55 protein-coding genes (1 of these 55 running past the window's edge) are annotated in these 55,799 nt (G+C 67.2%); 24 read left to right on the top strand and 31 right to left on the bottom strand.

Going from position 1 to position 55,799, the window contains the following annotated elements; genetic code table 11:
* Positions 1–720: 720 nt before the first annotated feature.
* The 4 genes from ABR323_RS01985 to ABR323_RS01970 form a co-directional block, all read right to left on the bottom strand.
* A complete protein-coding gene (locus ABR323_RS01985) occupies positions 721–1,548 on the bottom strand; it encodes a class I SAM-dependent methyltransferase (protein WP_439448000.1) in 828 nt (275 codons plus the stop codon).
* Between the two features lie 135 nt (positions 1,549–1,683).
* Positions 1,684–2,679, bottom strand: a complete 996-nt coding sequence (gene dusB, locus ABR323_RS01980; protein WP_439447999.1) for a tRNA dihydrouridine synthase DusB — start codon at positions 2,677–2,679, stop codon at positions 1,684–1,686.
* A 147-nt stretch (positions 2,680–2,826) separates the two neighbouring features.
* On the bottom strand, positions 2,827–3,258 hold the full coding sequence (locus tag ABR323_RS01975) for a hypothetical protein (protein ID WP_439447998.1): 432 nt from the start codon (positions 3,256–3,258) through the stop codon (positions 2,827–2,829).
* Between the two features lie 109 nt (positions 3,259–3,367).
* Positions 3,368–4,285: a LysR family transcriptional regulator gene (locus ABR323_RS01970; protein ID WP_439447997.1), complete on the bottom strand. Its 918-nt coding sequence runs from the start codon at positions 4,283–4,285 to the stop codon at positions 3,368–3,370.
* Between the two features lie 92 nt (positions 4,286–4,377).
* Here ABR323_RS01970 and ABR323_RS01965 point away from each other — a divergent pair, with 92 nt between their 5' ends.
* A complete protein-coding gene (locus ABR323_RS01965; protein ID WP_439447996.1) occupies positions 4,378–5,598 on the top strand; it encodes an MFS transporter in 1,221 nt (406 codons plus the stop codon).
* 135 nt (positions 5,599–5,733) lie between these two features.
* Here the strand turns inward: ABR323_RS01965 and ABR323_RS01960 are convergent, their stop codons facing one another.
* Complete coding sequence (locus ABR323_RS01960) at positions 5,734–6,699, bottom strand: ribokinase (protein ID WP_135272349.1); 966 nt, start codon at positions 6,697–6,699, stop codon at positions 5,734–5,736.
* Positions 6,700–6,724: 25 nt separating this feature from the next.
* Complete coding sequence (locus tag ABR323_RS01955) at positions 6,725–8,023, bottom strand: NupC/NupG family nucleoside CNT transporter (protein WP_439447995.1); 1,299 nt, start codon at positions 8,021–8,023, stop codon at positions 6,725–6,727.
* A 194-nt stretch (positions 8,024–8,217) separates the two neighbouring features.
* Between ABR323_RS01955 and ABR323_RS01950 the strand changes: the two genes are divergently transcribed.
* The 5 genes from ABR323_RS01950 (at position 8,218) to ABR323_RS01930 (ending at position 13,596) form a co-directional block, all read left to right on the top strand.
* Positions 8,218–9,189, top strand: a complete 972-nt coding sequence (locus ABR323_RS01950; RefSeq protein ID WP_439447994.1) for an aldo/keto reductase — start codon at positions 8,218–8,220, stop codon at positions 9,187–9,189.
* 202 nt (positions 9,190–9,391) lie between these two features.
* Positions 9,392–9,586 (top strand): hemin uptake protein HemP, encoded by a 195-nt coding sequence (hemP, locus tag ABR323_RS01945; RefSeq protein ID WP_005412278.1) that lies wholly within the window; start codon positions 9,392–9,394, stop codon positions 9,584–9,586.
* Positions 9,587–9,739: 153 nt separating this feature from the next.
* Positions 9,740–11,983 carry a TonB-dependent hemoglobin/transferrin/lactoferrin family receptor gene (locus ABR323_RS01940; protein ID WP_439447993.1) on the top strand — a complete coding sequence of 748 codons (2,244 nt, stop codon included), beginning with the start codon at positions 9,740–9,742 and terminating at the stop codon, positions 11,981–11,983.
* A 4-nt stretch (positions 11,984–11,987) separates the two neighbouring features.
* Positions 11,988–12,587, top strand: coding sequence for a Hemin transport protein (locus ABR323_RS01935; RefSeq protein ID WP_439447992.1), 600 nt, complete (start codon positions 11,988–11,990; stop codon positions 12,585–12,587).
* A gap of 73 nt (positions 12,588–12,660) precedes the next feature.
* Positions 12,661–13,596 (top strand): DUF6607 family protein, encoded by a 936-nt coding sequence (locus ABR323_RS01930; protein WP_439447991.1) that lies wholly within the window; start codon positions 12,661–12,663, stop codon positions 13,594–13,596.
* A gap of 203 nt (positions 13,597–13,799) precedes the next feature.
* Here the strand turns inward: ABR323_RS01930 and ABR323_RS01925 are convergent, their stop codons facing one another.
* Positions 13,800–16,316: an ABC transporter permease gene (locus tag ABR323_RS01925; protein ID WP_439447990.1), complete on the bottom strand. Its 2,517-nt coding sequence runs from the start codon at positions 16,314–16,316 to the stop codon at positions 13,800–13,802.
* Positions 16,313–16,960, bottom strand: a complete 648-nt coding sequence (locus ABR323_RS01920; RefSeq protein WP_135272355.1) for an ABC transporter ATP-binding protein — start codon at positions 16,958–16,960, stop codon at positions 16,313–16,315. Before ABR323_RS01920 ends, ABR323_RS01925 begins: the two co-directional genes overlap by 4 nt.
* A gap of 75 nt (positions 16,961–17,035) precedes the next feature.
* Here ABR323_RS01920 and ABR323_RS01915 point away from each other — a divergent pair, with 75 nt between their 5' ends.
* The 3 genes from ABR323_RS01915 (at position 17,036) to ABR323_RS01905 (ending at position 19,909) form a co-directional block, all read left to right on the top strand.
* Positions 17,036–17,680, top strand: a complete 645-nt coding sequence (locus ABR323_RS01915) for an arylesterase (RefSeq protein WP_439447989.1) — start codon at positions 17,036–17,038, stop codon at positions 17,678–17,680.
* An 87-nt stretch (positions 17,681–17,767) separates the two neighbouring features.
* Positions 17,768–18,481 (top strand): response regulator transcription factor, encoded by a 714-nt coding sequence (locus ABR323_RS01910; protein ID WP_002811889.1) that lies wholly within the window; start codon positions 17,768–17,770, stop codon positions 18,479–18,481.
* Between the two features lie 156 nt (positions 18,482–18,637).
* Positions 18,638–19,909, top strand: a complete 1,272-nt coding sequence (locus ABR323_RS01905; RefSeq protein ID WP_135272357.1) for a sensor histidine kinase — start codon at positions 18,638–18,640, stop codon at positions 19,907–19,909.
* A gap of 324 nt (positions 19,910–20,233) precedes the next feature.
* On the opposite strand, the gene ABR323_RS01900 is transcribed toward ABR323_RS01905, so the two are convergent.
* Complete coding sequence (locus tag ABR323_RS01900) at positions 20,234–20,935, bottom strand: SGNH/GDSL hydrolase family protein (protein WP_439447988.1); 702 nt, start codon at positions 20,933–20,935, stop codon at positions 20,234–20,236.
* Positions 20,936–21,146: 211 nt separating this feature from the next.
* Here ABR323_RS01900 and ABR323_RS01895 point away from each other — a divergent pair, with 211 nt between their 5' ends.
* From ABR323_RS01895 to ABR323_RS01855, 9 genes are all read left to right on the top strand, one after another.
* A complete protein-coding gene (locus tag ABR323_RS01895) occupies positions 21,147–21,542 on the top strand; it encodes a diacylglycerol kinase (RefSeq protein ID WP_135272359.1) in 396 nt (131 codons plus the stop codon).
* Between the two features lie 32 nt (positions 21,543–21,574).
* On the top strand, positions 21,575–22,324 hold the full coding sequence (locus ABR323_RS01890; RefSeq protein WP_135272360.1) for a TerC family protein: 750 nt from the start codon (positions 21,575–21,577) through the stop codon (positions 22,322–22,324).
* Between the two features lie 335 nt (positions 22,325–22,659).
* Positions 22,660–23,820, top strand: coding sequence for an MFS transporter (locus ABR323_RS01885; RefSeq protein WP_439447987.1), 1,161 nt, complete (start codon positions 22,660–22,662; stop codon positions 23,818–23,820).
* Positions 23,821–24,385: 565 nt separating this feature from the next.
* The gene (locus ABR323_RS01880) at positions 24,386–25,006 is read left to right on the top strand and encodes a LemA family protein (protein ID WP_439447986.1); all 621 of its coding nucleotides are present in this window, start codon (positions 24,386–24,388) and stop codon (positions 25,004–25,006) included.
* Between the two features lie 3 nt (positions 25,007–25,009).
* Positions 25,010–25,897 (top strand): TPM domain-containing protein, encoded by an 888-nt coding sequence (locus ABR323_RS01875; protein ID WP_439447985.1) that lies wholly within the window; start codon positions 25,010–25,012, stop codon positions 25,895–25,897.
* Positions 25,897–26,391 carry a TPM domain-containing protein gene (locus ABR323_RS01870; protein ID WP_135272364.1) on the top strand — a complete coding sequence of 165 codons (495 nt, stop codon included), beginning with the start codon at positions 25,897–25,899 and terminating at the stop codon, positions 26,389–26,391. The genes ABR323_RS01875 and ABR323_RS01870 overlap by 1 nt, the downstream gene beginning before the upstream one ends.
* Before the next feature lie 51 nt (positions 26,392–26,442).
* Positions 26,443–27,330, top strand: coding sequence for a prolipoprotein diacylglyceryl transferase (gene lgt, locus ABR323_RS01865; RefSeq protein ID WP_439447984.1), 888 nt, complete (start codon positions 26,443–26,445; stop codon positions 27,328–27,330).
* Positions 27,327–28,121 carry a thymidylate synthase gene (locus ABR323_RS01860; protein ID WP_135272366.1) on the top strand — a complete coding sequence of 265 codons (795 nt, stop codon included), beginning with the start codon at positions 27,327–27,329 and terminating at the stop codon, positions 28,119–28,121. The genes lgt and ABR323_RS01860 overlap by 4 nt, the downstream gene beginning before the upstream one ends.
* 5 nt (positions 28,122–28,126) lie before the next feature.
* On the top strand, positions 28,127–28,618 hold the full coding sequence (locus ABR323_RS01855; RefSeq protein WP_439447983.1) for a dihydrofolate reductase: 492 nt from the start codon (positions 28,127–28,129) through the stop codon (positions 28,616–28,618).
* A gap of 88 nt (positions 28,619–28,706) precedes the next feature.
* Here the strand turns inward: ABR323_RS01855 and ABR323_RS01850 are convergent, their stop codons facing one another.
* The 10 genes from ABR323_RS01850 to ABR323_RS01805 all read right to left on the bottom strand — a co-directional run bounded on the left by ABR323_RS01850 (position 28,707) and on the right by ABR323_RS01805 (position 38,596).
* Positions 28,707–29,354: a DUF1287 domain-containing protein gene (locus tag ABR323_RS01850; RefSeq protein ID WP_439447982.1), complete on the bottom strand. Its 648-nt coding sequence runs from the start codon at positions 29,352–29,354 to the stop codon at positions 28,707–28,709.
* A complete protein-coding gene (locus ABR323_RS01845; RefSeq protein WP_439447981.1) occupies positions 29,351–30,370 on the bottom strand; it encodes a symmetrical bis(5'-nucleosyl)-tetraphosphatase in 1,020 nt (339 codons plus the stop codon). The genes ABR323_RS01850 and ABR323_RS01845 overlap by 4 nt, the downstream gene beginning before the upstream one ends.
* Before the next feature lie 15 nt (positions 30,371–30,385).
* Positions 30,386–30,769 carry a Co2+/Mg2+ efflux protein ApaG gene (gene apaG, locus ABR323_RS01840; protein ID WP_032968744.1) on the bottom strand — a complete coding sequence of 128 codons (384 nt, stop codon included), beginning with the start codon at positions 30,767–30,769 and terminating at the stop codon, positions 30,386–30,388.
* A 13-nt stretch (positions 30,770–30,782) separates the two neighbouring features.
* A complete protein-coding gene (gene rsmA / locus ABR323_RS01835; protein WP_439447980.1) occupies positions 30,783–31,586 on the bottom strand; it encodes a 16S rRNA (adenine(1518)-N(6)/adenine(1519)-N(6))-dimethyltransferase RsmA in 804 nt (267 codons plus the stop codon).
* Complete coding sequence (gene pdxA / locus ABR323_RS01830; protein ID WP_439447979.1) at positions 31,583–32,563, bottom strand: 4-hydroxythreonine-4-phosphate dehydrogenase PdxA; 981 nt, start codon at positions 32,561–32,563, stop codon at positions 31,583–31,585. Before pdxA ends, rsmA begins: the two co-directional genes overlap by 4 nt.
* A 3-nt stretch (positions 32,564–32,566) precedes the next feature.
* Positions 32,567–33,913, bottom strand: coding sequence for a peptidylprolyl isomerase (locus tag ABR323_RS01825; RefSeq protein ID WP_439447978.1), 1,347 nt, complete (start codon positions 33,911–33,913; stop codon positions 32,567–32,569).
* Positions 33,910–36,411 carry an LPS-assembly protein LptD gene (lptD, locus tag ABR323_RS01820; protein ID WP_439447977.1) on the bottom strand — a complete coding sequence of 834 codons (2,502 nt, stop codon included), beginning with the start codon at positions 36,409–36,411 and terminating at the stop codon, positions 33,910–33,912. The genes ABR323_RS01825 and lptD overlap by 4 nt, the downstream gene beginning before the upstream one ends.
* Positions 36,412–36,500: 89 nt before the next feature.
* Positions 36,501–37,439, bottom strand: coding sequence for a histone deacetylase family protein (locus tag ABR323_RS01815; RefSeq protein ID WP_439447976.1), 939 nt, complete (start codon positions 37,437–37,439; stop codon positions 36,501–36,503).
* Positions 37,440–37,448: 9 nt separating this feature from the next.
* Entirely contained in the window at positions 37,449–38,003 is a 555-nt protein-coding gene (locus ABR323_RS01810) for a cob(I)yrinic acid a,c-diamide adenosyltransferase (RefSeq protein ID WP_135272375.1), read from the bottom strand.
* Between the two features lie 8 nt (positions 38,004–38,011).
* Positions 38,012–38,596 (bottom strand): hypothetical protein, encoded by a 585-nt coding sequence (locus tag ABR323_RS01805; protein ID WP_135272376.1) that lies wholly within the window; start codon positions 38,594–38,596, stop codon positions 38,012–38,014.
* A gap of 108 nt (positions 38,597–38,704) precedes the next feature.
* On the opposite strand from ABR323_RS01805, the gene ubiH reads away from it, so the two are divergent.
* The gene (gene ubiH, locus ABR323_RS01800) at positions 38,705–39,913 is read left to right on the top strand and encodes a 2-octaprenyl-6-methoxyphenyl hydroxylase (protein ID WP_439447975.1); all 1,209 of its coding nucleotides are present in this window, start codon (positions 38,705–38,707) and stop codon (positions 39,911–39,913) included.
* The gene (locus ABR323_RS01795; protein WP_439447974.1) at positions 39,910–41,091 is read left to right on the top strand and encodes a UbiH/UbiF family hydroxylase; all 1,182 of its coding nucleotides are present in this window, start codon (positions 39,910–39,912) and stop codon (positions 41,089–41,091) included. Before ubiH ends, ABR323_RS01795 begins: the two co-directional genes overlap by 4 nt.
* 237 nt (positions 41,092–41,328) lie before the next feature.
* On the opposite strand, the gene ABR323_RS01790 is transcribed toward ABR323_RS01795, so the two are convergent.
* The 6 genes from ABR323_RS01790 to ABR323_RS01765 form a co-directional block, all read right to left on the bottom strand.
* The gene (locus ABR323_RS01790; RefSeq protein WP_439447973.1) at positions 41,329–41,724 is read right to left on the bottom strand and encodes an EF-hand domain-containing protein; all 396 of its coding nucleotides are present in this window, start codon (positions 41,722–41,724) and stop codon (positions 41,329–41,331) included.
* A 50-nt stretch (positions 41,725–41,774) separates the two neighbouring features.
* Positions 41,775–42,842 carry a 23S rRNA (cytidine(2498)-2'-O)-methyltransferase RlmM gene (gene rlmM / locus ABR323_RS01785; protein ID WP_135272380.1) on the bottom strand — a complete coding sequence of 356 codons (1,068 nt, stop codon included), beginning with the start codon at positions 42,840–42,842 and terminating at the stop codon, positions 41,775–41,777.
* Positions 42,826–43,386 (bottom strand): nucleoside deaminase, encoded by a 561-nt coding sequence (locus ABR323_RS01780; protein ID WP_439447972.1) that lies wholly within the window; start codon positions 43,384–43,386, stop codon positions 42,826–42,828. The genes rlmM and ABR323_RS01780 overlap by 17 nt, the downstream gene beginning before the upstream one ends.
* A gap of 98 nt (positions 43,387–43,484) precedes the next feature.
* A complete protein-coding gene (locus tag ABR323_RS01775; protein WP_439447971.1) occupies positions 43,485–44,207 on the bottom strand; it encodes a DUF6348 family protein in 723 nt (240 codons plus the stop codon).
* Between the two features lie 48 nt (positions 44,208–44,255).
* Positions 44,256–44,909 carry a hypothetical protein gene (locus tag ABR323_RS01770; RefSeq protein ID WP_439447970.1) on the bottom strand — a complete coding sequence of 218 codons (654 nt, stop codon included), beginning with the start codon at positions 44,907–44,909 and terminating at the stop codon, positions 44,256–44,258.
* 43 nt (positions 44,910–44,952) lie between these two features.
* Positions 44,953–46,701: a glutamine--tRNA ligase/YqeY domain fusion protein gene (locus ABR323_RS01765; RefSeq protein ID WP_439447969.1), complete on the bottom strand. Its 1,749-nt coding sequence runs from the start codon at positions 46,699–46,701 to the stop codon at positions 44,953–44,955.
* A gap of 196 nt (positions 46,702–46,897) precedes the next feature.
* On the opposite strand from ABR323_RS01765, the gene ABR323_RS01760 reads away from it, so the two are divergent.
* A complete protein-coding gene (locus ABR323_RS01760; protein WP_046987838.1) occupies positions 46,898–47,161 on the top strand; it encodes a putative signal transducing protein in 264 nt (87 codons plus the stop codon).
* A 30-nt stretch (positions 47,162–47,191) separates the two neighbouring features.
* Entirely contained in the window at positions 47,192–47,857 is a 666-nt protein-coding gene (msrA, locus tag ABR323_RS01755; RefSeq protein WP_439448169.1) for a peptide-methionine (S)-S-oxide reductase MsrA, read from the top strand.
* A gap of 573 nt (positions 47,858–48,430) precedes the next feature.
* Here the strand turns inward: msrA and ABR323_RS01750 are convergent.
* From ABR323_RS01750 to ahpC, 5 genes are all read right to left on the bottom strand, one after another.
* Positions 48,431–49,387 (bottom strand): transaldolase, encoded by a 957-nt coding sequence (locus ABR323_RS01750; RefSeq protein ID WP_439447968.1) that lies wholly within the window; start codon positions 49,385–49,387, stop codon positions 48,431–48,433.
* Positions 49,388–49,437: 50 nt separating this feature from the next.
* Entirely contained in the window at positions 49,438–49,842 is a 405-nt protein-coding gene (gene rnk / locus ABR323_RS01745) for a nucleoside diphosphate kinase regulator (protein WP_065722817.1), read from the bottom strand.
* Between the two features lie 123 nt (positions 49,843–49,965).
* Positions 49,966–50,928 carry a LysR substrate-binding domain-containing protein gene (locus ABR323_RS01740; protein WP_439447967.1) on the bottom strand — a complete coding sequence of 321 codons (963 nt, stop codon included), beginning with the start codon at positions 50,926–50,928 and terminating at the stop codon, positions 49,966–49,968.
* Positions 50,929–51,013: 85 nt separating this feature from the next.
* Positions 51,014–52,606: an alkyl hydroperoxide reductase subunit F gene (ahpF, locus tag ABR323_RS01735; protein ID WP_135272391.1), complete on the bottom strand. Its 1,593-nt coding sequence runs from the start codon at positions 52,604–52,606 to the stop codon at positions 51,014–51,016.
* Positions 52,607–52,831: 225 nt separating this feature from the next.
* Entirely contained in the window at positions 52,832–53,395 is a 564-nt protein-coding gene (gene ahpC, locus ABR323_RS01730) for an alkyl hydroperoxide reductase subunit C (protein ID WP_004144811.1), read from the bottom strand.
* Between the two features lie 296 nt (positions 53,396–53,691).
* Here ahpC and prmC point away from each other — a divergent pair, with 296 nt between their 5' ends.
* A complete protein-coding gene (gene prmC, locus ABR323_RS01725; RefSeq protein ID WP_439447966.1) occupies positions 53,692–54,549 on the top strand; it encodes a peptide chain release factor N(5)-glutamine methyltransferase in 858 nt (285 codons plus the stop codon).
* A 48-nt stretch (positions 54,550–54,597) separates the two neighbouring features.
* Complete coding sequence (gene pip / locus ABR323_RS01720; protein WP_126928723.1) at positions 54,598–55,539, top strand: prolyl aminopeptidase; 942 nt, start codon at positions 54,598–54,600, stop codon at positions 55,537–55,539.
* A 222-nt stretch (positions 55,540–55,761) separates the two neighbouring features.
* Here pip and ABR323_RS01715 read toward each other — a convergent pair whose 3' ends face one another.
* Positions 55,762–55,799, bottom strand: partial view of a LysR family transcriptional regulator gene (locus ABR323_RS01715; protein ID WP_439448168.1) — the 3' portion only. It continues 847 nt past the right edge of the window; only the last 38 of its 885 coding nucleotides appear in the window; its start codon lies off the right edge, out of view — the gene reads right to left on this strand; it ends in the stop codon at positions 55,762–55,764.

The raw sequence follows: 55,799 nt of genomic DNA, 5'->3' as shown, positions 1-55,799 counted from the left end.
GCCATGCGTGGATGGCGGGAACATCGGCACCGCAGCGTCGCATCAGTAGATCCACGCCATGCGTGGATAGCGGGAACATCGGCGCTGGCAGCCACGCATGGCGTGGCTCTACTTGCAGTGCCGCGTCGGCTCAATACACCGTGGCGCGAGCCGGTGCCGTTGAGTAGTTCCACGCCATGCGTGGATTGCGGGAACATCGGCGCTGGCAGCCACGCATGGCGTGGCTCTACTGGCAGTGCCGCGTCGGCTCAGTACACCGTGGCGCGAGCCGGTGCCGCCGAGTAGATCCACGCCATGCGTGGATAGCGGGAACATCGGCGCCGGCAGCCACGCATGGCGTGGCTCTACTAGCAGTGCCGTGTCGGCTCAGTACACCGTGGCGCGAGCCCATGCCGCCGAGGAGATCCACGCCATGCGTGGATAGCGGGAACATCGGCGCTGGCAGCCACGCATGGCGTGGCTCTACTAGCAGTGCCGTGTCGGCTCAGTACACCGTGGCGCGAGCCCATGCCGCCGAGGAGATCTACGCCATGCGTGGATAGCGGGAACATCGGCGCTGGCAGCCACGCATGGCGTGGCTCTACTGACAGTGCCGCGTCGGCTCAGTACACCGTGGCGCGAGCCGGTGCCGCCGAGTAGATCCACGCCATGCGTGGATAGCGGGAGCATCGGCGGTGGCAGCCACGCATGGCGTGGCTCTACTGGCAGTGCCGCGTCGGCTCAATACACCGTGGCGCGGCCCTGCACGAACGAGTAGAAGAACACCGCGTTCGGGTCGTTCTGCACCAGGCGGAACTCACGGCGCATGCCTTCCACGGTTTCCTCGTCCACCGAGCCGGCCTGCAACAGCGGGTCGGCGGCCGACAGCAGCAGCTGTTCCCAGAACGCGATCATCGTCTTTCGGCGTGCCGGTTCGCGGTTGTCCAGGTGGATGGTCTTGATCTCGGTGTGTACGTCGCGGAAGCCGCCGGCCAGCAGCAGGTTGCCCAGCTTGGCACCAACGAACGGGTCGCCACCGTGGTCGTACTGGAAATCGTTGAAGGCCATCCAGTAGCGCCAGATGTGCGGCGAATACGGGTCGAGCAGGAACGAGGCATTCATCACTTCGGTGATGTACACCGGCGAACCCGGCGCCAGTACCCGGCGCACTTCGCTGAGCACGCGCGCCGGAGACGGCACATGTTCCAGCACCCAGCACAGGAACGCCGAATCGAAGCTGCGCGCCTCGAACGGCAGTTCACCGGCGTCCGCCTGCTGCAGGGTGTAGCGGTCGCTGCACCACGGTGTGCGCGCCAGGTTCTCGCGCGCGGTGGCCAGCTGTGTTTCGCTCAGGTCCACGCCGGTTACGTGCAGCTCGGGGAAGCGGCGCAGCAGGATCTCGGTCTGTGCACCGACGCCGCTGCCGACTTCCAGCAGGCGCCGCGCGCCGCTGTAGTCGATCTGGCCGAAGATGCTCGATTCCAGCAGGCGCGCCTGGGTCATCAAGCGTTGCTGCTCGGTGCCGGAAAACCCGTGCAGGTAGGTTGGGGAAGAGATCGGCGGTGTCATGGTGGGCTCTTGTAGCGTCGAACGTGCTCGACTGCTCTGGAAATTCAGTCGAGCAAGCTCGACTCTACGGTTTGAGGAATCGAGCACGCTCGAATCTACGGAACGAAGTGGTCGGTAAGATTGCGGGCGGTACGATCAGGCGGCCGACGGCAGCGCCGGTTCCCCGGCGATCAGGCGGTCGAAGTACTCGGTGGTCAGCGCGATCTGGCTGGCCGGATCCTCGGCGCGGTTGACCACCGCCCGGAACGCGGCATTCTCCGGCCGGTCCTTGGCATACCAGCCCAGGTGCTTGCGCGCGATGCGCACGCCCTGCGGCTCGCCATAGAACGCGTGCAGCGCATGCAGGTGGCCGAGCAGGATGTCGCGCACTTCGGCCAGCGAAGGCGGTGGCAGTTCCTCGCCCGTGGCCAGGTAGTGCGCCACTTCGCGGAAGATCCACGGCCGGCCCTGCGCGGAGCGACCGATCATCACCGCGTCCACGCCGGTTTCCTTCAGGACGTAGGCGGCCTTCTGCGGCGAATCGATATCACCGTTGGCGATCACCGGAATACGCAGCGCGGCCTTGATCTCGGCGATGGTGGCGTACTCCGCCTGGCCGGTGTAGTGCTGGTCGCGGGTGCGGCCATGCACGGCCAGCGCCGCGATGCCACTCTGTTCGGCAATGCGTGCGATCAGCGGGCCGTTGCGATGGTCGCAGTCCCAACCGGTGCGGATCTTCAGGGTGACCGGCACGTCCACCGCGTTGACCACGGCCTCCAGGATGCGCGCCACCAGCTGCTCGTCGCGCATCAGTGCCGAACCGGCCCAGGCATTGCACACCTTCTTGGCCGGGCAGCCCATGTTGATGTCGATGATCTGCGCGCCGTGGTCGACGTTGTAGCGTGCGGCCTCGGCCAGCTGCTGCGGCTCGGTGCCGGCGATCTGCACGCTGATCGGCGCGGGCTCACCGTCATGGTCCATGCGGTGGATCGACTTGCGCGTGTTCCAGAAGCGCGGATCACTGATGGTCATTTCCGAGGCAGCCAGACCCGCGCCCAGCCGTTTGCACAGCAGGCGGAAGGGCTTGTCGGTGACGCCGGCCATGGGTGCCAGCACGACGTTGGGGGCAATGGTGTACGGGCCGATCTGCATGCGCCCATTGTAGGACGCGAGCGGCGGCACGGCCGCGTCAGGCCGGCCCCGGTTCAGGCCGATCGGCACCGACCTCATGCCGTACCGGCATCAGCAGATGCTTGACGGTTGCTTCCACCGTCCCCAAGGGCGGGCGATGGTAGGCGGCTATCCCAGGCTCTGCCAGGCCTGGCGGGCACCCAGCGCGAAGGCCAGGCCCAGGCTGAGGCAGACCAGTGAGCTGACCACCCAGAAGCGCCGGCCGTTGTAGCCGGGCCGGAGCCGCGCCAGGCCGAAGCCCATTGCCGCGCGCAGCAGCAACAGCAGGGCGATGCCCGACAGGACCAGACGACTGGCCGGCAGCGGCGAGTGCCAGCCGGCGGCTGCCAGTGCGTACAGCGCCCAGGCCACCAGCAGGGCGGTGATGCCGGCGGTCATCAGCGGCGGCCACCAGTGCCCGGCCTGCGCCAGCCGGACCATGCGCGGGCCAGCGCCGAAGTACTTGTACCAAGGGGCGCCGAAGGCGATGCAGCCGATATGCAACAGGGCCGCGATGGCACTGCCGGCGGCGGCAACCAGCAACCAGGGGAATCCGTCCATGTCCTGCCCACGCTGAGACGCTGCGCGGATGGTGGGCGAGGGGCGCGATGCGGACAATGCGACCGGCAGTCGCAGCCGTTCGATGCGACTGCCGGTGATGGCGCTGCGCTCAGCGCGGCGGATCGATCTGCAACCCGGCGCCGAGACGATCCAGGGCCACGTCCACGCGTGGCAGCCGCTGCCGGCCCTGCGGCCACAACAGGCGCAGCGGCAGGCCGCGGCAGTCCAGCGACGGCAGGATCGAGACCAGGCTGCCGCGCGCCAGTGCGTCATCGACCAGCCAGGTGGCCAGTTGCGCGATGCCGAAGCCGGCCTCGACCGCCGCCACCTGGGCCTCGGCGCTGCCGACCACCAGGCGCGCGCGGGCCTGCAGCGGTGTACTGCGCTGCCCGCCATCGGCCACCTGCCACGGCCCGATGCTGCCGTCCGCGCGTCCGAACAGCACGCCGTCATGCCCAGCCAGCTCGGCGGCCGAGCTGGGCTGGCCATGCCGAAGCAGGTAGGCCGGGGAGGCACAGAAGCGCAGGCATTCGTAACCGAGCAGGCGGTTGCCCAGCGTGGTGGGCAGCGGCTCGGGACCGCCGATGCGCACGGCGAGGTCGACGCTGTCCTCGGTGAGGTCACTGAAGCGGTCGCTGAAGGTCACCTGCGGGTGCAGCTGTGGAAATTCGGCGGCCAGCTGCAGCAGCAACGGCCAGACTTTGAGGCGCCCGAAGGTGGCCGGCGCATCCACCCGCAGGCGGCCCACGGGCGCGTCTGCGTGCGAGACCAGCACGGACTCGGCATCGGCCAGTTCGCCCAACACCCGCACGCAGGTGCGGTAGAAGCCCTCACCGGCCTCGGTCAGGCGAAGGCGACGCGTGCTGAGTTCGAACAACCGCGCTCCCAGCCGCGCCTCCAGCCGTGCGATGGTCTTGCCCACCGCCGAACTGGTCAGGTGCAGGCGTTCGGCGGCAGCAGTGAAGCTGCCGGCATCGGCGGTAGCGACGAAGGCCTCGATGCCGCGCAGGCGCTCGGTGGGAAGCATGGGGAATTTCTGTCCGGAATCGGTGGAAAACATAGCAGTAATCGGAATTTGGGGAGGAAATAGGCTGGCGACCCCTGTTCTGATGCCCGCTCATGTCCTCCCTCGATTCGGCCGTGGCCGCTGTCCACGCAAACGCTCGCGCACGTCTTTCGGTCGTCCTGCTGGCGGTGTCCGCCTTCGTCATCGTCACCACCGAGTTCCTGATCGTCGGCCTGTTGCCCGCGCTGGCGCGCGACCTTGGCCTGGGCATCGCCCGAGCCGGGCAGCTGGTCACCTTGTTCGCGTTCACCGTGATGCTGGCCGGGCCACCATTGACCGCGCTGCTGTCACACGTCGGCCGGCGCCGCCTGTTCGTGGTCATCCTGCTGTTGTTCGCGGCTTCCAATGCGCTGGCCGCGATGGCCACGCAGCCGTGGCTGCTGGCGCTGGCGCGGGTGCTGCCGGCACTGGCCCTGCCGGTGTTCTGGGGCACCGCCAGTGAGACCGCTGCGCAGCTGGCCCCGGCAGGGCAGGGAGGTCGTGCGGTCGCGCGGGTCTACCTGGGTATCACCGCCGCAATGCTGTTCGGTATCCCACTGGGTACGTTGGCCGCCGACGCCCTCGGTTGGCGCGGCAGCTTCTGGCTGTTGGCGGCCCTGTCGCTGTTGATGGCGGGCGCGCTGGCGCTGTGGATGCCGGACACCATGGCCGGACCGCGGCGCGCTCTGGGCGAACAGGCACGTGTACTGCGCCAGCCGCAGTTGCTGGGCCATGTGCTGCTGTCGGTGCTGGTGTTCACCGCGATGTTTGCTGCTTACACCTACCTGGCCGATGTGCTGGAGCGGCTGATGCAGGTACCGGCGGCAGAGGTGGGCTGGTGGCTGATGGGCTTCGGCACGGTGGGGCTGCTCGGCAATGCACTGGGTGGGCGCTGGGTCGATCGTGCGCCGCTGGCCGCGACCCTGGTGTTCTGCGCTGTGCTGGCGCTGGGCATGCTGGCCAGTGTCGGGCTGGCCGGCCACGGCACGTTCGTGCTCATCGCACTGGCCCTATGGGGCGTGGCGCATACCGCGTTGTTCCCCTTGTGCCAGGTACGGGTGATGCGTGCGGCGCCACAGGCGCAGGCGCTGGCGGGAACCTTGAATGTGTCTGCGGCCAACGCCGGAATCGGCCTGGGCGCGCTGCTGGGAGGTGGAGCCATCGAACGCTTCGGCTTGGCTTCACTGGGTGTGGTGGCCGCTGCCGTGGCGCTGCTGGCAATCGTCGCGGGCCTGCTGCTGCGGCGGCTTGCCCGGTCTCGTACATCCACGCATGGCGTGGATCTACCACATTGAATGCGCCGCCGTGATGCTTGCAGTAGATCCACGCCCACGCGTGGATGGAAGGCAAAAAAAGCCCGGGTGTCTGCACACCCGGGCTTCTTCATCCACGCATGGCGTGGATCTACTTCATCCGCGCGAGGCGTGGAATTACTTTGCTTCAGCGTCGGCCGGGGTGAAGCGCGGCATCGCCGCAGCGGCGCCTTCCTTCTCGGTCGAACGACCGGCGAACTGGTTGGCGAAGCGCACGTGGCGGGCGAACGGGGCGTCGGTCACCTGCGCCAGCGACGCGGCCAGCGCGCCGTTGAAGGCATCACCGGCACCGGTGGTGTCGATCGCCTGCACCTGTTCGGCACCCACGCGGTAGTACGGCTGGGTATCGCCGCGCAGGTTCTCGTCGGCATGCGACACGAACACGCCCACCGAACCCAGGGTCACCACCACGGTGCCGTTGCCGACCAGCTTGCGGCACAGCGCGTGCAGGCTGGCGCCATCCAGCGCGGCGACGTCGTTGGCATCCACGCGCTCGCCCACATGGCGGCCGAGCAGGGCGGCGAACTCGGTCTCGTTCGGGGTGATCACATCGGCCAGCTTGAGCAGGCCGATGGTCGAGGGGGCATCGGCCGGTGCGGTATTGAGCACGGTGGTGACACCGGCCTCGCGGGCCGTGGCCAGTGCCGCTTCGATGGTCTGCACCGGCGATTCCAGCTGCACCAGCACCACCTTGGCACCGGTCAGCAGCGCCTGCTGCTGTTGCAGGAAGTCGGTGCTCAGCGCGGCGTTGGCACCCGGGCCGATCACGATGGTGTTGCGGCCACGGGCATCGACGTAGATGCCGGCGGTGCCGGTCGGCTCGCTGCTGGCTTCGGCGATCAGCCCGAAGCCATCCTGCGCAGCCAGCTCACGCGCGGTGGCGCCACCGGCGTCATCGCCCAGCGCGCACACGAAGCGGGTGTCGGCACCGGCGCGGCAGGCGGCAACGGCCTGGTTGAAGCCCTTGCCCCCGGGGCCGGTGCTGTAGCGGCCGGCAATGGTCGCACCCGGTGCCGGCAGCGACTCGCACCGCCACACGTGATCGACATTGAAGGAACCGACGACAACGACACTGCTGCTCATAGGGAATCTTTTCTCAACCAAGGGTTCAACTGAAGTGCGTCAGCACGCCGGCGATGGTCGCCGTCATGAAGGTAGCAATGGTACCGCCCAGCACGGCGCGCAGGCCGAACTTGGCCAGGTCGTGGCGGCGTTCCGGGGCCAGGCCACCAATGCCGCCGATCTGGATCGCGATCGAGCTGAAGTTGGCGAAGCCGCACAGCGCGTAGGTGGCGATCAGACGACCTTCGTCGGACAGGTTCATGCCTGGTACCTGGCCGTTCACGATACGCGACAGTTCGGTGTAGGCCACGAATTCGTTGATCACGACCTTCTGGCCGATCAGCGAACCGACGGTGGTGGCATCGGCCCACGGGGTGCCGATCACCCAGGCGATCGGGGCCAGCACGTAGCCGAAGATGGTCGACAGGTCGGTCGGCTTGCCCAGCACGGCAGCCAGGCCGGTCACGTCGCCCAACCAGGTCAGCGGGGCATTCAACAGCGCGATCAGGGCGATGAAGGCCAGCAGCATCGCGCCGATGTTCAGCGCCAGCTTCAGGCCGTCACCGGCGCCGGCAGCGGCCGCGTCGATGATGTTGCTGGAGGTCTTTTCGACTTCCATCTTCACCGTGCCACGGGTGAGCGGGGTGCCGGTTTCCGGGATCAGCAGCTTGGCAACCACCAGGGTGGCCGGGGCCGCCATGATGCTTGCCGCCAGCAGGTGCTTGGCGTAGAACGCCTGCTGCACCGGGTCGCCACCGCCAAGCATGCCCACATACGCAGCCAGCACGCCGCCGGCGATGTGCGCCATGCCGCCGATCATCATGGTCAGCAGCTCGGACTGGGTCATCTTTGCGATGTACGGGCGCACGGTCAGCGGCGCCTCGGTCTGGCCGATGAACACGCTGGCGCAGACGCTGGTGGTTTCCGCACCCGACACGCGCATCACCTTGGTGATCGACCACGCCATCACGCGCACGATGCCCTGCATGACGTTGAGGTGGTACATCACCCCCATCAGCGCCGAGAAGAAGATGATGGTCGGCAACACCTGGAAGGCGAAGATGAAGCCGTAGTTCTTGGTGTCCATCAACGAGCCGAAGATGAAGCCCGAGCCCTCGTTGACGAAGCTGAGAATCTTGACGAAGCCCTTGCCCAGCGCGTCGAACACGTCGCGTCCGCCGGGAACCAGGATCACCAGCGCCGCGAAGGCGATCTGCAGGGTGATACCGGTGGCAACCAGCTTCCAGTCAACCGCGCGCTTGTTGTTGGAAAACAACCAGGTGATGCCGATCAGCACCGCCAACCCGAACAGGCCGAAGCCGATCCTGCCCAAACCTTCGACCATGTGAGTGACTCCCCTGGGGCGTCGCGAAAAACGGGAAGCCTAGTGCAGGGCAGGGGCCGGGGCAAGGAAAAGCAGCGTGCGCGCGGCCATCGGTACCGATCAGGCCAGCAACGGCAAGGGGTTGCGGTCGGCAGGGGCGGGTAGAATGGCGCCTCGATCCCGGCCCGGATGCGGGCCCGCAGCAGGAGATTCGCATGCAATACCGCCGCCTGGGCTCCACCGGCCTGCCGATTTCCGCCTTGTCCTTCGGCGCCTGGGTGACCTTCGGCGACCAGATCCCGCGTGATGAGGCCCGCAACCTGGTGGCCGCCGCCTGGGATCATGGCGTCAACTTCTTCGACAACGCCGAGGGCTATGCCAACGGCCGTGCCGAACAGGTGATGGGCGACGTGATCACCGACCTGCGCCTGCCACGCGACGGTTTCTGTGTGTCCAGCAAGGTGTTCTTCGGCAGCGCCAAAGACCCGTTGCCGACCCAGCGCGGGCTGTCACGCAAGCATGTGACCGATGCCTGCCACGCCGCGCTCAAGCGCCTTCGGGTGGACTACCTCGACCTTTATTACTGCCATCGCCCGGATCCGGACGCACCGATCGCCGAGACCGTGCACGCCATGGATACCCTGGTCCGCCAGGGCAAGATCCTCTACTGGGGCACCTCGGAGTGGTCGGCGGCGCAGATCCAGCAGGCGCTGGACATCGCCGAGGCGCACAACCTGCAGGGCCCGTCGATGGAGCAGCCGCAGTACAACCTGCTGCACCGCGAGCGGGTCGAGGTCGAATACGCGCCCCTGTATACCGGCGCCGGCCTGGGCACCACCATCTTCTCGCCGCTGGCGTCGGGCCTGCTCACCGGCAAGTACGACCAGGGCATCCCGGCCGACGCGCGGCTGGGTCGAGAGGGCATGGAATGGCTGCAGAACCTGGTGCTGGGTGCTGACGCCGAAGCCCGCCTGGGCCAGGTGCGCCGCTTCAGTGAAGTGGCAAGCGCGCTGGGCCAGGCCCCGGCCACGCTGGCCATCGCCTGGTGCCTGCGCAACCCGAATGTTTCCAGCGTGATCCTCGGCGCCAGCCGGGTCAGCCAGCTGCTGCAGAACCTGCAGGCACTGGACGTGCTGGAGCAGGTCGACGCAGCCGGCTGGGCCCAGGTCGAGGCCGTCTTCGCCTGACAGCCCTTTGTGGAGTCGAGCCATGCTCGACTCCGCGCGCAGCGCGGGCGCCTCCTGGCGACGGCGCCTCTGTTTGATTGATGCAATCTATCGAATTTACGAATTCGATCATTAATCTCATCAATGAAATTGAGAATGGTTGTTGATTGTCAACTGAGAATCATTATCATTTAACTCGTCCCTCGCACGAGTCCAGATGCTCATGAATGCTCAACCTGTACTGCTGCGCCCCGAAACGCTGACCCTCCGCGATCGTCCGGTCCGCGTCGTTCCGCCGGAAGAGGTCATCGACAGCGAAGCCCTGCTCAAGGGCCGTCGTGAAATCCTGATCCAGCACGGCGACCGCTTCTATCGCCTGCGGCACACCAGCAACGACAAGCTGATCCTGACCAAGTAATCGCGGTCTGGTCGCCCGCCTCCCTCCCTCCTGCCGGCAGCGCCGACAGGGTGGGCGACCCGTCCGCTCCCGCTCTCTCCCCCTCGGTCTACCGCGTGCACCCTTTGGGTGTGCCGGTAACCGGGGGTTCCCCTGCCTGACCGAACGAGCCCGATGACCCGCCATACCGCCCTTTGCCTTGCCGTCTGGATGGCACTGCCGCTGTCCGCCCACGCTGCTGCCACTGCCGCACCCGATGCGCGCGAATTCGATCGGGTGCAGGTCACCGCCACTCGCACCGAGCGGGCCGTGAGCGACGTGGCGGCCACCGTGGACGTCATCGACCGTGAGCAGATGGACCGGCACCTGGTGCAGGACATCAAGGATCTGGTGCGCTACGAGCCGGGCCTGTCGGTCACCCGCAGCGCGACCCGCTTCGGCCTGGATGGTTTCCGCATCCGTGGCCTGGACGGCAACCGTGTACGCATCCAGACCGACGGCATCGTCATGCCGACCCGGTTCGACATCGGTTCGTTCGCCAGTTCCAACCGCAACTTCACCGACCTCGACACGCTCAAGCGGGTGGAGATCGTGCGTGGCCCGGCCAGTTCGTTGTATGGCTCCGATGCACTCGGCGGCGTGGTCGCCTTCGTCACCAAGGACCCGGCCGACTACCTCAAGGACGGCAAGAACAGCTACTTCGGCCTGAAGTTCGGCTACGACGGTGAGTGGAAGGGCCTGCTCGGCGGTGCCACCGCCGCCTTTGGTGGCGACCACTGGAGCGGCCTGGTCAACGTCAACCACCACCAGGGCCAGGAAACGGACAACAAGGGCACGGTGCGCAGCGACAACGACACCCGCACCGCGTCCAATCCGCAGGATCGCGACGGCCGCAGCCTGCTCAGCAAGCTGGTCTATGCACCGAGCGAAGACCAGCGTTTCCGCTTGACCGTGGAAGGCAACGAAGACACCACCGATACCAATGTGCTGTCGGCGATCGCCAGCGTTGCGCCGCCTCCGCGCGCACTTGCCGCCGCCACCGGCATGAAGTCCCACGACACCCAGAAGCGCAACCGCGTGTCCTTCGCCCACGAGATGGATGCGCTGGACCAGCCGTTCGCCGACAGCCTGCATTGGCAGGTGTACGCGCAGAACAGCGAAACCCGTCAGCAGACCGACGAGACCCGCACCGATGGCACCCGCCGCCACCGCGTGTTCTCCTTCGACCAGCATGCCTATGGCCTGCAGGCGCAGTTCAACAAAGCTTTCAGCACGGGCAGCGTCGAGCATGCGCTGACTTACGGCTTCGAAGGCACCCGTACCGAGATCCGCCAGAAGCGCGACGGCTATCAGGTCAGCAAGGCTGGCGTGGTCAGCAACACGGTGCTGCCGGACACCTTCCCGGTGCGCGACTTCCCGATCAGCAAGACCACCGAGCTGGGCCTGTATGCGCAGGATGAGATGCGCTTTGCCGATGGCAGGCTGTCGCTGGTGCCGGGCGTGCGCGTGGACCGTTACGAGCTGAAGCCGGAAGTGGACAGCATCTTCGCCGAAGACAATCCGACCACGGCTGTGGCGCAGCTGAAGAAGACCAGCGTGTCGCCGAAGCTGGGCATGGTCTGGCGCTTCACCGACGAATGGTCGCTGTTCGCCGGTTATGCGCGTGGCTTCCGTTCGCCGCCGTACAACGACGTCAACATCGGCCTGACCAATGTCGCCTTCCGCTATACCGCTATCGCCAATCCGGACCTGAAGCCGGAAACCAGCGACGGCTACGAACTGGGCCTGCGCTTCATCGCGCCGGCGGCGTACGTCAGCGTCAGCGGCTACTACAACGACTACAAGGATTTCATCCAGTCCAACGTCGATACAGGCCTCAACGCGCAGGGATTGACCGTGTTCCAGTCGCAGAACATCGCCGACGCGCGGATCTACGGCGCGGAAATGAAGGCGGGCATCGAGTTCGGTGAACTCAGCCCGGCGCTGAAGGGCTGGGCGCTGCGCAGTGCGTTGGCGTGGTCGCGTGGTGACAACCGGACCGATGACGAACCGTTGGCCTCGGTCGATCCGTTGCGTGGCACGCTGGGCTTGATGTACGACACCGATACCTGGGGCGTCGAACTGGCCGGCACCTTCGTACAGCGCAAGAAGCGCCTGCCGCCGCCCGCTGCGCAGACCAATCCGAACCTGCCGGCACCGTTTGTCTACCAGCCGGCCGGCTACGGCGTGCTGGACCTGATGGCGCACTGGAATTTCGCACCCGGTGCCACCTTCAATGTCGGCGTGTTCAACCTGGCCGACAAGCGTTACATCGAATGGTCGTCGATCACCCCGAGCCTGATCAGCAATCGCGCACTGAGCGATCGTTTCAGCAGCCCGGGCCGCACCTTCTCCGCCAGCCTTGCCGTTTCCTGGTGACCTCATGAGCCGAGCACTGTCCGCACGCAGGAATGACTCCATCGCCGCGCCGCACAGCGCGGCCTGGCCGACCCCGGCACAGCTGGCCACGCTCGGCACCGTGTTGTGCCTGTACCACGCCGACGGCAACGAGCTGGGCGGTTGGCGCCAGGCGGTGCGTGTACATGCCTGCCAGGGCGTGGACAGCGAGGGCCTGCGCGAAAGCCTGTGCTTCCTCGATGGCCGCGGCCGCTGCGTGTGGCGCCTGTACCTGCTGCCGGACAGTGACTTCCTGGCCTGGGACCGGCTGGTGGCCGCGTTGCCGCCGGGCCCGGAACACGACAGCGAGGCGAGCGTTGGCGAGCGTCTGTGGCGGCGCCTGGCCGGCCATCTCGGTGGACAGCGCTGGCGTCTGTGCGCGCTGCGCCTGCATGCCGCCGACGACGGCCGCACCCTGGCCGCCAGCCTGTCCACGCTGTCCTCGCTGGGGGCGGCCACTGCGCGCCGCATCGCGCGGCTGGAAAGCGCCGAGGGCGAGCTGGCGATCGACGACTGCTGCTGTGCCGACGCTGCCCGGCGTCCGGCGCCGCGTGTCCCCGGCGATCTGCCACTGATCCGCCTGTGATCCTTTCCTGATGGAACGCCCGTTGGCCACGGATGGCCTCTCAATGAATCTGCAACCCCGAAGGAAGACCCCGATGAAGCTCCAGACAGCCAGCGTCATGCTGCTGCTCGCCGCCAGCGGCGTGGCCAGCGCGCAGCCCTCCGATATCGCCCGTGACCACGACAGCATCCTGGCCATGCAGGGTGAGTACACCGTGGACTTCGCCTTCGACGAGACCGTGCTGCTGAAGCCGGGCTACGAGCGAGCACCGGCGATGCGCAGCGGCGGCAGCGAAGTGGTCATCGTGGTTGAGGACACGCCGAAGCGCATCGTGCTGCAGCACCTGCTGCTGGATGAAAAGAGCGGCCACATCACCAAGCACTGGCGCCAGGACTGGGTCTACGAAGCACCGAACCGTTTCGAGTTCAGTGCCGACCAGACCTGGCGGGTGCGCAGCATTCCGGCAGCGGTGAACCAGGGCGCCTGGACCCAGTGCGTGTACGAAGTGAGCGACGCGCCGCGCTACTGCGGCACCGGCACATGGACTTACACCAACAACGTGCCGAGCTGGACCAGCGACCTGAGCTGGCGCCCGCTGCCGCGCCGTGAGTACACCAAGCGCAGCGACTACAACGCGCTGGCCGTGGTCAACCGCCACACGCTGACCCCGAACGGCTGGACCCACGAACAGTTCAACACCAAGGTGCAGCGCAACGCCGATGGCAGCCAGGTGGAGATCGCACGCGAGTTTGGCTTCAACGACTACGTGAAGACCACCGAGGTCGACTTCACCCCGGCGCGCAACTACTGGAAGGCTACTGCCGGTTACTGGTCCAAGGTGCGCCAGCGCTGGGACGGTTTCCTGGGCCAGGCCCCGGGCGTGCACCTGAAGACCAAGATCGACGGCATGGCGATGATCATTCCGCTGTTCACCCAGGCCGAAGAGATCCAGTCCGGCAAGAAGGTGAAGGACACGCAGATCGACGAAGTGTTCGCCAAGTACGTGGAAAAGGCGCCGAAGGAAGGTTGATCGCGGCCTGGGTCCTGGTGGGTGCCGGGCTTGCCCGGCACCGCATGCACGTATGGCGTGGATCTAGCGGACGTGCGCTGCTCTGGCGGGTGCCGGGCTTGCTCGGCACCGCATCCACGCATGGCGAGGATCTACCAGGCCCTGCTTACGGATGTCTGCAGTAGATCCACGCCATGCGTGGATGCCTTTGCTACACGACCGCGTCAGGCCTCGCGCAGCGCCAGTGCCGGCGGCGTATGCAGGATCCCCCGCGTACCCCACCAGCCCGCCAGCAGGCTCAACCCGATGCCGACTACGCCGCCCAGCAGCAGGCCCGGCCACGGCGGCAGCAGCGGCAGCTCGAACACCTTCTGCGAGACCACCACACCGATGGCAGCTGCCGCGCCCACCGCCAGCACCGCCGCCAGCGTGCCCAGTGCGCCAAACTCCACCAGCACCGCGCCGCGCAGCTGGCGCCGGGTCGCGCCCAGCGTGCGCAGCACCGCGCTGTCGTAGCGGCGCTCGCCGGCGGTGGCCTGCAGCGCGGCCAGTAGTACCAGCACGCCGGCCAGCAGGCTGAACACCATCACCAGCTGCACCGCCTGTGCAACGCGTTCCATCACATCGCGCACCTGCGAGATCACCGCGTCCACGTCCAGCAGCGACAGGTTCGGTTGTGCGCGTACCAGTTCGCCCAGCCCGGCCGCCTTGCCGGCCGGCAAATGGAACGCCGACAGCAGGTTGTGCGGCGTGTCGCCCACCGCATTCGGGTTCAACAACACGAAGAAGTTCGGCCGGAAGGTGTTCCAGTCGGCCTTGCGCACACTGGTGACAGTGAACTCGCGCTCCTGTTCGCCCACCGCAATGGTGATGCGGTCACCGGGGTACACGCCGTAGCGCTTGGCCCAGCCGATTTCCACCGATGCCTCGGCGATGGAGCTGTCAGCCTTCCAGAACGTGCCGTTGACCAGTGTGTTGGCCGGCGGGAAGCTGCTGCGCCAGCTGAAGTTCAACGGCCGGTTCTCGTCGTCGTCATCGCGCTGGCCTTCGCCCTGGGCTGGTTGCCCGTTCTGTCCGGGCGTTCGGTCCACGCGCAACGGCGGCTTGCCGTTGATCGCGATCAGGCGGCCGGTGGCCATCGGTTCGATGCTGGCGTCGTTGGCACCCAGCCCGCGCAGCGCCGCCAGCACGCTGTCGCGCTGCTCGGGCTGGATGTTGATCAGGAAATAGTTCGGTGTATCCGCGGGCAGGCGCTCGCGCCATTGCTGCAGCAGGCCGGGACCGGTCACCGCCAGCAACAGCAGCGCGCACAGCGACAGCGACAAGCCCACCAGCTGCATCACCGCCAGCATCCGACGCCGCGTGAGTGCAGCAAGGCCCAACCGCCAGTTGCCATGCAGACGGTGCTGCAGGCCACGCAGCAGTTGAAGCAGGACGAAACCGACCACGCCGGCTGCCACCGCCAGCGCGGCCAATCCACCCAGCACCCACAGCGCCAGTTTCAGGTCGCCGGTGACCTGCACCGCCAGCACCAGGCTGGCCGCCAGTGCCGCCACATAGGCCAGCAACGAGGCGGGGGGCAAGGCCGCGAACGAACGGTTGAGCACGCGCATCGGCGGCACCCCGCGCAGGCGCAGCAGCGGCGGCAGGCCGAAGCCGAACAGCAGCAACAGGCCGATGCCTGCACCGGTCAGCGCAGGCATCGCGTCCGGCAACGGCAGACGCTGCGGCACCAGGCTGCCCAGTACCTGCACCAGTCCCTCCTGCGCGGCCATGCCCAAAGCGATGCCGAGTGCGCAGGCGGGTACCGCCAGCATCAGCAGCTGCAGCGCCAGCCCGAACAGGATGTCGCGCTGGCGCGCGCCCAGGCAGCGCAGGATCGCCACCTGGTCGATGCGGCGCAGGGCGAAGCGGTTGGCCGCCAGTGCCGTGGCCACGCCGGCCAGCAGCACCGCCAGCAGCGCGCTCAGGCCGAGGAAGCGCCCTGCCAGATCGAAGGCCTGGCGCACGCCACGCTGGGTGTCGTCCACGCTCAGCAGGCGCAGGCCCTTCACCTGGGGCAGCAGCCATTGCCGAAGTGCCGCGATCGGTTCTGCTGCTCCGGCGAACATCAGCCGGTAGTTGATGCGGCTGCCGGGGCCGAGCAGGCCGGTGCCTTCCACATCGGCGCGGTTGACCAGCAGGGTGGGGGACAGTGTGAGCAGGTCGCCGCCGGCATCCGGCTCGGCATCGATGATGCCGGCGATACGCAGCGTGCCGGCGCCGAATTCGAGGTCATCGCCGGCCTTCAGCCCCAGCCCCTGCAGCAGGCGCGGGTCGGCATAGGCCTGGCCCTGGGGCGGCATGCCGGCCTCGGCGATCAGGGCGCCGCCGGGTGTGGCCCGCACACGCAGCGTGCCACGCAGTGGATAGCCCGCCTGCACTGCCTTGATGCTGGCCATCTGGCTGGCATCGCCGTTGAACAGCACGCTGCCGAAGCTGGCGATGCGGGTGTGTGCTACGCCACGACGTTGCGCTTCTTCGGCGAAGGCTGCCGGCGGGTCATCGCGTCCGGCGATGCCAAGGTCGCCGCCGAGCATTTCCGCAGCGCTGCCAGTCAGCGCCAGATTGACCCGGTTCACCAGCGTGCCGACCGCGGTCATCACCGCCACGCCCAGTACCAGCGCGGCGAACACGGTCAGCAGGTCGCCGGCCAGCGCCTCGCGGCGCAGTGCGCGCCACGCGTGCCGCAACAGGTTCATGCCTGGGCTCCGCGTTCGACCGGCAGCAACCGGCCGTTGTCGATGCGGTGGATGTACTGGCAGCGCTGGGCCAGGCGCAGGTCGTGGGTGACCAGCACCAACGTGGTGCCGCTGCCGGCATTGAGTTCGAACAGCAGGTCGCTGATGTGCTGCCCGGTAGCCTGGTCCAGCGAACCTGTGGGCTCATCGGCGAACAGGATGCGCGGGCGGGTGACGAAGGCACGTGCCAGCGCCACGCGCTGCTGCTCGCCGCCAGACAACTGGCGCGGGTAGTGGCGCGCGCGATGGCCCAGGCCGACCTGGGCCAGTACCTCGTCCACCCGCGCGCGGTCCTCGCGCCCGGCCAGCTCCAGTGGCAGCGCCACGTTTTCGGCGGCCGTCAGCGCCGGCAGCAGGTGGAAGCTCTGGAAGACGAAACCGACCTCGCGTGCGCGCAGCTGCGCGCGGGCTTCCTCATCCAGTGCCGCCAGATCCTGGCCGGCCAGCGCAATGCCGCCGCGGCTGGGCAGGTCCAGCCCGGCCAGCAGCCCGAGCAGGGTGGTCTTGCCGGAACCGGAGGCGCCGACGATGGCCGCGCTGGTGCCTTCATGGACGGTCAGGGTGATGTTGTCCAGTATGTGGACTTCACCCTCCGGGCCCTGCACGGATTTGCCGACCTGGTCGACGGCGATGGCGACGGGCGCGCTGCGGGGGGACAGGCTGTCGATGAGGAGACTCCAATGTGCAAGACGGGATGGAGCCGGCGAGCCGGCGCGATGATGGTGCTGCTGCTAGCGTTCCTGCTGCTGCCTGGGCTGGCCTGTGCCAAAGGTCCGGCGGGCACCGTGCTGGTGCTCGGCGACAGTCTCAGCGCTGCCCACAATATCCCTGCCGACGCCGGCTGGGTCAGCCTGCTGCAGCAGCGGGTCAGGCAGCAGTCGAAAACACCGGCACGCATCGTCAATGCCAGCATGAGCGGGGAGACCACCGCCGGTGCGCTGACCCGGCTGCCAGGCCTGCTGGCCAAGGAGAAGCCGACCGTGGTGGTGATCGCGCTGGGCGGCAACGACGCGCTGCGTGGACTGACCCCGGCGCAGGTGCAGGGCAATCTGGAAAAAATGGTGCAGGCCAGCCAGAAGGCCGGTGCCAAGGTGCTGCTGCTGGGCATCGACGTGCCGCCCAACTACGGGCCGGCCTACCGGCAGCGCCTGGCGGCGGCCTACAAGGCGCTGGCCACGCAGTACAAGGTGCCGCTGCTGCCGTTCCTGTTGGAGGGCGTGGCCCTGCAGCCGGGCATGATGCAGGCTGACGGCCTGCACCCGACCGCGCAGGCGCAGCCGAAGGTGCTGGACAACGTCTGGCCACTGCTGCGACCCCTGCTCTGAACGATTTACATCCCTCTTGACGGAACTTCACATCGCGTCCACCGTCGATCCGGCATGTTTCACAAAGCTGAAGTTAGAGGGAATCACATGCGTCAGACGAAGGAGACCTCCGGCTTGGTGCTGGTGGTCGAAGACAACCGCAACATCTCCGAGATGATCGGGGAATACCTGGAAGGTCGCGGCTTCGAAGTCGACTATGCACAGGACGGCCTGGATGGCTACCGCCTTGCGGCGGAGAACAGCTATGACGTCGTGGTGCTCGACTTGATGTTGCCGCGCCTGGATGGCATCGAAGTGTGCCGTCGCCTGCGCAACGATGCGCGCAAGTCCACCCCGGTGCTGATGCTCACGGCACGCGACACGCTGGATGACAAGCTCACCGGCCTCGGTTTTGGTGCCGATGACTATCTGACCAAGCCGTTCGCGATCCAGGAGCTGGAAGCACGCCTGCGTGCGCTGATCCGTCGCGAACGTCGCCAGGTCGGTTCGGAAGTGCTCAAGGTCGCCGACCTGGTGCTCGATCCGGTCAGCATGCGGGCTACGCGTGCCGGCACCGAGCTGCAGCTGTCGCCGATCGGCCTGCGCCTGCTGACCATCCTGATGCGCGAATCGCCGCGCGTGGTCACCCGCCAGGAGATCGAGCGCGAGATCTGGGGCAATGGGCTGCCGGATTCGGACACCCTGCGCAGCCATCTGTACAACCTGCGCAAGATCATCGACAAGCCGTTCGACCGCCCGCTGCTGCACACCGTTCAGAGCGCCGGTTACCGTATTGCCGATATCGCCCAGCCGATGGCCTGAGCAGGGCCACCACAGGTGCAGGAACAGGCGTGGCCGGACTATGGCCACGCACCCGGGCAGGTGATGACCGGTCGGCAGCGCCGCCGGTCAGCCCCCGTCCACGACTACGGCGCGGTGCGCTGCCTATAATCGCAGCGCTCTGACCGGGACCCCGCAATGCCGCACGGCCTGCCGCGCAAGATCCGTATCGCTTTCATCCTGCAGGCAGTGCTGGCCAGCCTGGGCATCCTGCTCGGTGCCTGGCTGGTATCACTGGTGATCAAGCACAGCCTGGTCGGCGCGGCCCTGCGCGAAGAAGCGGCGTACTTCTGGACCCTGCACGAGGCCTCGCCGGTGCAGCCGCCGCCCAACACCCAGAACATCCGTGGCTACCTGCTGGAAAGCGGGCAGTCGGCGTTGTCGCTGCCGGCCAACCTGCGCAACCTGGAGCCGGGCTTCCACGAGCTGCGCGGGGACGACCAGCTGGTGCTGGTCGATGTGCGCCCGGCCGGTCGCCTGTACCTGGTGTTCCTGCGCTCGCGCGCGGAGATGCTGGCGTTCTGGTTCGGCATCGTGCCGGTGCTGCTGACCCTGCTGGCGGTGTACGGCGCCAGCTGGGTGACCTATCGGGCCTCCAAGCGGCTGGTGTCGCCGGTGAACTGGCTGGCACGCCGCGTCTCGCGCTGGGACCCGGGCCACCCGGAGGCGGCCGATCTGGAGCCGAACAAGCTGCCGGCGGACATGCAGGGCGAGACCCGCCAGCTGGCCGCGGCACTGCATTCGCTGGCCAACCGGGTCAGCGCGCACGTGGCTCGCGAGCGCAACTTCACCCGCGACGCCAGCCACGAACTGCGCACGCCGCTGACCGTGATCCGGGTGGCCAGCGACATGGCACTGGGCGATGACAGTCTGGAGCCGCGCCTGCGCCGCAGCCTGCAGCGCATCCAGCGTGCTGGCCGTGACATGGAAGCGGTGATCGATGCGTTCCTGATCCTGGCCCGCGAGGCCGATGTCGAGCCGCAGATCGAGCTGTTCGACGTCAACGACATCGTCCGCTATGAAGTGGACAACGCCAACGAGCTGCTGGGTACGCGCCCGGTGTCGGTGCACCTGCACAGCGACGGCCCGGTGCAGCTGCATGCGCCGCCGCGGGTGCTGCAGGTGGTGGTCAGCAATCTGGTGCGCAACGCCTGCAGCTACACCGACGAAGGGCGCATCGACGTGCATGTGTACAACGACCGGGTGGTGGTGCGCGACACCGGCATCGGCATGTCGGCAGAGGCGCTGTCGCGGGCCTTTGAGCCGTTCTACCGCGCCGAGCCCAGCCGCCCGCAGGGCACCGGCCTGGGCCTGTCGATCGTGCGCCGGTTGTGTGACCGCTTCGGCTGGAAGGTCAGCCTGGCCAGCGAGCCGGGCAAGGGCACCGAAGCCACGGTGGTGTTCCGGTAGATGGCTTTTGCCGGGCTGCGCCCGGCACCCGCCGAGGCAACATCAACATCAAAAGCGGGCATTCCGTGGAATGGCGGGGCGGTGTGGGTTTGCAGGACACGCCGTAAACCCCCCTCCGGGGTCCGGCCCAGCCGCTGGCGGCTGTGCGTTCGGGCGCTTGCGAAGCAGTGCTTCGCAAGCAAAGCGCCCTCACCCATGGGGGCTCGATGGCGCCATCCATGGCGCCAACGGTCCTGCAAACCCACACCGCCCCGCCTTCGACAGTTTCCCGCGATCCGCAGTAGATCCACGCCATGCGTGGATGGGGTTGCGGTAGCGCCGGGCTCAGTTGCAGTTGACCTTCGGCGCCAGCGCCTTGGTCCAGATCGCGTAACCGGCCGGGGTCATGTGCAGCATGTCTTCGCGGAACAGCGTCGCGTCCGGCTGGCCATCGGCGCCGAGCATCGGCGTATAGACGTCGGTGAAACCGGTGTTGGGCAGCTTGGCCAGCGCGGTCTTGATCAGCGTGTTGGCCTCGTTGATCGCTGGCAACAGATGCGCCCGCGACGGGCTCGGCTTGATCGACAGGTATTCCACCTTGGTTTTCGGCAGATCTCGGTGCACGCGCTGAACGAAAGCGACCACATCGTCACGCACCTGCACGGCACTACGGCCACTGTGGAGGTCGTTGTCACCGGCGTAGAAGAACACCTTGCACGGCGCATACGGCACCACGATGCGGTCGGCGTACCAGGTGCTGTCGCGTACTTCCGAGCCGCCGAAGCCACGGTTGAACACCGGTTGGCCCGGGAAGTCGGCCGCCAGGCTCTGCCACATGCGGATCGAGGAACTGCCGATGAACTCGATGCCGCCCCGTGGCGGAGGGCTGGCCTGGTCGGCGCTGGCGAAGCGGGCCATGTCGCCGGCCCAGGCGACGTTGGAGACCTGTTCGGGCACCTGCGGCGGCTTGGCAGGGCTCAGGGCCTGTGCCAGCGGTGCGGCGGTCAGCAGGCCCAGCGTCAACAGGCAGGTACGGCGACGGGACATCAGGCGCTCCAGCAGGGAAGGGGGCATCCATCATAGGAGCTGGGGCAGGCCCGGGCTTGCCCCAGGCAGGCCATTCGCCAGGGCCGCCCGGCGTACGGCTGGCGGCCTTGTGGCAAAATGGCGGCATCTGCCTATCCCTGTGCACCCATGATTCCCTGCCGTGCGTCTGAGCGGTCGCTGCGCCGCGCCCCTGTTGCTGGATGTTCCACCCGTGGCTGATCAGTTCGGCCACATGCCCCGCGGCCCGCGCCGCATCTTCCAGGCCGCCCGCTGGTCCTGGCAGGGTCTGCGCGCCGCCTGGCTGCACGAGTCCTCGTTCCGGCTGGAGGTCTACCTGCTGGTGCTGCTGGCCCCGCTCGCGGTCTGGCTGGGCCAGACACCGGTCGAACGCGCGCTGCTGATCGGCTCGATGCTGCTGGTGCTGGCGATGGAACTGGCCAACTCGGCCATCGAGGCGGTGATCGAGCGCTATGGCAGCGAGATCCATGAGCTGGCCGGCCGTGCCAAGGACATGGGCTCGGCGGCGGTGTTCGTGTTGATGATGAACGTGCTGCTGTGCTGGGGCCTGGTACTGGTGCCGCGGTTGTTCCCGGCCAACGCCGGCTGATCCTTCTTCCTCCCCCTTGTTGAAGACTTCCCATGTCCCTTGAGTTTCTTGCCGATCCGAATGTCTGGTTGACCCTGTTCACGCTGAGCGCGCTGGAAATCGTGCTCGGCATCGACAACCTGGTGTTCATCTCCATCGCCGTCAGCAAGCTGCCCGAGCACCGCCGCCCGTTCGCGCGTCGGCTCGGCATCGCGGTGGCCTGCATCACCCGTATCGGCCTGCTGGTATCGCTGGCGTACCTGGCGCACATGCAGGCGAACCTGTTCACCGTGGCCGGCATGGGCATTTCCATCCGCGACCTGGTGCTGATCGTCGGTGGCCTGTTCCTGATCATCAAGGGTTGGATGGAGATCAAGGAAATGATCACCGGTGGCGAGGATGAAGACCCGACCACCACCAAGACCTCGGCGGTGTTCGGCTATGTGATCGCGCAGATCGCAATCATCGACATCGTGTTCTCACTGGACTCGGTGATCACCGCAGTCGGCATCGCCGATCACGTGCCGGTGATGGTCGCCGCGATCCTGCTGTCGGTGGCGGTGATGCTGCTGGCCGCCAACCCGCTGGGCCGCTTCATCGACGCCAACCCCACCGTGAAGATGCTGGCCCTGGCCTTCATCCTGCTGATCGGTGCGGTGCTGATCCTGGATGGCCTGGACGTGCACGTGCCCAAGCCGTACATCTACGCTGCGATGGGTTTCTCGGTGCTGGTGGAATGGCTGAACCTGCTGATGCGCCGCCGCGCACGCGAGCACCACGTGCCGGGTGCCGGCGACTGGTAAGCGCGTCACCCCGAACCCCCGGCCCTGCCGGGGGTTCTTCGTTTCGGGGCCACTGCGCTCGCCGGGCATGGCCCGGCGCTACCGTGCGGGGGGCCGCTGTCCCGCCGGGCATGGCCCGGCGCTACCGTGCGGGGGGCCGCTGCGCCCGCCGGGCATGGCCCGGCGCTCCCGTTCGTGGCGTGGTCTGGTAGCGCCGGGCCATGCCCGGCGGGGCGGTTCCCGCCAACTGTGAATTGAGATCAACAGTGTTTTCCCGGGGCGAGGCTTAATCCTGGCCGGCAAAGCGCGCAGGCTACGCGCTCTTTTCCAGAACCTGCCCCATGCAGGATGACCCCATGAACGCCAGAGCCGCCTTGTTGGCCCTTGCCGTCGGCGCCTTCGCCATCGGCACCACCGAATTCGCCCCGATGGGCCTGCTGCCGGTCATCGCCGACGGCGTTGGCGTGGGCATTCCCACCGCCGGAATGCTGATCACCGCCTACGCCGTCGGCGTGATGCTGGGGGCACCGGTGATGACCCTGCTGATGGGCCGCTTCGGCAAGCGCACCGCGCTGATGCTGCTGATGTCGATCTTCGTCGTCGGCAATCTGTTGTCCGCGCTGGCCCCGAACTACGGCCTGCTGTTGCTGTCGCGTCTGGTCACCAGCCTCAATCACGGTGCGTTCTTCGGCATCGGTGCGGTGGTCGCCGCCAGCCTGGTACCGAAGGAAAAGCAGGCCGCCGCCGTGGCGACCATGTTCATGGGCCTGACCATCGCCAATATCGGTGGCGTGCCGCTGGCCACCTGGGTCGGCCAGCAGCTGGGTTGGCGCCTGTCCTTCGCCGGCACCGCGGTGCTGGGCGTGGTCGCCATCATCGCGTTGGCGATGGCGTTGCCCGCGTCCGCTCCGGGGCCGCGCCCGGACGTGCGCCGTGAACTGAAGGCGATCCTGCAGCCGCAGGTGCTGCTGGCGATGGCCACCACCGTGCTTGGTGCGGGCGCGATGTTCACCCTCTACACCTACGTGGCGCCGGTGCTGACCGAACTGACCGGTGCCTCCAATGCGTTCATCGCGATGTCGCTGGCCCTGATCGGCATCGGTTTCACTTTTGGCAACGGCATCGGCGGGCGCATGGCCGACTGGTCGCTCGATGGCGCCACCCGCATCCTGCTGGCGGTGCTGGCCGCACTGATGTTCGTGCTGCCGCTGGCCTTCATGCATCAGGCCACCGCGGCGCTGGGCGTGCTGTTGTTCGGCGCGGCGACCTTCGCCATCGTGCCGCCGCTGCAGATCCGGGTGATGCAGGCGGCAAGCGAGGCGCCGGGGCTGGCGTCGTCGATCAACGTGGGTGCATTCAACCTGGGCAATGCGGTGGGTGCGGCGCTGGGTGGTGCGGTGATCAGTTCGGGGCTGGGTTACGCGGCGATTCCGGTGGCCGGTGGCCTGTTGGCGGCCGCGGGGTTGCTGCTGGCGTGGTTGGGGCGTCCTCGCACTGCGGTGGCTGAGGTTTGCTGAGGGGGAGGGTTTCCGGCAGGGCTTGCAGCCCTGCACCCGCTAAAGGCGAGGGCAACCGCCGAAGCAACAGCAACCGCAACAGCCGGCGCTGGTTTTCTGAGGGTTGGGCGGGGCGGTGTGGGTTGGCAGGACACGCCGTGAACCCATCCATGGGGGCTCGATGGCGCCCTCCATGGCGCCAACGGTCCTGCCAACCCACACCGCCCCACCTCCGACAGATTGCCGCGATCGGTCGGAACGGCGTTCTGCTTTGGTAGGTGTCGACCTTGGTCGACACGAATGCCTGAAGAACCGGCTTTTGATTTTGATTTTTCTTTTGATCTTCCCGCGGTGCGCAGGAAATTGTCTGTGGCCGGGAGGTTGGGTTGGCTGGGGGCGTGAGCCGCATGGATGCGGCGATCGAGCTTACATGGATGTACTTGCAGCGCCCCCCAGCCAACCCAACCTCCCGGCCGACCCCGATAACGCTTCCTCGCCAACCACCGCGGAGGGGGCGGCGCCCGATGGCCGGTCTTTCACCCGAACCATGGCATGCTCGGCGCCAAGCCCACCCGGAACCTCCGCCATGCGCCTGTTCACCCGTGTCCTGCCCTTGATGCTGCTGGCCTCACTGCTCTCAGGCTGTGGCTACAACGCCATCCAGCAGAAGGATGAAGCGGTCAAGGCCAGCTGGTCCGAAGTGCTCAACCAGTACAAGCGCCGCGCCGATCTGGTGCCCAACCTGGTGCAGACCGTGAAGGGCTTCGCCAGCCAGGAAGAGCGCGTGCTGACCGAAGTCACCAACGCGCGCTCGCGCGTCGGCCAGATCAACGTCAACGCCGACGACGAAGCCTCGCTCAAGCAGTTCCAGCAGGCCCAGGGCGAACTCGGCAGCGCGCTGTCACGCCTGCTGGTGGTGACCGAGAACTATCCGGTGCTCAAGTCCGACCAGAACTTCCGCGATCTGCAGGCGCAGCTCGAAGGCACCGAAAACCGCATCACCGTCGCCCGCGGCCGCTACATCCAGCAGGTGCAGGACTACAACACCTACATCCGTTCGTTCCCGCAGCTGATCACCGCAAAGATCTTCGGCTATCAGCCCAAGCCCAATTTCAGCGTGGAAAACGAAGCACAGATCTCCAACGCGCCGGCGGTTGATTTCGGCACCGCGCCGCAGCAGCAGCCGGCACCGCAGCCGGGCCACTGACCGATGCGCCTGGCCACTGCGTTGCTGGCCCTGCTGCTGTGGCTGCCGCTGGCGTCGCAGGCGCAGCAGCTGGCGCCGATTCCAGCGCTGGATTCGCCGGTGGTCGATACCACTGGCACGCTGGATGCCGCGCAGCAGCAGGCGCTGGTGCAGCAGGCGCTGGACCTGCAGCAGCGCAAGGGCAGCCAGCTGCAGGTGCTGGTGGTGCCCAGCACCCAGCCGGAAGACATCGCGCAGTACACCACGCGGGTCTTCGACCAGTGGCAGATCGGCCGCAAGGGTGTGGATGACGGCGTATTGCTGGTGGTGGCCAAGGACGACCGCCGCGTGCGCATCGAGCCGGGCTACGGCCTGGAGGGCGCGATTCCCGATGCCATCGCCAACCGGGTCATCCAGGAGTATCTGGTGCCACGCTTCCGCGCCAATGACTATGCCGGTGGCATCACCGACGCCACGGCGGTGCTGGTGAAGATCATCGACGGCGAACCGCTGCCGGCGCCGGTCAGCGGCCAGCGTGGCCGCGAGCCCGACGGCGGTGGCGATGCCTGGTTCCTGGCGCTGTTCATCGGCGTGTTCGCCGGCAGCATCCTGCGCGGGGTGTTCTCGCGCGTGCCGCGACCGTTGCGTGGCCTGCTCGGCGGTGCGGGTGCGGCGCTGGCGGCCTTCCTGTTCACCTCCACCCTGCTGGCCAGTGGCCTGGCGGGCATCGTGGGCCTGATCGTGGCCATGCTCTCCGGCCACCCTGGGCGCTTTGCCGGCGGCGGTGGCTGGGGCGGCGGCAGCTGGGGCGGGGGAGGCGGCTTCGGTGGAGGCGGTGGATTCGGTGGCGGTGGCGGCTGGGGGGGCGGCGGTGGCCGCTCCGGCGGCGGCGGTGCTTCGGGGGGCTGGTGATGATCCAACGTCTGTGTCGCCACGTATTTTCACCGTCGGTGCGGCGCGCATTCCCGCCGGCCACGCTGCAGGCGATCACCGAGGCCATCGCTGACGGTGAGCGGCGCCATGGTGGACAGGTGATGTTCGCGGTCGAAGCCGACCTGCCGCTGGACGCGCTGTGGCACAAAGTGACCCCACGTCAGGCCGCCGAGCATGCCTTCGCGCGCCTGCGTACCTGGGACACGGCCCACAACAACGGCGTGCTGATCTACCTGCTGCTGGCTGACCACGCCATCGAGATCGTCGCCGACCGGGGCCTGCACGGCCGGGTCAGCCCGGCGCAGTGGCAGCGGGTCTGTACCCACCTGCGCGAGGGCCTGCGCGGTGCCGACCCGGTGGGGGCCCTGCGCGATGCGATCGACGAGGTTTCGAGCCTGGTGGAAGGGCACTTTCCAGCCTCGACGCGGTCGAACGATGACGCGTTGCCGAACTCGCCGCAGATCCTTGGTTGAGCCGGGGCGGCACTGGCCCGAGAATAGACGTTCAACCGCAAGGCACCTTCCATGATCTATTTCCACGACATCGACCCCATCGCCCTCTCGCTGGGGCCGATCAAGGTGCACTGGTACGGCATCATGTACCTGCTCGGCTTCACTGCGGCCTGGCTGCTGGGCCGCAAGCGCATTGCCGATGGGCGCCTGCCGGGCGTCGATGCCAACGGCTTCTCCGACCTGCTGTTCTACGCCATGCTCGGCGTGGTGCTGGGCGGGCGCATCGGCTACATGCTGTTCTACGCGCTGGGCGATTTCCTGCACAACCCGCTGCTGCTGTTCAAAGTGTGGGATGGCGGCATGAGTTTCCACGGCGGCCTGCTGGGCGTGATTGCCGCCTGCTGGTGGTGGTCGCGCAAGCACAAGCTGCATTTCTTCGACACCATGGACTTCATGGCGCCGCTGGTGCCGCTGGGCCTGGGCTTCGGGCGCATCGGCAACTTCATCGGTGCCGAGCTGTGGGGCAAGTACACCGACGGCAGCTGGGGCGTGGTGTTCCCGTCCGGCCTGCCGGCACCGCTGAACCAGCTGGACCACGCGACGCTGCAGGCGCAGTTCGCCAGCGGCGCGTTGAACCAGTTCGCACGCCATCCCTCGCAGCTGTATGAAGCGCTGCTGGAAGGCCTGGTGATGTTCATCGTGCTGTGGGCCGTGTCGGCCAAGCCGCGTCACCGCTATCTGGTGGGTGGCCTGTTCGCGCTGATGTACGGCCTGTTCCGCTTCGCGGTGGAGTTCGTGCGCATGCCCGACAACGGCGTCTACGTAGCCTTCGACTGGCTGACGCGCGGCCAGATCCTCAGCCTGCCGCTGATCGCCTTCGGCCTGGTGCTGCTGGTGATGTCGCGCCGCGCGCCGGTGCTGCAGCCGCAGCTGCCGGTGGCTGTCGAGGGCAAGGCATGAAGGCTTACCTGGACCTGCTCTCGCACGTGCTTGAGCACGGCGCGGAGAAGAGCGACCGAACCGGCACCGGCACCCGCAGCGTGTTCGGCTGGCAGATGCGTTTCAACCTGGCCGAAGGCTTCCCGCTGGTCACCACCAAGAAACTGCACCTGCGCTCGATCATCCATGAGCTGCTGTGGTTCCTGAAGGGCGACACCAACATCGGTTACCTGAAGGACAACCAGGTACGCATCTGGGACGAGTGGGCCGACGACAACGGCGACCTCGGCCCGGTGTACGGCAAGCAGTGGCGCAGCTGGGCCACCGCCGATGGCCGCGAGATCGACCAGATGCAGTGGCTGGTGGACGAGATCAAGCGCAACCCCGATTCACGGCGGCTGGTGGTCAGTGCCTGGAACGTGGGCGAGCTCTCGCAGATGGCGCTGATGCCGTGCCACAACCTGTTCCAGTTCTACGTGGTGGACGGCAAGCTCAGCTGCCAGCTCTACCAGCGCAGCGGCGACATCTTCCTCGGCGTGCCGTTCAACATCGCCAGCTACGCGCTGCTGACCCACATGGTGGCGCAGGCCACCGGCCTGGGCGTGGGTGATTTCGTGCATACGCTGGGCGACGCGCACCTGTATTCGAACCACTTCGAGCAGGCGCGCGAGCAGCTGTCGCGTGAGCCGCGCGCGCTGCCGACGCTGTGGTTGAACCCGCAGGTGACCGATCTGTTCGGTTTCCAGTTCGACGACATCCGCATCGATGGCTACGATCCGCATCCGGCGATCAAGGCGCCGGTGGCGGTGTGAGCGCGATGAAACTGTCGATGATCGTGGCGCTGGACCGCAACCGGGGTATCGGCCAGGGCAATGCCATGCCCTGGCACCTGCCGGATGATTTCAAGCACTTCAAGGCACTCACCCTGGGCAAGCCGATCCTGATGGGGCGCAAGACGGCCGAGTCGATCGGCCGCGTGCTGCCAGGACGGACCAACCTGGTGCTGACCCGCAGCGGCCAGGTGCCGTTCGAAGGCATGCGCGCGGTGGCGTCGCTGGACGAGGCGAAGGCGATTGCCGAAGGCGAGGGTGCCAGCGAGCTGTGCATCATCGGTGGCGGCGAGATCTTCCGTCAGCTGCTGGACCAGGCCAGCGATCTGTACCTGACCTGGGTGGATGCCGAAGTGCCCGCCGATACCCATTTCCCCGAAGTGGACGTGCAGGACTGGCGGGAAGTGAGCAGCGAGCCGCACCCGGCCGACGAACGCCACGCCTACGCGTTCCGCTTCGTGCATTACGTGCGCCGCTGAAGATGGTTTCCTGTAGAGCCGAGCCATGCTCGGCTGCTGTTGCCGGACACATCCCGTAGCCGAGCATGGCTCGGCTCTACAGGATTGCCTACGGCATCCGGTAATGCCCGATGATCGTGTGCCGGAACAGCAGGTTCTCTTCCCGCGTGCCACGCGCGATGTTGTGCAGCACCAGCGGCGTGCCGTCGGCCAGGTGGCGGTCGGAGACGATGCCTACATGCAGCAGGCCGTTGCCGTTGAGCTTCCAGGCGACGATGTCGCCGGCCGCGTAGTCGGCGGCGAGGGCCGTGATCGGTTGCTGCCAACCCTGCCGTTGGAACCAGCGCATCAGGTTCGGTACGCGACGATGATCGATGTTGCGATCCGGCCGTGACAGGCCCCAGATCGTGGGATAGGCGTTGAAGTTGCCGCGCATGTCTTCGTGCACGCGGGCCTGCAGGTCCAGCCCCTGGCTGCGCAGGGCGCGCACCACCACGTCGGTGCACACACCGCGATCAACCGGGACGTCTCCGCCGGGATAGGCCAGCACCTGATAGGCAGGGTCATAGCGGGTGGTGACGCCGATCTGTGCGCGTGCCGCGGCCACCAGTGGCGGCGAAGGCGCCTGCGGTTGCGATGGCGTGTGGCCGGCGTTTCCGCCGCCGGTGGGGGCAGGGGCCGAAGTGGGCTGGCAGCCGCTGGCCAGGGCCAGCGTCAGCAGCAGCACCGTCCATGGTGCCCAGCGGCGCCGCGTCATGCCTGCGGCGGGGGACTGTTGTTGTTGGGAGCGCCGGAACCACCGCCGCCGCCTCGACGGCGACGACGACGCGGGCCACGATTGCCCGGGTTGGCAGCGGGGGCACTGCCGCCGCCCTGTTCCTTGCCCTGCGCCGGTGCAGCCGGGCGCTCGTGCGCCGCTCGTGCGGGCGGGCGGGCGTTGGGCACGGGGGCGGGCACATCGCGGCCCGGCACCTGCACTACACGCAGCTCATCGGTATCGAGCTGGATCGCGGTGAGCTTGCCGCCCCACACCGCACCGGTGTCGATGGCGTGCACGCCCTGGGTGATGGTCAGGCCGAGCGCCGACCAGTGGCCGCAGACGACCTTGAGGTCGCGCTCGACCCGGCCCGGCACTTCGAACCAGGGGTACAAGCCCTGTTCCTGCGTGCCCGGCGTGCCCTTGTCCTCGATGCCGATGCGCCCGCGCGGGGTGCAGTAGCGCATGCGGGTGAGCACATTGATGATCGCGCGCGAGCGGTCGTAGCCGGACAGGTTCGGTGCCCAGCTCGGCTTGTCGCCGTACATGTTGCGGAACAGCTTGCGGTAGCCGGCGCCATGCAACTGCACCTCGACTTCAGCGGCATGCCGCTCGGCCATCTGCGTGGTCCACTTCGGCGCCAGGCCGGCATGCACCATCATCCAGCCCAGCTCGCGGTCCACGTGCACCAGCTTCTGCAGGCGCAGCCAGTCCAGCAGTTCGTCGCGGTCCTCGGCCTGCACGATGCGCAGCAGGTCCGGGTTGACCTTGCGCTGTTCCTCTTCGGTGCGCGCACCGACAGCCAGCAGCGAAAGATCATGGTTGCCCAGCACCACCACGCTGTGTTCGCGCAGCGAGTGCACCAGCCGCAGCGTTTCCAGCGACTGGCCGCCGCGGTTGACCAGATCGCCGCAGAACCACAGGGTGTCCTGCGCCGGGTCGAAGCGGATCTTCTCCAGCAATCGCCGGGTGACGTCATAGCAGCCCTGCAGGTCGCCGATCGCCCACACACTCATCGTTCGGCCTCCGTGTCAGTGCAGGGTGCGCGGAATGGCCAGCACGAAAGGTGCGACCGCCGCAGCGAATTCGGTGCCATCGTCGGCAACCATGTCGTAGTGCCCCTGCATGGTCCCGTGATCGGTCCCCAGCATGACACCTGAGGTGTAACGGAAGTCTTCACCGGGGCGCAGGCGCGGCTGTTCGCCGATCACGCCATCGCCATCGACGTGCTCGACACGGCCATTGGCATCGGTGATGCGCCAATGGCGTGCGATCAGGCGCGCGGCGACCTGCCCCTGGTTGTGGATGCGGATCGTGTAGGCGAACGCATAGCGACCGTCTTCCGGCGCGGATTGATCGTCGAGGAAGCGCGGTGCGACTTCGACGGAGATGGCGTAAACGTCAGCGTCTTCCATACCGGCAGTGTAATCAGGAGGCATTGGCCAAAGCGATGAATTCGGCCACGTCCAGCTGTTCGGCACGGGCATCGGGACGCACGCCGGCGGCAGCGAACTGCTCGGCGGACACCACGTTGTTCAGGGCGTTGCGCAGGGTCTTGCGGCGCTGGCCGAAGGCGGCCCTGACCACTTCGGCAAAGCGCTTGTGATCGCGGATGTTGATCGTGGCCGGGTCGCGCGGGACCAGCCGCACCACCGCCGAATCGACCTTCGGCGGCGGCCGGAACGCACCCGGCGGCACCACGAACAGGGAGGTCACCTCGCAGTACGCCTGCAGCATCACGCTGAGACGGCCAAACACCTTGCTGCCGGGACCGGCCGCCATGCGGTCAACCACTTCCTTCTGCAGCATGAAGTGCATGTCGCGGATCACTGCGGCATGTTCCAGCGCATGGAACAGGATCGGCGAGGAGATGTTGTAAGGCAGGTTGCCGACCAGGCGGATCGGCTGGCCGTCGGCCAGTTCGGTGAAGTCCACGCGCAGCACGTCACGGTGGACGATGGTCAGCTCGCCCAGCGGCTCGGCTGCCGCGGTCAGCGGCGCGATCAGGTCGCGGTCGAATTCGATCACCGTCAGCTTCGGGTGCACGCGCAGCAGCGGCAGGGTGATCGCACCCTGGCCGGGGCCGATTTCGACCAGACGGTCACCGTCTTTCGGGTTGACCGCCATCACGATCTTGTCGATGTAGTGGCGGTCGGCCAGGAAATGCTGGCCAAGCTGCTTCTTGGCTGGTGCGGTGAACACCGGGCCGGAGGGGGAATGCGGGGAATTCATGCGCTCAGTGTACGTTGCCGCGCAAGCTGCGCACACAGTGCTGTTGCCGCCTGCAGGCTGGAGGGATCGGCGATGCCGCGGCCGGCAAGGTCCAGCGCGGTGCCATGGTCCACCGCCACGCGCGGGTAGGGCAGGCCCAGGGTCAGGTTCACCGCCTGCTCGAAGCCGGAATACTTCAGCACCGGCAGGCCCTGGTCGTGGTACATCGCCAGCACGGTGTCGAACCCGGTCAGTTTGGCCGGCAGGAAGGCGGTGTCGGCCGGCAGCGGCCCGATCAGGTCCATGCCCTCTGCGCGCAGGCGCTGCAGCAGGGGAATGACCAGGTCCAGTTCCTCGCGGCCCAGATGGCCGTCTTCGCCGGCGTGCGGGTTCAGGCCCAGCACGGCGATGCGAGGCGCAGCCAGGCCGAATTCGCGGCGCAGCGCCGCATGAACCGTGCGCAGGGTGTGTTCCAGACCGGGGGCGGTGATCGCATCGGCCACTTCGCGCAGCGGCAGGTGGGTGGTGGCCAGCGCCACACGCACGATGTGATTGGCCAGCATCATCACTACCTTCACCCCAGCCTGGTCGGCCAGCAGTTCGGTGGTGCCGCTGTAGGCGATGCCGCCTTCGTTGATGACGGCCTTGTGCACCGGGCCGGTGACCACGCCGTGCAGTTCGCCTGACAGGCAGGCCTGGCCAGCACCAAGCAGGGCGCCGATGACCGCACCGGCATTGGCCGGGTCGGCCTGGCCGAAGTGGCTGGGCACGGTATTGGCCACAACGCGCAGGCGCAGGTCGCCGGGGACGCGTGCTTCGGCGTCCTCGGGCAGTAGTTGCAACGGCAGGTTCAGCGCGGCAGCAGCCGCGCGCAGGGTATCCGGGTCGGCAAACGCCAGCAGCCGGCAATCTTCACGCGGCTGCTGGGCGAGGCGGACACACAGCTCCGGGCCGATCCCGGCAGGCTCGCCCGGTACCAGAGCGAGCTCGGGGCGCATCGGTCAGGACTGCGGCGGTGTCGCGGTGTTTTCCGCGCGGTCGCCGCTGCGGAAGCTGACGTAGGCTTCGCCACGCAGTTCCTGCAGGAAGCGGTTGTACTCGTCTTCCAGCTTGCGGCGGCCGATGGTCTCGCGGACCTGGGCACGCTGGTTGTCGCTGGTCACATCGGTCTGGCGGGTGGCCACGCGCTGCACGATGTGCCAGCCCGCATCGGTGCGGAACGGCTGGCTGATGCCGCCATCCTGCACGCCTTCCACCTGCTGGCCGAAAGCCGGACCGAACGCATCGGCCGGGAACCAGCCCAGATCACCGCCCTGGCCCTTGGTGTTGTTGTCCTCGGAGGACTCCTTGGCCACGGTCTCGAAGTCGGTGCCACCGGCGATGCGGGCACGCAGGGTATCAATCTTGGCCTTGGCGGCGGCGTCGGTCTGGTGGTCGTCCACGCGCACCAGGATGTGGCGGCCGTGGTACTCGGTGACCGTGTGTTCACCCGCACCGGCGGCGCTGGCATCGCGCACTTCCACCAGCTTCAGCAGCTGGAAGCCGCTGGGGCCACGGATCGGGCCGACCACTTCACCGGCCTTCATCTTTGCCATCGTCTGCGCGAATGCGGCCGGGATTTCATCCAGGCTGCGCCAGCCCAGGTCGCCGCCTTCCAGCGCGTTGGGGCTGTCCGAATAGCGCACCGCTGCCGCGTTGAAGTCCAGCTCACCCTTGTCCAGCAGGGCCTTCACGCCGTCGGCCTTCTTCTGGCCGGTGGCAATCTGATCGGCATTGGCGCCGTCGGGCACTGCGATCAGGATGTGGGCCAGGTGGTACTGGTTGCCGGCCGTGGCCTGCTGCTTCAGCGCGGCATCGACTTCACCCTCGCTGACGCTGATGCGACTCTGCGCGAAGCTCTGGCGCAGGCGCTGGACGGTGATCTCGTCACGCACCGAAGCGCGGAAATCGTTGAAATCGATGCCGTCGTGGGCCAGGCGCTGGCGCAGCGCGTCCAGGTTCGAACCGTTCTGCTGGGCGATGGCATTCATCGCCTGGTTCAGTTCCTGGTCGCTGACCCGGATGCCGCTGCCCTGGGCGCGGGCTACCTGCAGCTTGACCAGCACCAGGCGCTCAAGCACCTGACGGCTGAGCACGTCTTCCGGCGGCAGCTGGTTTTCACGGCCGACGTACTGCGCCTTGATGTTGGCGATCGCACGCTGGAGCTCGCTCTGCAGGATCACGTCCTCATCGACGACGGCGGCGATGCGGTCAAGCGGCTGCGCCTCCTGGGCAAGCACCTGCAGGGGGGCGGACACGCTGGACACCGCCAGCAGCGAGGCGAGAAGAACGGGGAAGCGCTTGGTCATGGGATCAGATTCGGATCGTAGTCATCGCGGGTCACTCCGGTGTTGCTGGGCGGCACGAGATAGAGGTCGTCGCGGTTGTAGCCGAGGATAGCACGGCGCAGAGTGCGGTCCGTGTCCTGGCCGATGGAGCTCAAGCCCTTGAGCACGAACTCGAGCTGGATGGAGTTGTTCATGTCGCCTTCGCGGTTGCGCACGTAGCGGCGGGCCACCGCGCGCACAGCCAGGCAGCAGCTGTCCCACTGGACGCCGGCGATGATTTCCAGCGGTTCCTTGTCCTGCAGCGAGTAGTAATAACGGCCCACCAGGCTCCAGCGTGCATTCAGTGGGTACAGGAACGACAGGTCGGCCTGCTCCAGCAGGGTCCGGTCATGCTTGTTCGCGGTTGCCGGGGCGCCTGCGTTGATGCGGTAGCGATAGCTCAGGTTGACCACGCCATCGTTGGGCATCAGGTAGCGGGCGCGGACGCTGGCCAGATCCTCGCGCTTGTACTTCGGGTCCCACTGGTAAGTGGCGCCCAGCGTCCAGCGGTCGTTGATCATGTAGTTGCCGTCGGCGATCCAGGCCGACTTGCCCTTTTCCACCGGTGCCCCGCCGGGCGTGGTGCTGACCCGCGATTCATCGAAGTACTGGATCTGGCCGATTGCGGCCGAAAAGCGTTCCTTGCCGGTGGTCTGGTCGATGAAGCGGGTGCCCAGTGCCAGAGTCAGCTGGTTGGCATCGTTCTGGCGGTCGGCGCCGGTATAGCGCGAATCGCGGAACAGCTGGCCCCAGCTGAAGGTGAAGTCGCGGGTATCGAAGATCGGCAGCTCGTCCTGGTTGCGGTAGGGCGTGCGCAGGTAGAACAGGCGCGGCTCCAGGGTCTGCAGGAATGACTTGCCACCGATCGACGTCTCGCGATCGAAGAACAGGCCGGCATCAAGGCTGCCGATCGGCAGGCTGCGGCTGGGCGAAGTATTGCCGCGCAGCTGTTCCGGGGTTGCCGTGGCCGGGTCGATGCCCTGCGAACGCAGGATCTGGCCACGGATGCCGTTGACGCCGTCGACCAGGCCGCGGTCCAGCTGGTAGGCCGTATAGCGGTAGGCCAGGGTCGGGGTGATGTACCAGGCTGCGCCACTGATCGGGAACGACACGTAGGGCTTCACGTCCAGGCGTGAACCACCACTGATGCCCAGACCGGATGTCTGCTGGATGCCGTTCCGCGTGTACTGCAGATCCGGCCCCCTGTCCGTTCCGTACTTGAAGTTGACGTCGTCGTGGGTGAAACGCACCGCCTCGGTGTAGACGCCGGTCTCCAACCACGGCAGTACCGGCTTGTTCCAGTTGAAGAACAGGCGCGGTTCGCGGTTGTAGGGCAGGGCGCGCTCGTCGAGCGTGTAGTCGGTCAGCTGCCAGCGGTCGGCCATGATCCCGGCCGTCCAGTTCTGGCCGGTGCCGTACAGGCCGATGGTGCTCTGCAGATTGGAGGCGGTCACGCCCACCAGGCGGTTGGCGAAGTCCTCGACATAGCGCTCGTCGCTCACCCAGGCCAGGTTGGCACGGGCCTGCCAATGGGTGTTCACGTTGTGATAGCCGTCGAACATCACCCGGCCGCGGTCGCGGTCGCGCAGCTTGTCGTTGGGCATGTAGCTGGTCAGCACCTCGCCACGGCCGCCGTTGTAGAGGTAGCGGAACTCGTTGTCGAGCAGCAGGCCGCGCCGGCTCATGTAGCGTGGGGTCAGGGTGTCGTCGTAGTTCGGCGCCAGATTGAAGTAGATCGGCTGCGCGTAGTCGACACCGTTGCGGCCGGACATGCCCAGCTGCGGGAACAGCAGGCCGGTCTTGCGGCGGTCATCGATCGGGAACTTGAAGTACGGCGCCCACAGCACCGGCACCTTGCCGATGCGCAGCACGGCGTTGCGGGCCGTGCCGAAGCCTTCGTCGTTGTCCACTTCGATCTGCGGCGCCGACAGCTTCCACACCGGCTGCGACGGGTCGCAGGTCGTATAGGTGGAGCGGTGCATCTGGCCGACCGCGCCCTGCAGGTCGACCGATTCGGCATCGCCGTTGCCGCGGCGCGACACCAGCTGGTACTTGATGTCGGAGATCTTGTGGGTGTCGCTTTCCTGGTTGCCCTCGGCACGCTTGGCGATCATCCGGATCGAGCCGTCCTGGTAGCGGACATTGCCGTCGGCGATGTAGTTGCCGGTCTCGGTATCGAAGCTGAGCTTGTCGGTGCCCACGAACTGGTCGCCCCGGCGCAGCGCCACGTTGCCTTCGTACTGCGGCACGGTGGTGGTGCCCAGCAGTTGGTCGCCCTCGATGTCGGTCGGCTGCTGCGCGCGCGCGGCGCTGGCAGCGGCCTTGTCCTGCGCCGGGACCGGGGTGGGGGCGTCGGTGAACGCGGGAATGACGTCGGTAGCCGGGCACAGGCCCCAGTTGAGCGGCTTGTCATCGGCCATCGCCGGCAGGCAGATGGCGATGCTCAGGGGCAGGGGAAGCAGGCGGAGGGCTCGGCGCACGCGGTTCGGATTCGGGCGAAAACGGACGGTAGCTTGCCCCATCCCTTGCATAGGGGCAATGAAGGGCGCCGGATCCTGCCGGTTCGGGTTCATCCGGCGGCGGTACCGGCAGCCGGTGACATCAGGGCCTGGACATGGGCCACACTGCACTCGGCCAGGGCCTGCAGGTCGTAGCCGCCCTCCAGCATCGAGACCACCCGGCCGGCCGCGTGGCGGCGTGCCAGCGCGTGCAGTTCACGGGTGATCCAGGCGAAATCGTCGGTCTCCAGCATCAGGTCGGCCTGCGGGTCGCGCAGGTGGGCGTCGAAGCCGGCCGAGATCAGCAGCAGCTGCGGACGGAAGTCGTCGATGGCCGGCAGCATCTCGTCGGCCCAGACGTTGCGGAAGCGGAAACCGCCACTGCCCGGTGGCAGCAGGATGTTCATCAGGTTGCCGGCACCACGGTCGCGGCGCAGGCCGGAATTGGGGAACAGCCCGGCCTGGTGGGTACTGTAGTAAGAGACACGGGCGTCGTGCTGGAAAATGTCCTGGGTGCCGTTGCCGTGGTGGACGTCGAAGTCGACCACCGCGACCCGTTCCAGTCCATGACGGTCGCGCGCGTAGGCCGCGGCGATGGCGATGTTGTTGAGCAGGCAGAAGCCCATCGCCGTGCTGCTGGTGGCGTGGTGGCCGGGTGGGCGCACCGCGCAGAACGCCAGGGGATCCTCGCCCAGCATCACCGCATCGACCGCAGCCACGCCGGCGCCGGCTGCATGCACGGCGGCGCTGGCCGAGCCTGGTGAGGTCCAGGTGTCCATGTCCAGCTGGCGCAGCGGCGCGGTCTGCGGCTGCAGCACGAAGTCGAGCAGTGCGCTGTCGTGGACCCGGCTCAGTTCGCCGAACTTGGCCGGCGGCGCCTCGCGCCAGTCGAGCTGGCCCGGGAAGGCCGCATGCAGTGCGTCGAGTACGTACTGCAGGCGCTGCGGGCACTCGGGATGGCCGGGGCCGGGGTCATGCAGCAGGCAGGAAGGATGGGTGTAGACCAGCATCGTGCCGACTCAGCGCTGGCGCTGCTGTGGCTGCCACAGCGCTTCGCCCTGGCCATCGGCGCGTGCCAGCACCCGGGACAGCACGAACAGCAGATCGGACAACCGGTTGAGATACTGCAGCGCCTCGCTGCGCACCGCCTCGTGGCGGGCCAGGGTGACCGTCTCGCGCTCGGCGCGGCGGACGATGGTACGCGCCAGGTGGCAGCGTGCGGCGGCCTCGCCGCCGGCCGGCAGGATGAACTCCTTCAGCATCGGCAGACCGGCGTTGTAGTGGTCCAGCTGCTGCTCCAGCGCAGAGACATCGGCGGCGTGGATCGCGGCATGGCCTGGGATGCACAGCTCCGCGCCGAGGTCGAACAGCTGGTGCTGCAGGTGCACGACCAGCGCGCGCACGTCCTCGGGCAACGGGGCGGCCAACAACAGGCCGAGCGCGGCATTGGCCTCGTCGACCGTGCCGTAGGAGGCGACGCGTGCGTCATCCTTGGCCACGCGCTGGCCGTCACCGAGGCCGGTGCTGCCGTCGTCGCCGGTGCGGGTGTAGATGCGCGAGAGGCGATGACCCATGGCGCGGCTCAGTGGCGGATGTCGCGGCGGGCCTGCTGCAGCTTCAGCACCTGCTCCACGGCCAATTGCAGGGCGGCGGCCAGCGCCACGTAGATCGCGGTGGTGCGCAGGTACGGCCCGAACCACTGCGCGTAGTTCTGCGCCCAGCCGGCCAGGGTGGGCTCGGCCACGTTGCGGGTGGTCCAGTAGAAGCCGCCCTGCGCCAGCAGGTGGCAGACCGCCACCGAGGCGACCAGCAGCAGCGCGCCCTTGGCCAGCACCGACCAGCGCGCACTCTGGTAGTTGCGGCCCAGCAGCATGCCGCCCGCCCACAGCGAGAAGTACGCCGGCAGCAGCAGCCAGTAGCCCGGTGACACACAGTAGTGCTGCCAGAAGTCCAAACCACTGCTGCGGATCACGATCCAGTCGACCAGCACAGCGAACACCATCAACAGCGGGAACGCCCAGCGTGTCCAGCGGGCCAGGTAGAAGCCACCGATGAAGAACACGGCCCAGGAGGCATCAGGGATCGCCGCGAAGTGGTTGACGCGGGTCGCCGCCAGCAGCAGTACGAGTACTGACAGGGCAAAGGCGCGGTTGGCGGTGTCGGACATGGCGGCGGGCCCGGAGCGGATTCAGGTTTCATTCTAGCCCGCCGCGCGGGTTGGCGCAGGCAGGGGGCTCGGGGCTTATCCGTCGGGGCGAGCGCGTATCATGAGCCCATGAGTGAACGACATGACGTACTGATCGTCGGTGGCGGCCTGGTCGGTGCCAGCCTGGCCATTGCCCTGGACCGCCTGGGCCGCGACGTGGGCCTGCTCGAGGCCAGTCCGGCCGGTGAACTGCCGGCGGTGTTCGATCAGCGCAACCTCAGTTTCGCTGCTGCCACCGTCAATGCGCTGACCGCGCTGGGGGTGATGCAGAAGCTGGCGATGGCGCCTGGGCCGATCCGTCGGATCCATGTCAGCCGTGCCGGTGATTTCGGCCGCGTGCAGCTGGATGCGGCCGATTACGACCGACCGTGGTTCGGCCAGGTGGTGGTCGCGCGCGATTTCGGCCAGGCGCTCGAAGCGCGCCTCCAGGAGCTGCCGCGGCTGCGCCGTTACCGGCCGATGCGGTTCCTGGGGCTGGGCGAGGTGGTCGATGGCTACCGTCAGGTGCGGGTGGCCGACGAGGCTGGTGAACATGTGCTGCTGGCGCGGCTGGTGGTCGGTGCCGACGGCACCACCAGCGGCGTGCGTGGCGCGCTGGGCATCGAGGTCGACCGCCATGATTTCCAGCAGACCCTGTTCGTGGCCCGCGTGCGCAGCCAACGCGCGCCGGACGGCACCGCCTGGGAACGCTTCACCGATACCGGCCCAACCGCGCTGCTGCCACGAGGTGACCGCCACTTCGGCACGGTGCATGGCGTAGCGCGTGACCAGGCCGATGCGGTGATGGCGCTGGACGATGCCGCCTGGCTGCAACGCCTGCAGAACGCGATCGGCTGGCGTGCCGGTCGCCTGCTCGAATCCGGCCCACGCAGTGCTTATCCGCTCATCCAGGTGCTGGCGCGCGCGCTGGCCGGTGAACGCACGGTGCTGCTGGGCAACGCCGCGCAGACCATCCATCCACTGGGTGCGCAGGGCTTCAACCTGGGCCTGCGCGATGCGCTGACCCTGGCCGAACTGCTGGAGGATGCGCAAGGTGATGCCGGCAGTGACGCACTGCTGCAGGCTTACGTCGCGCGCCGCGAGGAAGACCGCCGGCAGACGGTGGCCTTCTCCGGCGGCCTGGCGCGCCTGACCAGCAATCCGGCGCCGCTGATGCGGCCGTTGCGCAGTCTCGGCCTGGTGGCCGCACAACGCGCCTCGGTGCAGTCGATGCTGGTCGGTGGCGCGATGGGCTTCCGTGGTGACGTGCCGCGCCTGTGCCGTGGGGAGGCCGCATGAGCCGCCGCATGCGTCTGGACGTGGCCATCGTCGGTGGTGGCGTGGTCGGTGCGGCGTGTGCACTGGCGCTGGCCGATGCCGGCCTGTCGGTTGCGCTGGTCGAAGGCCGTGAACCCACCCCGTGGCAGGCCGCACAACCGGACCTGCGGGTGTTCGCTTTCGCCGCCGACAATGTGCAACTGCTGCAGCGCCTGGGCGTGTGGCCGGCGATCGCCCAGGCCCGCGCCTGGCCCTACCGGCGCATGCAGGTGTGGGATGCGGCTGGTGGCGAGGATCTGCTGTTCGACGCCGATCGCTTCGGTCGCCGCGAGCTGGGCTACATCGTCGAAAACGGCCTGCTGCAGGATCGCCTGTGGGCGGCGCTGCCGGCGGCGGGCGTGCAGCTGCACTGCCCGGCTCGGGTGGAAGCGCTGGAACAGGATGATGACGGCGTGCGCCTGCGCCTGGACGATGGCCGCCGCCTGGAAGCGGCGCTGGCGGTGGCCGCCGACGGTGCCGAGTCGACCCTGCGCCAGCTGGCCGGGATTGAAGTAGAGCGGCATGATTACCACCAGCGTGGCGTGGTGGCCTACGTGGACAGCGATCTTCCCAACCAGGCCACGGCCTGGCAGCGCTTCCTGCCGACCGGGCCGTTGGCGCTGCTGCCGGTGGCCGAGCGTCGCAGCTCCATCGTCTGGACCCTGCCCGAGGATGAAGCGGCTCGCGTGCTGGCCTTGGACGAAGATGCGTTCAACCGCGAACTGACCCGCGCCTTCGCGGCGCGCCTGGGTGATCTGCGGCTGGCATCACCGCGTGCAGCCTTCCCGCTGCGTCGCCAGCTGGCCCGTCACTACGTGGCCGGCCGTGTGCTGGCATTGGGTGATGCCGCGCATGTGGTGCATCCGCTGGCCGGGCAGGGCGTGAACCTGGGCTTGCGCGATGTCTCCGCGCTGCAGCAGTGGCTGGCGCCCTCGGCCGAACGTCGTGGCCAGCCGCGGCTGTCGCCGCAGCGCCTGCAGCGCTGGGCACGCGAGCGGCGCAGCGACAACCAGATCGCCGCCTACAGCTTCGATGCGATCAACCGCCTGTTCTCCAACGACGAAATGCACCTGACCCTGGCCCGCGGCCGTGCGCTGGGCTGTGTCGGCAAATGGCCGCCGCTGGTGCAGGCGTTCTGGAAGCGCGCCGCCGGGGTGTAAGCGGAATACAAACCGCACGACGTTGCGGGCATCACTGCCGAATTGCCCACCGCAGGATGCCGCTCTGGTAGGTGTCAACCTTGGTTGGCACGTCTGTCAGGTAACGTCGGCCCAGATGGGGCGACGGCGTTTCCGTTGTTGTGCCAACCAAGGTTGGCACCTACCAGAAGCGGGCTGCGCTACCGCCGTTGATCCAGTAGATCCACGCCACGCGTGGATGAAGATCGCGCCGGTGGATCAATCAACCAGCCAACCGGCCAGGTCGGCACGATCCAGCTTGCCGCGACGCTTCACGTCCAACGCATTGAACTCATCGGCCAGCGCCGGGTTGGCCTGCGCTTCTTCGCGGCTGATGAAGTCATCGCCGTTCACATCCAGCGCGGCGAAGTGGATGCGGTACTGGCCGACCACGCTGCTCGGTTCCAGCGAACGCACGGTCACCTGCGCCTCGCCGACCGGCTGTGCAATCTCGACGCTGCCACTGACCCGGCCAGCATCCAGCGGTTGCTGGCGGATTGCGCCGCCGGTCGGGCCCAACGGTTGGCTCTGCGCCGGCATGGGCGGCAGCTGCTGTGCAATGGCCGGTGCGGCTGCCAACAAGCTGATCAGTATCGGAATCGAGCGGTATCGCATGGTTGCCATTCCCAGGTAGCGCCGGGCCATGCCCGGCGGGCGCGATGGCCTCAGCGCAGCGGCGAGGCCAGCACCGTGATCTCCTCACGGTCGTGATAGAGCTGCTTGGCACGCACCACCAACGGCTTGCCGGCCTGTTCCTGGAACAGGTCCAGGCACAAGCGGGTTTCATCCCAGCGCTTCTTCATCGGCAGTTTGAGGTTGAAGATCGCGTGCCTGCACCAGCCTTCGCGGAACCAGGTAGCCATGCGTTCGGCCACGCGGCGCGGCTGCTCGACCATGTCGCAGACCATCCAGTCCAGCGATTGTTCCGGGTGCCAGTGGAAGCCGTCGGCACGCAGGTGCTCGACCAGACCGGTGTCCAGCACGTGCTGGCGCAGCGGGCCGTTGTCGATGCTCAGCACGTGCATGTGCTGGCGGGTCAGCACCCAGGTCCAGCCACCGGGTGCGGCCCCCAGGTCGGCCGCACGCATGCCAGGCTTCACCAGCGTCTCGCGCTCTTCCGGGGTCAGCAGGGTCAGCAGTGCTTCGTCCAGCTTCAGCGCCGAACGCGAGGGGGCCTCGGGCAGCAGCTTCAGGCGCGGGATGCCCAATGCCCACGGCGCGCTGTCGGCCGGGTCGGCCACGCAGACGAAGGCATGGGTGCCGTCGACGAACACCACGTGCAGGCGCGGCAGGCGGTCGTTCGGCTTGTCAGTAAGCTTGCCGGCCTTGCGCAATGCCGGGCGCAGCGCATTGCCGAAGGCGCGGGCCAGCCCGGACAGCGGCTTGCCGGCGTCCGAGTCGGGGTGTTCCACCCACAGGTCGCCGAAGCGCGGCGCATCGGCCAGCACCGCCAGCATTGGGGTGATCCGGTCCGCCGGGTCCAGCTGCGGCAACTCGGCCAGCACCACCAGCTTCTGCCGCGCGAAGATCAACTCGCGCCAATGCAGGCGCGGCGCCAGCGCGGCGGCTTCGTCGCACATGAACAGCACGTAGCCGTCATTGCGCTGGGTACGCGCATAGCCGGCGAAACCGGCTTCGCCGGCACGGAACTGCAGCTCGCCGGCCAGCTCGGGCTCGAAGCCCTGCCGGCACAGGCACAGCAGGCCGATGCCGGTCTCAGTAACGGGCGCCATCGCTTTCCCCATAAGCACGCAGCACGCTGCGCGCGGCGTCGCGGTTCAGGCCTTGCACCACTTCGATGCCACGCTTGTTGAGTTCACCCACCCAGTCGGCCGGCAGCGGGCCTTCATCGAACGGGGTCAGCTCTTCGACGTCGGCCGAGTTGGCGCCGATCAGCAGGCGGTCGATGCCGGCCCACACGGTCGCGCCATAGCACTGGCAGCACGGCTGCGAACTGGTGGCCAGGGTGACCGGCGACAGCACCGCGTTCAGGCGCGGGGTCTGCAGGCGCTGCTGGGCCAGCATGTAGGCCATGTTCTCGGCATGGGCCAATGAGGTCGAGTGCGGCATCACCCGATTCACGCCGGCAGCGATCACCTTGTCGTCCGGGCCGAACACTACGGCGCCGAACGGACCGCCACTGGCGTGCTCGACGTTCAGTCGCGACAGCTCGATCGCCAGCGCGACCTTGGCCTCATCGCCTGGATATCGACGATCCAGCTCGATCTGGTCGTGGATCCAGGCGGGAAGGGTCAGGTGGACTTGCGCGTACAGCATCGCGGGGGTGCCTCGTAGTGGGATGGAAGAAAGTGCGGTTGCTTGGGAAACCGGCGCGCAGTGTAGCCGCACCGGCCTGTATCGGGTGTGGCGGCGGGTCAGCCCGGCGAGCCGGTGCGGATCACCACGTACTGCTTGCGGAATTCCAGGCCGGCCTGCGGCCAGCTGGCCGCGTAGGTGCGCAGCAGGGGCAGGGCGGCGGCGAAGTCGTGGCCATTGACCCGGCAATCGGCCTCGCACAGGCCGTCGGCATCGCGCGAGGCGAACAGGCGGATGGCCAGGAACTGGCGCGCCTTCAGCAGGTCGTCGAAGGCCTCCATGCTTTTGGTGAACAGACAGCACGGGCAGGAGCCGTGGTCGTCCTCGCTGCAGGTGGACGCATCCACTTCCTGCGCGCGGTAATGGGCCAGCGGCCCCAGCACCACGGTGCGTTCGTGCTCCTCCCCGTCGTCGCCAGCCGGATAGGTCAGGCCCATCATCGGCAGGCCCTGTGCATCTTCGGCGCCGATCGCGGTCTGCAGGGTCGCCAGGTCCACCCGCACCCAGGTCTGGAACCCGGACAGCAGCGAGGCCTGCTCATCGGCACCGTTGGCGTGCTGGTACTCGAACAGGCCATCGGCGAACAGCGTGGGGTGTTGTACCTCGATGACGGTAGAGGTCTGCCAGCCGCCGTTGTCGCGCGCGTTCGCGGCCATCGCATGCGGGGTCAGGCGCAGGCCGCTGTCCAGCAGCAGCGCGTTGCCGTCGACGCGGCTGGCGGTGCCGGCATCCTGCAGGACCTGCTGCAGCAGCGGGAGGAGCGCGGTGGACGGTGTGGTCATGTCAGGCCTGTGGATGGATGGGGCGGAACATCCAGGCGGTGCCTGGGACTAGCGGTGGAGTGCGTCGAGTTCGGCGCGATATCGCTGCGCGTCGGGCTGCTGCTGCGGATCGTTGCCGTGGTCGCGCAGCCAGGTTTCCAGTTCGCGGCGATAGTCCGCGCGGAAATCGGCATTGCCCGGGCTGAAATGCAGCTTGCGTGCCGCTACCGCCACGCGCTCGCGCGCGCTGGCCCGGGACTGGGCGATACCGTGCGGTGATTCGTCGGTGAGGATGACGAAGTTTCGCGGGAAACCCGGTGTGTACTTCACCACGAACGGCTGGTCCTGCGCCGGGATGCGGATGGCATTCTCCAGCGGCCACAGCGAGGCGGTATTGGTGTGGAACACCACCTCCACGTCGCGGCCTTCGGCAGTGCGCAGCACCGCTTCGTAACGCCAGATGTACTGTTCGTTGAGCGTGGAGTTGGTTTCCTCGGCCTTGACGATCACCGCTTCACCGCGCTCGCCCACCGCGTTGAGAAAGGTGGCGTTGAGGAAGTGGCCGAGGAAGATGTTGAGCATCGCCAGCGGGAACACCACGATGGCGTAGCCCGGAAAGCGCCGCCACCATGAGACCAACCCGGCCAGCACCATCGCTGCAAAGAACGTCAGCAGCGGATGCTGCGAGATGAACCAGAGCAGGGCGGACAGGGCGGTGATCATGGTCGCGGTCGTGCGGGCGCCGTCCTGGCGCCCGCGCAGGTCCTCAGGCCGACCAGGTGTCGCGCAGGGTCACGCTGCGGTTGAACACCGGCTTGGCTTCGGTATGGTCGCGGCGGTCTGCGACAAAGTAGCCGGTACGCTCGAACTGGAACGACTGCTCCGGGGCGGCGCTGGCCGCGGCCGGCTCGACGTAGCCGGTGACGGTGCGGCGCGATTCCGGGTTGAGGTAGTCGCGGTAGGTCTTGCCTTCCGATTCGTCGTCCGGGTTCGGCACCGAGAACAGGCGGTCGTACAGGCGGATCTCGGCCGGCACGCCGTGCACGGCGCTGACCCAGTGGATGGTGCCCTTGACCTTGCGATTGGCGCCTTCCATGCCCGGACGCGATTCCGGATCCAGCCAGCCGCGCAGTTCGGTGATGGTGCCGTCGGCATCCTTGATCACTTCATCGCAGCGGATGATGCCGGCGCCGCGCAGGCGCACTTCGCCACCCGGGATCAGGCGCTTCCAGCCCTTCGGCGGCACTTCGGCGAAGTCCTCGCGGTCGATCCACACTTCGCGTGCAAACGGCACTTCGCGGCTGCCGAAGCTCTCGTCCTTCGGGTGGTTGCTGAAGGTCAGCTTTTCTTCATGGCCTTCCGGCAGGTTGGCCAGCACCAGCTTGACCGGATCGATCACCGCCATGCGGCGCGGCGCTGCACTGTCCAGGTCTTCGCGCAGCGCGCCTTCCAGCACGCTGAAGTCGATCAGCGAATTCTGCTTGCTGATGCCCACGCGCTCGGCGAACAGGCGCATCGCCGCCGGGGTGTAGCCGCGGCGACGCAGGCCCTGCAGGGTCGGCATGCGCGGGTCTTCCCAGCCGTCCACCAGCTGTTCGGTGACCAGCGCCATCAGCTTGCGCTTGCTCATCACCGTGTAGTTGATGTTCAGGCGCGAGAATTCGATCTGGCGCGGCTTGGCCGCTTCGCGCGGCAGGCCGGCGTCGACCAGCGGCTGGGTCAGCGTGTCGTCATGGGCGAAATCGACGTTGTCCACGCACCAGTCGTACAGCGGGCGGTGGTCTTCGAATTCCAGCGTGCACAGCGAGTGGGTGATGCCCTCGATCGAATCGCCCAGTGCATGCGCGAAGTCGTACATCGGGTAGATCGGCCACGCGTTGCCGGTGTTCTGGTGCTCGACGTGCTTGATGCGGTACAGGGCCGGATCGCGCAGGTTGATGTTGCCGCTGGCCATGTCGATCTTGGCGCGCACGGTGCGCGCACCGTCCGGGAATTCACCGGCACGCATGCGGCGGAACAGGTCGAGGTTTTCCTCGACGCTGCGGTCGCGCCACGGCGACGGGCGGCCCGGCTCGGTCAGGGTGCCGCGGTAGGCGCGCACTTCCTCGGCCGACAGGTCGCAGACATAGGCCTTGCCCTGCTCGATCAGCTTCTCGGCGGCGAGGTAATAGGTCTGGAAGTAGTCAGAAGCGTGGCGCAGCTCGTTCCAGCTGAAGCCCAGCCAGCGCACGTCGTCCTGGATCGCGGCCACGTATTCCGGATCTTCCTTGGCCGGATTGGTGTCGTCGAAGCGCAGGTTGCAGACGCCGCTGAATTCACCGGCGATGCCGAAGTTCAGGCAGATCGACTTGGCGTGGCCGATGTGCAGGTAGCCATTCGGTTCCGGCGGAAAGCGGGTCTTGATCGCCTGGTGCTTACCACTGGCCAGGTCCTCGCGCACGATCTGGCGGATGAAATCGCGCTTCTCGTGGCTGTCGGCGGGGGTCTCGGGGCTGGCGGGGGTGTGCTCGGACATGAGTCGGCGAAAGTAAGGCAGAAAGATTGCCAGTCTAACGCTTACCGGGAAGGGCTGCCCGGGCTGCCGCTACGCTCGCCGGGCATGGCTCGGCGCTACCGGTGCGGGATGGTAGCGCCGAGCCATGCCCGGCGAGCGCGGCGGCGGCATTCAGCCCCCGGGCGTATGCTGGACCCCTGTCCCGAGGAGCTGCCGCATGCACATCGTGTACAAGGCCGACAACCTGTTCGACGCCCACCTGGTCAAGCACGCGCTGGAGGATGCCGGCATCCCGGCCTTCGTGTTCGGCGAGTCGTTGCTGGGTGGCATGGGCGAGCTGCCGCTGTTCGGTGTGCTGCGGGTGGGTATCCCCGATGCGGCGCGGCCGCAGGCGGAGGACATCGTGGCTGCACTGGACTTGGGCCACGCCCCGGACGACCCCATTTCAGATGCAGACGACATTGCCGGTCTTCCGGCGTAGGAGCGCATCATGTTGGGAATTGGACAGGGCATTCTTGGCATCGGCGCCTTCAAGCAGCGCCTGCCGCGCCCGGAAGAAGCATTGCCGGGGCGTGACCAACCGTTGCCGCTGCACAGCAACCAGCACTTCGTGAACAGCCATCCGCTGAAGGACCGTTTCGCCGGCCTGCAGCAGATCCGTTTCGCGCTGGGCTGCTTCTGGGGCGCAGAACGCAAGTTCTGGACCGAGCCAGGCGTATACAGCACCTCGGTGGGCTATGCCGGCGGCATCACCGCGAACCCGACCTATGAAGAGGTCTGCTCGGGCCTGACCGGCCATACCGAAGTGGTGCAGGTGGTGTTCGACCCGGCGGTGGTGAGCCTGGAGCGGCTGCTGCAGCTGTTCTGGGAAAGCCACGACCCGACCCAGGGCATGCGCCAGGGCAACGACACCGGCACCCAGTACCGTTCGGCCATCCACGCCACCGACGAGGCGCAGTACGCCGCCGCGCTGGCCAGCCGCGAGGCCTACCAGGCGCAGCTGGATGCGGCCGGCTACGGCCCGATCACCACCGAGATCGTGTACCCGGCACCGGAGTACTACTACGCCGAGGACTATCACCAGCAGTACCTGGCGAAGAATTCGAACGGCTACTGCGGCATCGGCGGCACCGGCGTGAGCTGCCCGATCGGGTTGGATGTGGGGGCGCCGCGCTGACGCGCGGTGGTCCGCCTGCGGCGGGCAACGTCAACGGCTGAAAGCCAAAGCCAAAGCGGCTCTGGGTTTCTGCAGATTGGGCGGGGCGGTGTGGGTTGGCAGGACACGCCGTAAACCCGTCCCTGGGGGCTCGATGGCGCCATCCATGGCGCCAACGGTCCTGCCAACCCACACCGCCCCACCCCCGACAGTTTCCCGGTGACGGTTGGCAAGAGCAGTGGGTTACTGACGAACTGATGGAAAAGAAAAAAGGACGTGGCTTTCGCCGCGTCCTTTTTCGTTCGTGCTCTTGCTTCTGCTTCCTGTAGAGCCGAGCCATGCTCGGCTGCGAGCAAGCGAAGCGCGCGACCCGCCGTTGCTCTTCTTTCCTTCTTCCGTGGCGGGCGGCCACCGGAAACTGTCAGAGGGCGGGCGGGTTGGGTTCGCGGGAGTGTCCGCCGCATGGATGCGGCGGCCAAGCCTCCAGGGATGGATTCACGGCGTCTCCCGCGAACCCAACCCGCCCGACCCAGCGCGGCTTTTGCTCTTCGCGACCAACCGACCCGCCACGAGGGGCTCAGCCGTTGGCCGGAATCACAGTTCCGAACGAATACGCTCGCGCAGCGCCTGCAGATCCTTGGCAAACGCATCGATACCGGTCGCCAGCTTCTCGGTGGCCATCGGATCGGCCGCCAGATCCGCTGCGAACTTCGCCGCATCGATCGGGGTCACCGCCGCGCCATCTGCCGCACCGGCCACCAGCTTGCGCGGCAGCTCGCCGTGGTCAGCGTCCAGCTTCTCCAGCAGGTCCGGCGAAATCGTCAGGCGGTCGCAGCCGGCCAGCGCTTCGATCTGCGCGGTGGAACGGAACGAGGCGCCCATCACCACCGTCGGCGAGCCACGGCGCTTGAATTCGGCATACACGCCGCGCACGAACACGACGCCCGGGTCTTCATCGATGCTGGCCGGGGTCTGGCCGTTGGCCACGTACCAGTCCAGGATGCGGCCGACGAAGGGCGAGATCAGGAACGCGCCGGCTTCGCTGCAGGCCAGCGCCTGGGTCGGGTTGAAGATCAGGGTCAGGTTGCAGTCGATGCCTTCGGCCTGCAGGATGCGCGCGGCTTCCACGCCTTCCCAGGTCGCGGCGATCTTGATCAGGATCTTCTCGCGCGGCACGCCGGCATCGGCGTACATCTGGATGAACTGGCGGGCCTTGGCCACGGTGGCGGCGGTGTCGTAGGCCTGGTCGGCGTCCACTTCGGTGGACACGCGGCCCGGCACCAGCGTGCTCAGCAGCGCGCCGACGCCGATGGTCAGGCGGTCGGCCACGGCGTGCACCACGGCTTCACGGTCGCCACTCTGCTGGCGGCCCCAGGCCAGTTCGCGCTCGATCAGCTCGGCGTAGACCGGCAGGTCCAGCGCCTTCTTCACCAGGGTCGGATTGGTGGTGCAGTCCACCGGCTGCAGGCGCTTGATTGCCTCGTAGTCACCGGTATCGGCAACGACCACAGACAGTTCGCGCAGCTGGGACAGTTTGGACGGGGTACTCATTACGGCTCCTGGTGCAGGGGGATCGAGTCGCGCGCGGTGCGCAGCGGTAATCAGGGGCGGTCGTTGTGGACCGCGGTCACGCGCAGGCGCAGCTTGCGGCCGCCGGGCGCATTCCAGTCGATGCTCTGGCCGATCGAAAGGCCGAGCAGGGCACTGCCGACCGGGGCCAGCACGGAAACCTTGCCTTCATCGACGTTGGCTTCGCGGGGGAAGACCAGGGTCAGGACGTGCTTCTCGCCCGACACTTCATCTTCGCACTCCACGCGCGAATGCATCATGACGATGCCTTCGGGAATCTGGTCCGGTGCCAGCACGGTGGCCCGGTTGAGTTCTTCAGCAAGCGCGAGCGCGGCAGGCGTCTGGCTCAGCGCTGGGGATTCGAGCATGGCGTCCAGGCGGTCCATGTCGAAGGTGGAAACGGTGATCGACGGCGGCAGGCCGCTGGCGGTGTTCATGGTGAAGCTCCTTGGTTGAAAGCCATGCAAAAGGCGGCACCTGCTGGCGCCGCCTGTCTGTATTGTGGGGACAAATGCGACCGGAATCGACTCCTGCCGATTCCGGGCCAGTCCTGCGTAGGTTCAGCCGTTCAGCACGAGGCCGGGCAGGGCGCTGGCGTCGCCGCCGGCACTTACCGCCTCCAGGGTGAACAGTGCCTGTGGCAGGCGCTTGAACTGATCGGCCAGTTCCATCAGGAAGTCGTTCATGGCCGAGCTGCGGCGCCAGATCATGGCAATGCGACGGCTGGGACGGCCTTCGCCGGTGAAGTCGAGCAGGCGGATGTTGTTCGAGCGCGGTACGGGCGGCTGCACCGACAGGCTCGGTAGCAGGGTGATGCCAACGTCGGCGGCGACCATCTGCCGCAGTGTCTCCAGGCTGGTGGCGCGGAATTCGGACTTCTCGTTGGCGCCGAACAGCCGGCACACTTCCAGTGCCTGGTCGCGCAGGCAATGCCCGTCTTCCAGCAGCAGCAGCTTCTGCGTGGCCAGTTCCTGCACGTCCAGATGCTCACGCCCGGCCAGCGGGTGGCGGCCCGATACAGCCAGCAGGAAGGGTTCCTCGAACAGGAACTCGGCGTGCAGCTGATCGTCGATCACCGGCAGGGCCAGCAGCGCGGCATCGAGCTTGCCTTCGCGCAGGCGGTCCAGCAGCACGTCGCTCTTTTCCTCGACCAGCAGCAGTTCCAGCTCAGGGAAGCGCTCGCGGATGCGCGGGATCACATGCGGCAGCAGGTACGGGCCCAGGGTCGGGAAGATGCCCAGGCGCACCGTACCGGCTTCCGGATCGCGGCTGCGTCGCGCCGCTTCCTTCAGCTGTTCCACTTCGGACACGATCACCCGTGCCCGTGCCGCTGCTTCTTGGCCGGCCGGGGTCAGCATCACCTTGCGCGGCGCGCGTTCCACCAATGGCAGGCCCAGCTCTTCTTCCAGCTTGCGGATCTGCGTCGACAGCGTGGGCTGGCTGACGAAACAGGAAGCGGCAGCCCGGCCGAAATGCTTGTGGTCGGCCAGGGCTACCAGGTACTTCAGATCACGTAGGTTCATCCTTACACCCCAGGGGTAACGGACCGGCTGACGGCATGGTTACCCGACAGGCAGACAAGGTTCCCGGTGATCTGGGAACGGTGGATCAGGCAGCTTCAGCAACGGCACCCGTGCTGCTGCTCACCGACGAGCGGATCAGGTGGTCGAACGCACTCAATGCGGCGGTCGAACCGGCACCCATGGCAATGATGATCTGCTTGTAGGGTACCGTCGTGCAATCGCCTGCGGCGAACACCCCCGGCAGATTGGTCTGGCCGCGATCATCGATGATCACCTCGCCACGCGGCGACAGCGCCACGGTGTCCTTCAGCCATTCGGTGTTGGGCAGCAGGCCGATCTGCACGAAGATGCCTTCCAGCTCGACGCGGTGGGCATCGCCGCCGACACGGTCCTTGTAGACCAGGCCGGTGACGCGGCTGCCGTCGCCCAGCACTTCGGTGGTCTGCGCGCTGGTCAGCACGGTGACATTGGCCAGGCTGCGCAGCTTCTTCTGCAGCACTTCATCGGCGCGCAGGCTGGAATCGAACTCCAGCAGGGTTACATGCGACACGATGCCGGCCAGGTCGATGGCTGCTTCCACGCCGGAGTTGCCGCCGCCGATCACCGCCACACGCTTGCCCTTGAACAGCGGACCATCGCAGTGCGGGCAGTAGGCCACGCCCTTGTTGCGGTACTGGTCTTCGCCCGGCACGTTCATCTGCCTCCAGCGCGCGCCGGTGGACAGGATCACCGAACGCGACTTCAGCACTGCGCCGTTCTCCAGCTGCACCTGCACCAGGCCGTCTTCGCCGGCCGGCACCAGCGCGCTGGCGCGCTGCAGGTCCATGATGTCCACCTCGTACTCGCGCACGTGCTGTTCCAGCGCCGTGGCCAGCTTCGGGCCTTCGGTCTCCTTCACCGAAATGAAGTTCTCGATCGCCATGGTGTCCAGCACCTGGCCACCGAAGCGTTCGGCGGCGATGCCGGTGCGGATGCCCTTGCGTGCGGCGTAGATCGCCGCTGCTGCGCCGGCCGGGCCACCGCCCACCACCAACACATCGAAGGCGTCCTTGGCGGCGATCTTCTCGGCATCGCGCTTGCCGGCATTGGTGTCCAGCTTGGCCACGATCTGCTCGAGGGTCATGCGGCCCTGATCGAACACCTCACCGTTGAGGTACACGGTCGGCACCGACATGATCTCGCGCTTCTCGACTTCGTCCTGGAACAGGGCGCCGTCGATGGCCACGTGCTGGATGCGCGGGTTGAGTACCGCGGCCAGGTTCAGCGCCTGCACCACGTCCGGGCAGTTCTGGCAGGACAGCGAGAAGTAGGTTTCGAACTTGTACTCGCCTTCCAGGTTCTGCACCTGCTCGATCAGCTCGGCGGTGGCCTTGGACGGATGACCGCCCACCTGCAGCAACGCCAGCACCAGCGAGGTGAACTCGTGGCCCATCGGCAGGCCAGCGAAGGTCAGGTGGATGTCCTGGCCCGGGGTGCCCAGATCGAAGGACGGCACGCGGCCCTGGCCATCGCGCAGCACCTGCAGCGAAATCTTGTCCGACAGGCTGTCCAGGGTCTGCAGCAGTTCCAGCATTTCCTGCGACTTGGCGCCATCGTCGGCGTGCGCGGTGATCTGGATCGGGCGGGTCACGCGCTCCAGATAGGTCTTCAGCTGCGACTGCAGGTTGGCGTCCAACATCGGGTCATCTCCTGGCTTCAGGCAAACAGGGGGCGTGGCACCGCTGTAGAAGGTAGCGGACCAGCAGGGGGTAGGGGTGAACCCAAGACAGCGACCATGGAAGGGGCTGGCTGGCCAAGGCTGGCGTGCGTTGGCTGTCTTGGGTTCACCCCCACGCCGGCGGGGGGACCGGCACGGGGATGAAGGGCTCGCTGTGGCGTGGGGCCACGGCAGGCCGGTACTGCTTTAGATCTTGCCGACCAGGTCCAGCGACGGGGTCAGGGTCTTCTCGCCTTCCTTCCACTTGGCCGGGCACACCTGGTTCGGGTTGGCGGCGGTGAACTGGGCAGCCTTCAGCTTGCGCAGGGTCTCGGACACGTCACGGGCGATCTCGTTGGAGTGGATCTCCAGGGTCTTGATCACGCCTTCCGGGTTGATGATGAAGGTGCCGCGCAGGGCCAGGCCTTCTTCCGGAATGTGCACGCCGAAGGCGTTGGTCAGCTGGTGGGTCGGGTCGCCGACCAGCGGGAACTGCGCCTTGCCCACGGCCGGCGAGGTTTCGTGCCAGACCTTGTGCGAGAAGTGGGTGTCGGTGGTGACGATGTAGACCTCGGCGCCGGCCTTCTTGAATTCGGCGTAATGGTCAGCGGCGTCTTCGATCTCGGTCGGGCAGTTGAAGGTGAAAGCGGCCGGCATGAAGATCAGGACCGACCACTGGCCCTTCAGGGTGCTGTCGGAAACCTTGATGAACTCGCCATTCAGGTAAGCGTTGGCTTCGAACGGCTGGATCTGGGTGTTGATCAGGGACATCGTTTTTCCTCTGGGTGAAGGGGTGGGTGAATCGACAGGACCTAGATTACCGACTCGCTATCGATAAGGACAATCCATTGATTGCATCTATTTGATAGATGGAGTCTATCAAAATGTACTGAGCAGGCACTGAACCCGGCCGCTTTCATCCTGCAACTGCCTGTGTGACAAGGAAAATCTCCCGGGGCCGCTGAATGGGGCCGATAGCCCCTCCTTATTCCCTCCCGCAGAACCTGAACGGATTGCAGCTTTTTGTAGAGTCGAGCCACGCTCGACTGCGGCTCTACAATTGCGGCATGTCTTTCCAAACCGAACCCTCCCTGCGCCAGACCGTGGCTGAGGCCAGTGCCCGCCTGGGCGGCGTCGAGGCCCGCCACGAAGCCGAACTGCTGCTGCTGCACGTACTGGACCGCCCGCGCAGCTGGCTGTTCGCACACGCCACCGACCCGCTGGCCGCCAATGACCAGGCCGCCTTCGATGCATTGCTCGCCCGCCGCGTGGCCGGTGAGCCGGTGGCCTACCTGACCGGCCGCCGCGGTTTCTGGACGCTGGACCTGGAGGTCGACCCGGCCACGCTGATCCCGCGCCCTGAAACCGAACTGCTGGTCGAGTTGGCACTGGAGCGCCTGCCTGCCGATTGCGACCTGCATCTGGCCGATCTCGGCACTGGCAGCGGCGCGATCGCCCTGGCGCTGGCCAGCGAACGGCCGCAGGCGCAGGTGCTGGCCACTGATGCCAGCCCGGGCGCGTTGGCCGTGGCTGCGCGCAATGCTGCCCGCCATGAACTGCGCAACGTCCGCTTCGCCGAGGGCGGGCACGACTGGTATGCACCGCTGCAGGGTGCACGCTTCGACCTGATTGCCAGCAACCCGCCGTACATCGCCAGCGACGACCCGCATCTGAAGCAGGGCGACCTGCGTTTTGAACCGGCCACGGCGCTGGCCTCCGGCGTGGACGGCCTGGATGACATCCGCCGCATCGTCGACGGCGGCCAGGCCCACCTGCTGCCCGGCGGCTGGCTGCTGATCGAGCACGGTTGGGATCAGGGCGCGGCGATCCGCGCGCTGTTCGACGGCGCCGGTTTCGCCGAGGTGCAGACCGTGCAGGATCTGGAGCAGCGCGACCGGATCACCCTGGGCCGGCGTCCGGCCTAGAATGGAGGTTCTCCTGCCCCGGCAGGGCATCACCCTGGAGCTGCAAGCATGCGTACGCTGTACCCCGCCATCACCCCCTACGACGTCGGCACCCTGAAGGTCGACGACCGCCACACGCTGTACTTCGAACAGTGCGGCAACCCGGACGGCAAGCCGGTGGTGATGCTGCACGGTGGCCCGGGCGGCGGCTGCAGCGACAAGATGCGCCAGTTCCACGACCCGTCCAAGTACCGCATCATCCTGTTCGACCAGCGCGGTGCCGGCCGTTCCACCCCGCACGCGGACCTGGTGGACAACACCACCTGGGACCTCGTCGCCGATATCGAAAAACTGCGCGAGCACCTCAAGGTCGATCGCTGGCAGGTGTTCGGTGGCAGCTGGGGTTCGACCCTGGCGCTGGCCTATGCCGAAACCCACCCGCAGCGCGTGACCGAACTGGTTCTGCGCGGCATCTTCATGCTGCGTCGCTGGGAGCTGGAATGGTTCTACCAGGAAGGCGCCAACCGCTTGTTCCCGGATGCATGGGAGCACTACCTGAAGCCGATTCCGTCGGTGGAGCGTCATGACCTGATCTCGGCCTTCCACCGCCGCCTGACCAGCGAAGACGAAACCACCCGCCTGGATGCGGCCAAGGCCTGGGCGGTGTGGGAAGGCGCGACCAGCTTCCTGCATGTCGATGATGACTTCATCAACAGCCACGAAGACCCGCACTTCGCGCTGGCCTTTGCCCGCATCGAGAATCACTATTTCGTCAACGGCGGCTTCTTCGAAGTGGAAGACCAGCTGCTGCGCGATGCGCACCGCATCGCCGACATTCCCGGCGTGATCGTGCACGGCCGCTACGACGTGGTCTGCCCGCTGGCCAATGCCTGGGACCTGACCAAGGTGTGGCCGAAGGCAAAGCTGGAAATCACCCCGGCCTCGGGTCACTCGGCATTCGAAGCGGAGAACGTGGACGCGCTGGTGCGCGCCACCGATAGCTTCGCCTGACCGGTAGTGCCGGCCGCTGGCCGGCAACGCCTTACCGGTAGCGCCGGGCCATGCCCGGCGGCATTCCATTCCGCCGCCCGATGTGGCTCGCCGGGCATGGCCCGGCGCTACCAACCCTCATCCACGCATGGCGTGGATCTACCACGCGGTGCTGCCGATCAGTAGAGCCAGGCCATGCCTGGCTGCTTCTGCTTTGGAACCTCATCCACGCATGGCGTGGATCTACCACTGCCCGGCCAGCAAGGCGTCGGCCAGCACCT

It is taken from the genome of Stenotrophomonas sp. ATs4, assembly GCF_051861585.1.
Taxonomy (GTDB): Bacteria; Pseudomonadota; Gammaproteobacteria; order Xanthomonadales; family Xanthomonadaceae; genus Stenotrophomonas; species Stenotrophomonas maltophilia_AS.
Note: the sequence above shows the minus strand (reverse complement) of the source record. Positions and strands in the feature narration are given on the sequence as shown.

Coding starts and splice junctions, on each gene's coding strand:
- ABR323_RS01915 (WP_439447989.1), top strand. CDS start 17,036: ATGTGCAAGACGGGATGGAGCCGGCGAGCCGGCGCGATGATGGTGCTG.
- ABR323_RS01880 (WP_439447986.1), top strand. CDS start 24,386: ATGCGCCTGTTCACCCGTGTCCTGCCCTTGATGCTGCTGGCCTCACTG.
- ABR323_RS01950 (WP_439447994.1), top strand. CDS start 8,218: ATGCAATACCGCCGCCTGGGCTCCACCGGCCTGCCGATTTCCGCCTTG.
- ABR323_RS01925 (WP_439447990.1), bottom strand. CDS start 16,316: ATGAACCTGTTGCGGCACGCGTGGCGCGCACTGCGCCGCGAGGCGCTG.
- rlmM (WP_135272380.1), bottom strand. CDS start 42,842: ATGGCGCCCGTTACTGAGACCGGCATCGGCCTGCTGTGCCTGTGCCGG.
- ubiH (WP_439447975.1), top strand. CDS start 38,705: ATGAGTGAACGACATGACGTACTGATCGTCGGTGGCGGCCTGGTCGGT.
- ABR323_RS01985 (WP_439448000.1), bottom strand. CDS start 1,548: ATGACACCGCCGATCTCTTCCCCAACCTACCTGCACGGGTTTTCCGGC.
- ABR323_RS01970 (WP_439447997.1), bottom strand. CDS start 4,285: ATGCTTCCCACCGAGCGCCTGCGCGGCATCGAGGCCTTCGTCGCTACC.
- ABR323_RS01750 (WP_439447968.1), bottom strand. CDS start 49,387: ATGAGTACCCCGTCCAAACTGTCCCAGCTGCGCGAACTGTCTGTGGTC.
- ABR323_RS01885 (WP_439447987.1), top strand. CDS start 22,660: ATGAACGCCAGAGCCGCCTTGTTGGCCCTTGCCGTCGGCGCCTTCGCC.
- ABR323_RS01770 (WP_439447970.1), bottom strand. CDS start 44,909: ATGATCACCGCCCTGTCCGCCCTGCTCTGGTTCATCTCGCAGCATCCG.
- ahpF (WP_135272391.1), bottom strand. CDS start 52,606: ATGTTGGACGCCAACCTGCAGTCGCAGCTGAAGACCTATCTGGAGCGC.
- ABR323_RS01805 (WP_135272376.1), bottom strand. CDS start 38,596: ATGTCCGACACCGCCAACCGCGCCTTTGCCCTGTCAGTACTCGTACTG.
- ABR323_RS01900 (WP_439447988.1), bottom strand. CDS start 20,935: ATGTCCCGTCGCCGTACCTGCCTGTTGACGCTGGGCCTGCTGACCGCC.
- ABR323_RS01875 (WP_439447985.1), top strand. CDS start 25,010: ATGCGCCTGGCCACTGCGTTGCTGGCCCTGCTGCTGTGGCTGCCGCTG.
- prmC (WP_439447966.1), top strand. CDS start 53,692: ATGTCTTTCCAAACCGAACCCTCCCTGCGCCAGACCGTGGCTGAGGCC.
- ABR323_RS01825 (WP_439447978.1), bottom strand. CDS start 33,913: ATGACCAAGCGCTTCCCCGTTCTTCTCGCCTCGCTGCTGGCGGTGTCC.
- ABR323_RS01855 (WP_439447983.1), top strand. CDS start 28,127: ATGAAACTGTCGATGATCGTGGCGCTGGACCGCAACCGGGGTATCGGC.
- ABR323_RS01940 (WP_439447993.1), top strand. CDS start 9,740: ATGACCCGCCATACCGCCCTTTGCCTTGCCGTCTGGATGGCACTGCCG.
- ABR323_RS01860 (WP_135272366.1), top strand. CDS start 27,327: ATGAAGGCTTACCTGGACCTGCTCTCGCACGTGCTTGAGCACGGCGCG.
- ABR323_RS01815 (WP_439447976.1), bottom strand. CDS start 37,439: ATGCTGGTCTACACCCATCCTTCCTGCCTGCTGCATGACCCCGGCCCC.
- ABR323_RS01965 (WP_439447996.1), top strand. CDS start 4,378: ATGTCCTCCCTCGATTCGGCCGTGGCCGCTGTCCACGCAAACGCTCGC.
- dusB (WP_439447999.1), bottom strand. CDS start 2,679: ATGCAGATCGGCCCGTACACCATTGCCCCCAACGTCGTGCTGGCACCC.
- ABR323_RS01890 (WP_135272360.1), top strand. CDS start 21,575: ATGTCCCTTGAGTTTCTTGCCGATCCGAATGTCTGGTTGACCCTGTTC.
- ABR323_RS01740 (WP_439447967.1), bottom strand. CDS start 50,928: ATGAACCTACGTGATCTGAAGTACCTGGTAGCCCTGGCCGACCACAAG.
- lgt (WP_439447984.1), top strand. CDS start 26,443: ATGATCTATTTCCACGACATCGACCCCATCGCCCTCTCGCTGGGGCCG.
- ABR323_RS01760 (WP_046987838.1), top strand. CDS start 46,898: ATGCACATCGTGTACAAGGCCGACAACCTGTTCGACGCCCACCTGGTC.
- ABR323_RS01850 (WP_439447982.1), bottom strand. CDS start 29,354: ATGACGCGGCGCCGCTGGGCACCATGGACGGTGCTGCTGCTGACGCTG.
- ABR323_RS01845 (WP_439447981.1), bottom strand. CDS start 30,370: ATGAGTGTGTGGGCGATCGGCGACCTGCAGGGCTGCTATGACGTCACC.
- ABR323_RS01930 (WP_439447991.1), top strand. CDS start 12,661: ATGAAGCTCCAGACAGCCAGCGTCATGCTGCTGCTCGCCGCCAGCGGC.
- ABR323_RS01905 (WP_135272357.1), top strand. CDS start 18,638: ATGCCGCACGGCCTGCCGCGCAAGATCCGTATCGCTTTCATCCTGCAG.
- ABR323_RS01810 (WP_135272375.1), bottom strand. CDS start 38,003: ATGGGTCATCGCCTCTCGCGCATCTACACCCGCACCGGCGACGACGGC.
- apaG (WP_032968744.1), bottom strand. CDS start 30,769: ATGGAAGACGCTGACGTTTACGCCATCTCCGTCGAAGTCGCACCGCGC.
- rnk (WP_065722817.1), bottom strand. CDS start 49,842: ATGAACACCGCCAGCGGCCTGCCGCCGTCGATCACCGTTTCCACCTTC.
- ABR323_RS01765 (WP_439447969.1), bottom strand. CDS start 46,701: ATGTCCGAGCACACCCCCGCCAGCCCCGAGACCCCCGCCGACAGCCAC.
- ABR323_RS01780 (WP_439447972.1), bottom strand. CDS start 43,386: ATGCTGTACGCGCAAGTCCACCTGACCCTTCCCGCCTGGATCCACGAC.
- ABR323_RS01775 (WP_439447971.1), bottom strand. CDS start 44,207: ATGACCACACCGTCCACCGCGCTCCTCCCGCTGCTGCAGCAGGTCCTG.
- ABR323_RS01975 (WP_439447998.1), bottom strand. CDS start 3,258: ATGGACGGATTCCCCTGGTTGCTGGTTGCCGCCGCCGGCAGTGCCATC.
- ABR323_RS01910 (WP_002811889.1), top strand. CDS start 17,768: ATGCGTCAGACGAAGGAGACCTCCGGCTTGGTGCTGGTGGTCGAAGAC.
- ABR323_RS01870 (WP_135272364.1), top strand. CDS start 25,897: ATGATCCAACGTCTGTGTCGCCACGTATTTTCACCGTCGGTGCGGCGC.
- ABR323_RS01935 (WP_439447992.1), top strand. CDS start 11,988: ATGAGCCGAGCACTGTCCGCACGCAGGAATGACTCCATCGCCGCGCCG.
- pdxA (WP_439447979.1), bottom strand. CDS start 32,563: ATGCGCCCCGAGCTCGCTCTGGTACCGGGCGAGCCTGCCGGGATCGGC.
- rsmA (WP_439447980.1), bottom strand. CDS start 31,586: ATGAATTCCCCGCATTCCCCCTCCGGCCCGGTGTTCACCGCACCAGCC.
- pip (WP_126928723.1), top strand. CDS start 54,598: ATGCGTACGCTGTACCCCGCCATCACCCCCTACGACGTCGGCACCCTG.
- ABR323_RS01790 (WP_439447973.1), bottom strand. CDS start 41,724: ATGCGATACCGCTCGATTCCGATACTGATCAGCTTGTTGGCAGCCGCA.
- ABR323_RS01960 (WP_135272349.1), bottom strand. CDS start 6,699: ATGAGCAGCAGTGTCGTTGTCGTCGGTTCCTTCAATGTCGATCACGTG.
- ahpC (WP_004144811.1), bottom strand. CDS start 53,395: ATGTCCCTGATCAACACCCAGATCCAGCCGTTCGAAGCCAACGCTTAC.
- ABR323_RS01795 (WP_439447974.1), top strand. CDS start 39,910: ATGAGCCGCCGCATGCGTCTGGACGTGGCCATCGTCGGTGGTGGCGTG.
- ABR323_RS01955 (WP_439447995.1), bottom strand. CDS start 8,023: ATGGTCGAAGGTTTGGGCAGGATCGGCTTCGGCCTGTTCGGGTTGGCG.
- hemP (WP_005412278.1), top strand. CDS start 9,392: ATGAATGCTCAACCTGTACTGCTGCGCCCCGAAACGCTGACCCTCCGC.